Source organism: Silvibacterium sp. (assembly GCF_047605705.1).
Lineage (GTDB): Bacteria > Acidobacteriota > Terriglobia > Terriglobales > Acidobacteriaceae > Silvibacterium.
In genome coordinates, this window is the sequence record NZ_JASGFD010000020.1 from 1 (window position 1) to 57,671 (window position 57,671).

36 protein-coding genes and 1 other RNA gene (1 of these 37 running past the window's edge) are annotated in these 57,671 nt (G+C 62.5%); 18 read left to right on the forward strand and 19 right to left on the reverse strand.

The window, feature by feature from the left end; all coding sequences use genetic code 11:
* Positions 1–458 precede the first annotated feature (458 nt).
* Positions 459–2,279: an ATP-dependent DNA ligase gene (locus QM649_RS09190; protein ID WP_415198735.1), complete on the reverse strand. Its 1,821-nt coding sequence runs from the start codon at positions 2,277–2,279 to the stop codon at positions 459–461.
* A 210-nt stretch (positions 2,280–2,489) separates the two neighbouring features.
* Here QM649_RS09190 and prfA point away from each other — a divergent pair, with 210 nt between their 5' ends.
* Positions 2,490–3,566, forward strand: coding sequence for a peptide chain release factor 1 (gene prfA / locus QM649_RS09195; protein ID WP_415198736.1), 1,077 nt, complete (start codon positions 2,490–2,492; stop codon positions 3,564–3,566).
* Positions 3,567–3,832: 266 nt separating this feature from the next.
* Positions 3,833–4,711: a peptide chain release factor N(5)-glutamine methyltransferase gene (gene prmC, locus QM649_RS09200; protein WP_415198737.1), complete on the forward strand. Its 879-nt coding sequence runs from the start codon at positions 3,833–3,835 to the stop codon at positions 4,709–4,711.
* A gap of 243 nt (positions 4,712–4,954) precedes the next feature.
* Here the strand turns inward: prmC and rsmI are convergent, their stop codons facing one another.
* Positions 4,955–5,851, reverse strand: a complete 897-nt coding sequence (rsmI, locus tag QM649_RS09205) for a 16S rRNA (cytidine(1402)-2'-O)-methyltransferase (RefSeq protein ID WP_415198738.1) — start codon at positions 5,849–5,851, stop codon at positions 4,955–4,957.
* Between the two features lie 26 nt (positions 5,852–5,877).
* Complete coding sequence (locus tag QM649_RS09210) at positions 5,878–6,975, reverse strand: CBS domain-containing protein (protein WP_415198739.1); 1,098 nt, start codon at positions 6,973–6,975, stop codon at positions 5,878–5,880.
* 315 nt (positions 6,976–7,290) lie between these two features.
* Between QM649_RS09210 and rsmD the strand changes: the two genes are divergently transcribed.
* The gene (gene rsmD / locus QM649_RS09215; RefSeq protein WP_415198740.1) at positions 7,291–7,899 is read left to right on the forward strand and encodes a 16S rRNA (guanine(966)-N(2))-methyltransferase RsmD; all 609 of its coding nucleotides are present in this window, start codon (positions 7,291–7,293) and stop codon (positions 7,897–7,899) included.
* Here the strand turns inward: rsmD and QM649_RS09220 are convergent.
* Both QM649_RS09220 and QM649_RS09225 read right to left on the reverse strand, forming a co-directional pair.
* Positions 7,876–8,466: a hypothetical protein gene (locus QM649_RS09220; RefSeq protein WP_415198741.1), complete on the reverse strand. Its 591-nt coding sequence runs from the start codon at positions 8,464–8,466 to the stop codon at positions 7,876–7,878. The two genes, rsmD and QM649_RS09220, sit on opposite strands and share 24 nt — an antisense overlap.
* A gap of 238 nt (positions 8,467–8,704) precedes the next feature.
* Positions 8,705–9,853 (reverse strand): thiamine-phosphate kinase, encoded by a 1,149-nt coding sequence (locus tag QM649_RS09225; RefSeq protein WP_415198742.1) that lies wholly within the window; start codon positions 9,851–9,853, stop codon positions 8,705–8,707.
* 387 nt (positions 9,854–10,240) lie between these two features.
* Here QM649_RS09225 and QM649_RS09230 point away from each other — a divergent pair, with 387 nt between their 5' ends.
* On the forward strand, positions 10,241–11,209 hold the full coding sequence (locus QM649_RS09230) for a M23 family metallopeptidase (protein ID WP_415198743.1): 969 nt from the start codon (positions 10,241–10,243) through the stop codon (positions 11,207–11,209).
* 118 nt (positions 11,210–11,327) lie between these two features.
* Here the strand turns inward: QM649_RS09230 and QM649_RS09235 are convergent, their stop codons facing one another.
* The 7 genes from QM649_RS09235 to dnaB all read right to left on the reverse strand — a co-directional run bounded on the left by QM649_RS09235 (position 11,328) and on the right by dnaB (position 22,652).
* Positions 11,328–11,672: a barstar family protein gene (locus QM649_RS09235; RefSeq protein ID WP_415198744.1), complete on the reverse strand. Its 345-nt coding sequence runs from the start codon at positions 11,670–11,672 to the stop codon at positions 11,328–11,330.
* Between the two features lie 135 nt (positions 11,673–11,807).
* Complete coding sequence (locus QM649_RS09240) at positions 11,808–12,629, reverse strand: hypothetical protein (RefSeq protein ID WP_415198745.1); 822 nt, start codon at positions 12,627–12,629, stop codon at positions 11,808–11,810.
* A 180-nt stretch (positions 12,630–12,809) separates the two neighbouring features.
* Positions 12,810–14,117, reverse strand: coding sequence for a PQQ-dependent sugar dehydrogenase (locus QM649_RS09245; protein WP_415198746.1), 1,308 nt, complete (start codon positions 14,115–14,117; stop codon positions 12,810–12,812).
* A gap of 199 nt (positions 14,118–14,316) precedes the next feature.
* Positions 14,317–15,336, reverse strand: coding sequence for a hypothetical protein (locus QM649_RS09250; RefSeq protein WP_415198789.1), 1,020 nt, complete (start codon positions 15,334–15,336; stop codon positions 14,317–14,319).
* Positions 15,337–15,455: 119 nt separating this feature from the next.
* Positions 15,456–18,917 carry a carboxypeptidase regulatory-like domain-containing protein gene (locus QM649_RS09255; protein ID WP_415198747.1) on the reverse strand — a complete coding sequence of 1,154 codons (3,462 nt, stop codon included), beginning with the start codon at positions 18,915–18,917 and terminating at the stop codon, positions 15,456–15,458.
* 432 nt (positions 18,918–19,349) lie between these two features.
* Entirely contained in the window at positions 19,350–20,783 is a 1,434-nt protein-coding gene (gene dnaA, locus QM649_RS09260) for a chromosomal replication initiator protein DnaA (RefSeq protein WP_415198748.1), read from the reverse strand.
* A 468-nt stretch (positions 20,784–21,251) separates the two neighbouring features.
* Complete coding sequence (dnaB, locus tag QM649_RS09265) at positions 21,252–22,652, reverse strand: replicative DNA helicase (RefSeq protein WP_415198749.1); 1,401 nt, start codon at positions 22,650–22,652, stop codon at positions 21,252–21,254.
* 271 nt (positions 22,653–22,923) lie between these two features.
* On the opposite strand from dnaB, the gene QM649_RS09270 reads away from it, so the two are divergent.
* The 3 genes from QM649_RS09270 to QM649_RS09280 are packed head-to-tail and all read left to right on the forward strand — an operon-like array spanning position 22,924 to position 26,088.
* Positions 22,924–23,631: a nuclear transport factor 2 family protein gene (locus QM649_RS09270; protein ID WP_415198750.1), complete on the forward strand. Its 708-nt coding sequence runs from the start codon at positions 22,924–22,926 to the stop codon at positions 23,629–23,631.
* A gap of 11 nt (positions 23,632–23,642) precedes the next feature.
* Positions 23,643–24,836, forward strand: coding sequence for an alanine racemase (gene alr / locus QM649_RS09275; RefSeq protein ID WP_415198751.1), 1,194 nt, complete (start codon positions 23,643–23,645; stop codon positions 24,834–24,836).
* Entirely contained in the window at positions 24,823–26,088 is a 1,266-nt protein-coding gene (locus QM649_RS09280) for an alpha/beta fold hydrolase (RefSeq protein WP_415198752.1), read from the forward strand. The genes alr and QM649_RS09280 overlap by 14 nt, the downstream gene beginning before the upstream one ends.
* A gap of 93 nt (positions 26,089–26,181) precedes the next feature.
* Here QM649_RS09280 and QM649_RS09285 read toward each other — a convergent pair whose 3' ends face one another.
* Positions 26,182–27,483: a sensor histidine kinase gene (locus tag QM649_RS09285; RefSeq protein ID WP_415198753.1), complete on the reverse strand. Its 1,302-nt coding sequence runs from the start codon at positions 27,481–27,483 to the stop codon at positions 26,182–26,184.
* A 473-nt stretch (positions 27,484–27,956) separates the two neighbouring features.
* Between QM649_RS09285 and QM649_RS09290 the strand changes: the two genes are divergently transcribed.
* Positions 27,957–29,432: a TolC family protein gene (locus QM649_RS09290; RefSeq protein ID WP_415198754.1), complete on the forward strand. Its 1,476-nt coding sequence runs from the start codon at positions 27,957–27,959 to the stop codon at positions 29,430–29,432.
* Positions 29,433–29,538: 106 nt separating this feature from the next.
* On the opposite strand, the gene QM649_RS09295 is transcribed toward QM649_RS09290, so the two are convergent.
* The 3 genes from QM649_RS09295 to QM649_RS09305 form a co-directional block, all read right to left on the reverse strand.
* Positions 29,539–31,014, reverse strand: coding sequence for a family 43 glycosylhydrolase (locus tag QM649_RS09295; RefSeq protein WP_415198755.1), 1,476 nt, complete (start codon positions 31,012–31,014; stop codon positions 29,539–29,541).
* 185 nt (positions 31,015–31,199) lie between these two features.
* The gene (locus QM649_RS09300) at positions 31,200–32,975 is read right to left on the reverse strand and encodes a glycoside hydrolase family 13 protein (protein WP_415198756.1); all 1,776 of its coding nucleotides are present in this window, start codon (positions 32,973–32,975) and stop codon (positions 31,200–31,202) included.
* 256 nt (positions 32,976–33,231) lie between these two features.
* Positions 33,232–35,610, reverse strand: a complete 2,379-nt coding sequence (locus tag QM649_RS09305; protein ID WP_415198757.1) for an Orn/Lys/Arg decarboxylase N-terminal domain-containing protein — start codon at positions 35,608–35,610, stop codon at positions 33,232–33,234.
* Positions 35,611–35,881: 271 nt separating this feature from the next.
* On the opposite strand from QM649_RS09305, the gene QM649_RS09310 reads away from it, so the two are divergent.
* The 7 genes from QM649_RS09310 (at position 35,882) to QM649_RS09340 (ending at position 46,406) form a co-directional block, all read left to right on the forward strand.
* Positions 35,882–36,865, forward strand: a complete 984-nt coding sequence (locus tag QM649_RS09310) for a SurA N-terminal domain-containing protein (protein WP_415198758.1) — start codon at positions 35,882–35,884, stop codon at positions 36,863–36,865.
* A gap of 302 nt (positions 36,866–37,167) precedes the next feature.
* Positions 37,168–38,520: an MFS transporter gene (locus tag QM649_RS09315; RefSeq protein WP_415198759.1), complete on the forward strand. Its 1,353-nt coding sequence runs from the start codon at positions 37,168–37,170 to the stop codon at positions 38,518–38,520.
* A 121-nt stretch (positions 38,521–38,641) separates the two neighbouring features.
* Entirely contained in the window at positions 38,642–39,382 is a 741-nt protein-coding gene (locus QM649_RS09320; protein WP_415198760.1) for a hypothetical protein, read from the forward strand.
* A 392-nt stretch (positions 39,383–39,774) separates the two neighbouring features.
* Positions 39,775–41,853, forward strand: a complete 2,079-nt coding sequence (locus tag QM649_RS09325) for a glycoside hydrolase family 20 zincin-like fold domain-containing protein (protein ID WP_415198761.1) — start codon at positions 39,775–39,777, stop codon at positions 41,851–41,853.
* A gap of 140 nt (positions 41,854–41,993) precedes the next feature.
* Positions 41,994–43,484: a sodium:solute symporter gene (locus QM649_RS09330; protein WP_415198762.1), complete on the forward strand. Its 1,491-nt coding sequence runs from the start codon at positions 41,994–41,996 to the stop codon at positions 43,482–43,484.
* A gap of 24 nt (positions 43,485–43,508) precedes the next feature.
* Positions 43,509–45,944 (forward strand): serine hydrolase, encoded by a 2,436-nt coding sequence (locus QM649_RS09335; RefSeq protein ID WP_415198790.1) that lies wholly within the window; start codon positions 43,509–43,511, stop codon positions 45,942–45,944.
* A gap of 78 nt (positions 45,945–46,022) precedes the next feature.
* The gene (locus QM649_RS09340; RefSeq protein ID WP_415198763.1) at positions 46,023–46,406 is read left to right on the forward strand and encodes an RNA-binding S4 domain-containing protein; all 384 of its coding nucleotides are present in this window, start codon (positions 46,023–46,025) and stop codon (positions 46,404–46,406) included.
* Between the two features lie 310 nt (positions 46,407–46,716).
* Here the strand turns inward: QM649_RS09340 and QM649_RS09345 are convergent, their stop codons facing one another.
* Both QM649_RS09345 and QM649_RS09350 read right to left on the reverse strand, forming a co-directional pair.
* Positions 46,717–49,308 (reverse strand): M1 family metallopeptidase, encoded by a 2,592-nt coding sequence (locus tag QM649_RS09345; protein ID WP_415198764.1) that lies wholly within the window; start codon positions 49,306–49,308, stop codon positions 46,717–46,719.
* Between the two features lie 363 nt (positions 49,309–49,671).
* Positions 49,672–51,150 carry a M20/M25/M40 family metallo-hydrolase gene (locus tag QM649_RS09350; RefSeq protein ID WP_415198765.1) on the reverse strand — a complete coding sequence of 493 codons (1,479 nt, stop codon included), beginning with the start codon at positions 51,148–51,150 and terminating at the stop codon, positions 49,672–49,674.
* Between the two features lie 378 nt (positions 51,151–51,528).
* On the opposite strand from QM649_RS09350, the gene QM649_RS09355 reads away from it, so the two are divergent.
* Positions 51,529–54,468, forward strand: a complete 2,940-nt coding sequence (locus QM649_RS09355) for a CotH kinase family protein (protein WP_415198766.1) — start codon at positions 51,529–51,531, stop codon at positions 54,466–54,468.
* A gap of 52 nt (positions 54,469–54,520) precedes the next feature.
* On the opposite strand, the gene rnpB is transcribed toward QM649_RS09355, so the two are convergent.
* Positions 54,521–54,970: RNase P RNA component class A (gene rnpB, locus QM649_RS09360), an RNA gene on the reverse strand.
* Positions 54,971–55,200: 230 nt separating this feature from the next.
* On the opposite strand from rnpB, the gene glyA reads away from it, so the two are divergent.
* The gene (glyA, locus tag QM649_RS09365; protein ID WP_415198767.1) at positions 55,201–56,481 is read left to right on the forward strand and encodes a serine hydroxymethyltransferase; all 1,281 of its coding nucleotides are present in this window, start codon (positions 55,201–55,203) and stop codon (positions 56,479–56,481) included.
* 549 nt (positions 56,482–57,030) lie between these two features.
* A protein-coding gene (locus tag QM649_RS09370) for an alpha/beta hydrolase family protein (protein ID WP_415198768.1) crosses the window boundary here: on the forward strand, positions 57,031–57,671 show its 5' portion. It continues 277 nt past the right edge of the window; only the first 641 of its 918 coding nucleotides appear in the window; its start codon is at positions 57,031–57,033; its stop codon lies off the right edge, out of view.

A 57,671-nucleotide genomic window follows, 5' to 3' on the forward strand; every position in this document is an offset into this window, starting at 1 on the left:
AGCATGTGAACGAAGACCGACCACGGACACGGCGGCCACGACCACAGCCACGATCACGACCACGACCACGACCACGATCACGATCATGAGCACAGCCACTAGCTTTCAGGGCTCAGGGCTCAGATAAAAGCACCTGTCATTCCGGCCGAAGCGAACAGAGTGAGCGAAGTGGAGGAACCTGCAGTTTTCTCGTTCAGCGAGGATGAGGGTGCCCCACCCAAGCTCCCGCTTGGGTGGGAAGGTACGAACCCCAATCCAAGATCTGCTGCCATTCCGACCGAAGCGAGCCAAAGGCGAGCGCAATAGTTCTTCGCTCGCTCTTCTGCGAAAACCGGAGCTCGTGCTTCCCCACTCAAGCCGCAACTGCGCGGCTTGAATGGGCCACCGTCGGACTTTTCCCAACAACACCGCAGGACCGCGACCAACGGAAGCGCCACGCGAAGCTGCCACCCGGACGGTCAGTCCACGGGCTTGTCTGGCTGGCCTTCGTAGATCTCTTCCACGCGCGCCAGCGTATCGATCTCCTCCACCGGCTTGTCGTCCCGGATGCGCAGAATCCGCGGAAAGCGCAGCGCAAAGCCGCTGTCATGCCGATCCGAGCGCATGACGTTGTTGAAGGCCACCTCCAGCACCTTCAGCGGCTCGACCGTCCGGAAGTAGCCATCGTCCTCGAGCGTGTGTGCCTTGAAGTACGCCGTCAGCTCGTCGATCTCCGCGTCCGTCAGCCCCGAGTAAGCCTTCCCGATATTGCGCAGCCGGTCGCCGTCGCGCACCGCAAAGGTGTAGTCGCTAAGCACCCCGGCCCGGCGTCCATGACCAAACTCCGCACCCGTCACCACCACGTCCAGCGTCGCCAGTTCCCTCTTTAACTTGAGCCACGCCAGGCCGCGCCGCCCCGGCTGATACACCGAGCGCAGCGACTTCAGCATCACGCCTTCGTTGCCCCGCGCCCGGGCCTCGGTGTAGGCGCGATCCAGATGCTCCGGGCTTTCGAGCCGCACCTGCGGCGCGACGATCAGCCGCGGAAATCCCAGGGCCGCCGCTGCAAACAAGTCCTGCTGTTCGAGCGTGAGAGCCTCGGCGGTGCCGGGTGCATGCTGCCGGACGAAATCCTCGAGACGCGCGCGGCGCTCATCCAGTGGCGACTCGAGCAGGAGCGTATCTCCCAGATACAGCGCGTCGAAGGCCATGAAGACCACCGGCGTCCGCTCCCGCATCTCGGCCGTCACACGCCTGCGACCGATGCGCTGCTGCAGCACGCTGAACGGCAGCGCCCGGCCGGCAGCCGCATCCCAGGCGAGAATCTCCCCGTCCAGAATCGCCCGCGCCGGCAGCCCCGCGAAAGCTTCTACTAGCTCGGGAAAGGCCTCGCCCATATCCTCGCGGCTGCGCGAGAAAAGCTCCACCCGCCCGGCCTGTTTCGGATCGCCGCAGTGCAGCTGCGCCCGGATGCCGTCGTACTTGTCTTCGAGCACACCGTGAATCGCAGGCGCGGCCACGACATCCGCCAACGCCTCGGCCGGGGTCTCGCCCTCGGCGACCAGTTCCTCGGTAAACCGCTCGACTGCCTCCTCGACGGACGCCACCGGGCTCGCCAGCATAAACCCCAGCGGGTGGAAGAGCCGCATCCGGGCATCTTCCAGCCTGCCCGTCACGGCCAGCCGGACCACCTCCGGCAGGTCGCCCAGCAGCATCCCCGCGCGCCGGACATTGGACACCTCGGCGCTCCACGCCGCAGCGATCGCCTCTTCCACCAGGCTCTGCTTCACCCCGGTGCGCATGTCTCCCAGCATCAGCTTCAGCAGGTAACGCGCCTCGATCGGCGTCGCCACCTCCAGCAGCGCGGTCACCTGCGGCAGCTTCGCACCGGGCCCGCGACCTGCCGCCATCCGGGCAAAATTCTCCTCCACGATCCCGAGCGTCAACCCGCCCGCCTCCGCCGTTGCCGCCTCGCGGCCGCGCCCGGCCAGCAGCTCCTCCGCCGCGTCGCCCAGGTCGCCATACCGCCGATACGCAGCAGACAACGCCGCAGGCGTCACCCCGGCCACTTTCTGCAGGGCCTTCGTCAGCAGCGAGCCTCCGATGTTCAGCTTGCGCCGGTCGGTCTCGGCAAAGGGAGTCCCGGCAGACCAGAGCGCCGCCCGCGCCGCATCTTCTACCGTCAATCCCTGCAAATAGGCCGCCAGCAGCGCCCGCTTTTCGAGCTTCTTCGTGGTCGCCGCCAGCGACCGGTTCACCTGCGCGAATTCGAGGAAGCTGCCCACTATCGTCCTTCCCATAGATGCCACCCGCGGAGCTCCCTGCTTCTTTTCTCGCCTGCCGGCATCCAAAACAGGGATAAACTATCCATGATGCAGCACCGCACCATTCCCGGCGTCCTCCTTTAGCGGCCCCCAGCCGACTTCGCCGATGTGTGCCTTCTTTTCGAAGAAGAACTCCCAAGAAAATTCAGATTCCGCGCCTGATCAGGCCATAAGAGAGACACTTCCATGTTTGAACGCCTGGAACAGATTGAGACCCGCTACGAAGACCTCGGCCGGCAGCTTGCCGAGCCGGAGATCATCTCCGACCAGCAGAAGTACCAGAAGATCGCCAAGCAGCACCGCGACCTCGAATCGCTGGTCGAGAAGTTCCGCGAATACCGCGAGGTGACCACCGGCATCGCTGACGCCAAGGTTATGGTGAATGAGGACGACGCCGACATCCGCGCCATGGCCGAAGAGGAGCTGGCCCAGCTCGAAGAGCGCCTGCCCGGCATCGAGGAAGAGCTCAAGATCCTCCTGCTGCCCAAGGATCCCAACGACGAGAAGAACGTGATCGTCGAAATCCGCGCCGGCACCGGCGGCGACGAAGCCTCGCTCTTCGCGGCCGAGATGTTCCGCATGTACGCCCGCTACGCCGAACAGCGCCGCTGGAAGGTCGACATCCTCTCCTCGTCCGAGTCCTCGGTCGGCGGCCTCAAGGAAATCACCGCCAGCTTCGAAGGCGACAAGGTCTATTCGCAGCTCAAGTACGAGAGCGGCGTGCACCGCGTGCAGCGCGTTCCTGCCACTGAGACCCAGGGCCGCGTCCACACCTCGGCCATCACTGTCGCCGTGCTGCCGGAAGCCGAGGAAGTCGATGTCAAGATCGAGCAGAAAGACCTCCGCATCGACACCTTCTGCTCGTCGGGTCCCGGCGGCCAGTCGGTGAACACCACCTACTCGGCCATCCGCATCACCCACCTGCCCACGAACACCGTCGTCAGCTGCCAGGACGAGAAGTCGCAGATCAAGAACCGTGAAAAAGCCATGCGCGTCCTCCGTACCCGCCTCTATGAGGTCGAGATGGAGCGCCAGCACGAGGCCATGGCCAAGGAGCGCAAGCAGCAGGTCGGTTCCGGCGATCGCAGCGAGAAGATCCGCACCTACAACTTCCCGCAGAACCGCCTCACCGACCACCGCATCGGCCTGACCATCCACCAGCTCGGCATCACCATGGAAGGCCACCTGCAGCCGGTCATCGACGCGACCATTTCGTACTTCAACGCCGAACGACTGAAGGCCGAAGCCGAAACCGCCGCCTAAGGACTCGCCCGGGACTGGCCGTCCAGGCGTCCGCGCCTTTGGCGCATGCTCTAGGGAGCGTCCTGTTGTGACACTCCCGCTGGTCGCGTGAGAAGAGCGACGGGTGCCCCACATCTCGTTCCGTTCGAGATGTGGGTTCTTCCAAGCGCAACGCATCGTAGCTCTCTCAATTAGCAAAGATGAGGGTGCCCCATCCAAGCTCCGCTTGGGTGGGAGAGAAGAACTCACCGGAGCGAACAATCCGGGATCCCATGTCTTGCAGGAACATGGGATCCTACAAACTCTCCATGCCGACCAGCGCCACAGCCCGATCCCTTCTCCAGCAGGCGGCCGCGCAGCTGCAACCATCCCCCACTGCCCAGCGCGATGCCGAACTCCTGCTGCTGCACACGTTAAGCAAAGACCGCGTCTGGCTGCTCATGCACCCCGATGCCGAAGTGAGCGCCGAAGCACAGGCCGCATTCGCCGAGAAGATCGCCCGCCGCGCCAGGCACGAGCCCATCCAATACGTGACCGGCGAACAGGAGCTCTACGGCCTCGCGTTCCGCGTCACCCCCGCCGTGCTGATCCCGCGCCCCGAGACGGAACACCTCGTCGAAGCCGCACTCGAGCGCATCCCCCAAAAGCAGAAAACTGCTCGCGAAGAGCACGAATCTCCAGCCCGAATTTTAGACATCGGTACAGGCTCCGGAGCCATTGCCGTGACCCTCGCGCACCAGCTGCCGCAGGCCGAAATCACAGCCGTCGACTTTTCGCCCGCAGCGCTCGAAATCGCAAAAGAGAACGCGGCGCGGCATGGAGTCCGCATTCGATTTCTCGAATCCGACCTGCTCGCCGCCGTCGCAGGCGAGCACTTCGACATGATCGTCTCGAACCCACCCTATGTGCCGTCTGTCGATGTCCTCGAGCCGCAGGTCCGCGACTATGAACCGTCGTCCGCCCTGTACGCGGGTGTAGACGGTCTCGACATCTACAAGCGCCTCATTCCGCAGGCCCATGCCGCGCTCCGCCGCGGGGGCTGGCTGCTGATGGAGATCGGCCACGGCCAGCGCGAAGCCCTCACCGCACTGCTCAGCGGCTGGGAGGATGTCAGCTTCCTCGACGACCTCCAGGGGATTCCGCGCGTGGCGCTGGCGCGCCGATAGAGTCGGCGGGAATCACTCGGACTCCAACAGGATTGTCATCCCGACCGAAGCGCAGCCCAAAGGGCGAAGCGCAGTGGAGAGACCTGCGGTCATATCAACAAGTGAGAATGAGTGTGCCCTGCCAAGCTCCGCTTGGTCGGGAGACTCGAATCGAATGACAAGCCTCCGGCGAGCAGGCTGATCGTCCCCCCACTCAAGCCAACTGCAGGCTTGAATGGGCCACCCGGAACTCTGAGGCTGACTCTACTTTTTGTTCCGCACGCGCTGCAGCTCGCGGTAAATCTCGCTCTTCGAGACGCCGCGTTCCTTCGCGATCTTCTTGAGCGCCGCCATCTCGTCGAGACCTTCGCTTGCCGCCAGCTCCCTGATGCGCTCCAGCAGCGATACCGGCGCAGCCGCCTCACCCGCAGCCGCGGGGCGCATCTCGACCAGCAGCACCATCTCGCCGCGCACGCGATCGCGCTCCTGCAGCTGTGCCGCTACCTCGGCCGCCGGACCGCGCAGGAACTCCTCATGCAGCTTGGTCAGCTCGCGAGCCAGCGCCACGCGGCACTCCGATCCGTAGACCACGGCAATATCGGCCAGCGTCTCGAGAATCCGGTGCGGCGCCTCGTATAGCACCACCGTCAGCGGAGCCGCATCTTCGGACAGAGACGCCCGCAGCGCCTCCAGCCGCGCCTGCCGCGCACCCTGCTTCGGCGGCAGAAAGCCCTCGAAGAGAAACCTCTCCGTGTCGAGTCCGGAGGCGATCAGCGCCGTCAGCGCGGCATTCGCGCCCGGCACCGGGATCACCGCCAGCCTGGCTTCGATCGCCGCCCGCGCCAGGTGCATGCCTGGGTCGGAGATCCCCGGCATGCCCGCGTCGGTGACGACGGCGATGCGCTCGCCCTTGCGAATGTCATCGATCAGCCCGGCCGCGCGTCCCGCCTCGTTGTGCTCGTGCACACTGGTGGTCTTCGTCTCGATGCCGAAGTGGTTCAGCAGCTTCTGCGTCTGCCGCGTGTCTTCGCACGCAATCCGGTCCACGGACCGCAGAATGCGCAGCGCGCGCAGCGTGATGTCCTCGAGATTGCCGATGGGCGTGGCGACGAGATAAAGCCCGGGCGCGAGCGGCGCCCCATCCTGCTCAGTAACTGCCATCAAAAAGTCTTCTTTGATAAAGATGTTTACGTTTCGCGCTCGAAGCGGCGATGTTCGGCCAGCAGACCCATGCTGCTGCTCAGGTTCTGCCACGTTACGATGCCCACGATGCGGCCGGACTGCGCGATGGGCACCAGCGACATGCGGCCACCCGCAATCCGCCGGATCATCAGGCCAAGCGAGTCCTCGGGCTCGGCGACCTGGAAGCTCCGCGACATCACCGATTGCACGTAGCCGTTGCCGTCCGTGCGCAGCGCGGAGAGAATCCCCTGCCGCGAGACCACGCCCACCAGGCTCGATCCTCGCACCACCGGGAACTCATCCTGCAGGGTGTGGATCGCCTTGAAGAGCGCGTCGGCCAGCGTGTCCGAGGGGGACATCGTCGAGAACTCGGTCAGCATCACGTCCTTCATGCGCACCGTTTCGACCACCGACTGGAACATCGTGCCCTGGTCTTCGAGCTGCGCGCCGATGAAGACGAAAAAACCACCCATGATCAGCCAGGGGCTGATGCCCGCGGCCGCGCCGGTGTTCGGCAGGGCCAGCAGCGCAAGCCCGGCGATCATCGTCAGCATGCCGAAGGCCTGTCCAATGCCGGAGGCCGCTTTCGTCGCCTGTGCCGTCCCGCGCGAGCCCGCCAGGATGCCACGCAGCACCCGGCCCGCATCCAGCGGATACGCCGGGAGCAGGTGCAGCAGCGCGAGTCCCGCGCTCAGCCACACCGCCGACCGCATCAGGTGCGAGGGCGTAATCAGGGGCCGCGCCAGCAGCGGCACAGCGGCCGAGGCGCCGGCAATCAACGCAGCCACCATCCCCGCAAACAGCAGGCTGGCGACAGGTCCGACCAGCGCCAGTTGCAGCTGCACGCCGGGCTCCTGCGCGCGCTCCGCGCTTTCAGGGTTGGTGTAGGAAAAGAGTCCGCCGATAGGCAGCAGCAGCACCGAGCGCAGCTGCAGGCCGTGGTAGGCCGCCAGCATCAGCCGCGCGATCTCACGCACCAACACGGCAAAGAAAAGCGTCGACCAGAGCAGGAAGCCGCGCCATCCCGAAACGCCGGCCACGCCCGTCGAAAGCAGGCAGAAACCGAGCAGCAGCAGGAAGAAGGTATGGATGCGGAGGTCCACGCCAAACCATCGACCCAGGGGAAATGACCATCCACGCATGATTCTTGCCAGCCTCGCTGCCCGCATGGAGCCGGGCTGCCACCTATTGTAGAGGACTGCTCCGCGCAGGGCGGGGTCTCGCCGTCCAGGCCTTCCGCCTTCGGCACGTGCTCCCGCCGGTCGCGGTGACTGGCCGTCACAGGCCATCGCTTCGCGTGGCGCTCCCGCTGGTCGCGCAGAAGATCCTGCGGCTTGAGTGGGGAAGCATAGCAGCCAATGAGCGCTCCGCCCTTGAATACCTCTACACCCTTTCCGCCAATTAGGATCAAAGACGAAATGCGCATCATTGCAGGAACCTACCGCTCGCGCCCGCTGACCGCACCGCGCGGCATGGACACACGGCCCACCAGCGACCGCCTCCGCGAAACGCTCTTCAACGTGCTCGCGCCGCGCATCGAGGGCGCAATCTTCGTCGATCTCTACGCGGGCTCAGGCGCGGTCGGCATCGAGGCTCTCAGCCGGGGCGCGGCGCAGACCGTCTTCGTGGAACAGGCTCCGCCCGCGGTGCAGGCCATTCGCAAGAACCTGTCGACTCTCGGCATCTCCGGCGGCTTCACCCTCGAAACCCGCAGCGTCGCAGCTACGCTGAAGCGTCTCACCGAATCAGGCAGGCAGGCGGACATCGTCTTCGCCGACATCATTTTCTTAGACCCGCCCTACGCCGACCGCGACGAGTACGAACGCACGCTGGCCTTGCTGGGCGGCGCATGCGCCGGGCTGCTTGCGGCTGAGGCCATCGTCATCGCCGAGCATGAGAAGAAACACACGCTCGCCGAGAGTTATGGACAGCTGCAAAAGCACCGCGTGCTCCAGCAGGGCGACGCCGCGCTGAGCTTCTTTCGGATCGAGAGGCCGGAGGTCTCAGACCCGCATCCCGGTGCGTAGATCGAGCGCGAAGGGCACCTCGGCGTCCGCCATCATGTCCCATCCAAAGCCGTGGAGCACCCCACCCTCAACGTGATCGAGGCGGATGCCTTCAGCCGAGACGCGCGCGCTCTGCCAGGCCTCGCCCTCCTTGCCCCAGGCGGTGAGGGTATGATGCCCGGCAAAGAGCAGCAGCTCCTGCGTGGGCAAAGCATGCACCTCGAGCACAGGCCGGATCGCCAACTGGGCAAAGCGCTCTGGGGCGGCCGTATCGATAACGTACGCATAGCCACCCGAGACGGCGCAGAGCCAACCGGGATCGGGGCAACTCCACAGGCCGGAGGGCACCGCAGGGTCGTCGTAGCCGAGCGCGAAGGTCGCCAGAAAGGGCCGTCCCACCGCCGGACGGACGGTCAGATGTAGAGCTCCGTAGCCCGCCTCCTCGGGCTCGAGGTCCATGGCCCGCGACGGATAGACATAGCGCCGGGCCGGGAGAATCTGCGGCCACTGCTCGAGGATCTCGGCGGTCCAGTCGTGTGGGAAGGTGAGGTCGAGGGTGGGCTGTTGTTCCTGCTCTTGGTTCGTCATGGGCGCCTGATGTTCATTATCCTGCGCCCGTATCACGCATAGCACGCGGCAGAACGCTCCCCATATACATTGTCATTCCGACCGAAGCGAGACGGTTTCATCGTCTCGCGCAGTGGAGGAACCTGCGGTTCTTCTTTATACGAGCAACGTCTTTTCACCGCAGGCGAAACCGCAGGTTCCTCCACCGCACTCCCTTCATTCGCTCCGGTCGGAACAATAGAGGACGAAAAGGGCAAACCTAACGCCGAAAATGCTCCCACCCGCCCGAAGCCAGAGGCGTGCGCTGGCCGTTCGCCTCGCGCAGCACGACCGGCGGCTGGCTGCGGCGCGGCTTCACGATCTCACCGATAGCCTGCACCGGCACGCCCGCGACTGTGCGCGGAATCTTCGTCGCGCGAGGCGCGGTGAAGAGCAGCTCGTAGTCCTCGCCGCCATTCAGAGCAAGGCTCAGGGCGGAGAGAGCCCATCCCTCGCGCTCGGCCTCGCGGGCCAGTGCGTGGATCGGGATCGCTGCGGCGTCCAGCTCGGCGGCCACGCCGGATTCAGCGCAGATGTGGGCTAGGTCGGTCGAGATGCCATCGCTCAGGTCGATGCCCGCATGCAGCCGCCGCCCGGCGAGCAATCGCCGCGCGACCGCCAGCCGTGGCTGCGGATAGAGATGCGGATGGCCATCCGTCGCCTGCCGCAACGCGGCGTACTCCCGCGGCGCGCGCTCTAGTGCGAGCAGCTCCGCGGCCGAGCCGCCCAGCGCGCCGGTGACATAGATAACGTCCCCAGGCTGCGCCGCCGAGCGCAGCAGAGCCTTCCGGCGAGGCACGGCGCCGACCAGCGTGATGTCGGCGACCACGAGGCCCATTTGGCCAGCGAGGGACGGCGCCTGCGCGGTGTCGCCTCCGGCGAGCGGCACGCCCTCCTGCGCGGCAAGGGCGAGGAGCCCGGCAAGAAACCTGCCTGACCAGGATTCAAGCAGGAGGGATGAACCCACGCGAGGGGCTTTCTGCCCCCCGGCTTCTGAAGAACTTGGCACTGTCAGCTCTGGCGGCAGGGCGATCGAGAGAAACGCCCCCAGAGGCTTCGCGCCCATCGCGGCCAGGTCGCTAAGGCCGCGCGCCAGGCAGCGGTGGCCGACCGATTCCGCCGGATGCCAGTCGCGGCGGAAATGCCGGTTCTCGAGCGAGAAATCGGTCGTCACCACGACATCGTGCCCCACGGGCGGACGCAGGATGGCGCAGTCGTCGCCAATCCCCAGCCGCAGCCCGGCATAGCGGCCCCGGCCCGCGCTCACCTGAGCGCGAAGACCCGCAATGAAGTCGCGTTCGCCGCCGGGAACCGGACGGGAAACGATCGAGGAGGAAGACGCGGATCGGGCTTTGCGCGGAGCAACCATGGCAGACAGTCTTTTAGGGTAGCGCAGGCGCGGAAGTCAGGCTGAAGGGCGGAAGCCAGGCTGGGAGAGACGATCTAAACTCGGGGCAATAAATTCACACATGCATATGCGGATTGGCACATCGGATATGCCCACAGCGAAAAGCTGCTGAAAACGAACGCTTTACAGGCAGACCACGGGTATCCGCTCCGGTTACAGAAACGCGATTCGAGCAAAATGCGTGGTTGACCCGGCCAAAGCGGGGCTGTTAGCGTCGAAATTGAGTCAGGAAATCAGACGCGCCCCCGCGTCCCGAGGACCGGGCATGGCCGTCTCTTACTTAGAGACTTCCTCTCGAATGGAAGTTTCCTGTACGTGACGTAAATTTTCTTTTTTGCGAGAAGCGGATTGCGCAGGCGTTACTACATCATCTTTGTCGCGGCCGAGGAGAACGGCAAGCTTCGCAAGATCCCGGTGCCTCTCCACTACGCGTACGTCTTCGCGGCCGCTGCGGTTATCGGTCTCTTCACCATTACCGGCATGGCGGGTTCCTACTCGCGCATGCTGGTGAAGACGGCAAGCTTCAACCAGATCCGCTCGCAGCAGGAAGCCCTGCGCAAGAACTACCAGCAGCTCGAAGAGGTTGCCAAGGAGAAGGAAGTCCAGGCAGCCTCACTCGGCGCGCTCGCCAGTGAAGTCAGCGCCATGTACGGCCTGAAGCAGAGCAAGCTCTCGCACTCCGCGGCCGCAGCCTCGAACGCGCCAACCGTCGTCGACAACCCGGACAACTTCACCGACGCGAACTACTCCGCCAGCCTCGACGAGCTGAGCTCGCTGCGCACCACGGCCCTCTCCGGCCGCCTGTCGCGCGCCTTTGAGATCGGCCTCTCTCCGAACGCTCCGGATGCCGATGGCGGCAGCTGGATCAACATGGCCGATGCGCCATCGCTCTGGCCGGTCATGGGCCCCATTACCAGCTCCTTCGGCGAACGCACCGATCCGTTCAACGGCGAGGGCGCCTTCCACAAGGGCATCGACATCTCGGCTCATTACGGAGACCCGGTCCGCGCTACCGCCGACGGCGTTGTCGTCACGGCGGGCATGGGGAACGGCTACGGACGCGAAATCCTGGTCGACCACGGCAGCGGCATCGCCACGCTCTACGGACATCTCTCCGGTTTTGCCTGCACGCCGGGCGAGCAGGTGAAGGTCGGCCAGATCATCGGCTATGTGGGCACCAGCGGCCGCAGCACCGGTCCGCACCTCCACTACGAGGTCCACATCCGCAACACGCCGGTGAATCCGCACAAATACCTGCGCGAGACCATGGAGCAGCTGGCCAGCGCGCAAACCGGCTCCTCACTCATCGGGAATTGACCGTTCCGGTAATCGCCTTCGGCACCCGCTCCTGTTAGTCGCGAGCAAACAGTTCTATTCACAATACAAAGGCCGCCCGGTAGGGCGGCCTTGTTGCTTTGGCTATCCCAAAGGCTATTTAACTCTGACGCCTGAAACTGAGTGCTAGCACAGCAGACTCACCCACTTCCAGCTTCCTCCAATTCACGAAAGCGGCGCAATCGATCAGTGCGTCATAGATTTCGGGACATCTCTCCCGAAACCCCGTGACATTCTCAAGTTGAAGGGTCAGAACCGAACCGGACGCGCAGTGAATCGTACTCATTTCATCCTCTGAGCTATCCAGTGAGGTCATGCAGTCGATCCACGCATCCATGTTTCTGCCATAGAAGCCGGGAAACCCGAAAGCCCCCGCGAAGCAGTCGTGGAATGAACCCCAGTCGGCGATACTGGCGCAGTCGATTACAACACTAGAGACGATCACGGTTACATCCTTGCCACACCTTGATACAGAACGCAGAAACGACGGAGGCCGCCCTCACGGACAGCCTCTCCTTTGTCTATTGTCTATGGATACTACCCTTGACTCACGGCAAGCCCTGAAGAGTAGAACCGCTTCTTATTGCGGTTTGAGAGGAAGCGTTTGGACCTTCAACTTTACAAACTTAACCACTTTGCAATCGCGCAGTGAATAGTGCCAGGTTTCACCAGTAGCGGACTTGACGGTAACCCCCGTCGGCAGCTGGAAACCCTCTATGTCCGCATAGGAATAGTCAAACTCTGCGTCATGTCCCATGCTCGCAGTATCTGAGGTCTGCATGGAACCGAGAAGAAAACCCTCCGGGCCATTCGTGAACGAGGTGTTGAATCGCAACGGTTGGGGCTGCTGGCTCACGCCGTTTGTCATACGCAGGTCATCAGATAAAAGAAGCTTCGCGGCGACGCCCGGTCCACTCATCGCTAACTCATATCCAGAATCGAGCTTGGTGAAGCTATAGTGCGTTGGTCCGGATGGCAGCAGAAGGTCTGCCGCCGAAGGCACCCATGCATTCAAACCCGCCGTAACGATCCCAGTAAACGAACCCTCGAGATCCTGGCCGTGTGCAACTCCAGACAGATCTGGGTATCCGGGGAGCGTAGTCAATGCAGCATGGGAGTAATCAACCGAAACACGATGCTTAACCTTCTGGAGAGCGTCTATCGACGGGACAAGAGGCTCAGGAACCTTACCTACAACGTCGATGACGTGTTGTTTCCAATCAAACTCCACTGAGCAGTTAAACGATGCCAAGTTCCGCTTAAATGGAGTGTCGTAATCATGGCGAATCTTCGCAAGCAGTGCCACATCGGCAACCGATGCCGAATTGGCCGGTTGGCCTTGCGCGAATGCTGAACTTACTCCCAAAAGGAGACCTGGCAACAACGCCAACTGCTTAAACATGCCGAGAGGATAACAGCATACGAGAGAACGGCCGCCCTTCTAGGCGGCCATTTGTGTATACGAGGATCGTTCTCTCCCCTTCTCTCCCCAAGCCAGCTGAAGTCTCGCATGGCCACCGTGCAATCCTGCAAGCCCACATCTCGAATGGCATGAGCTGTGGGCCACCTAGGACGCTTGCTGCTACTTCGTGTGTTCGACGTGCCAGATCGATCCCGAGCCATCATCGGTCACGAAGAGCGAGCCGTCATCGGCAAACGCCACGCCTACCGGACGGCCCCAGACGTGTCCGTCGTCGGTCGTGAAGCCGGTGAGGAAGTCCTGGTACTCGCCGGTGGCCTTGCCATCCTTCATTGGCACGCGGATCACCTCGTATCCCGCGCGCTGAGCCTTATTCCAGGAGCCATGTTCGGCAGCGAAGGCATCCCCCTTCCACTCAGCCGGAAACTGCGAGCTGTCGTCGAAGACCATCTCGAGTGAGGCGAAGTGCGGCTGCAGCAGCACGTCCGGCGTAAGGACCTTGTCCTTCAGCTCGGGGTGCTTGCCATCATGGCGCGGATCCTGATTACCGCCCATGTAGTACCAGGGCCACCCATAGAAGCCACCCTCCTCGACATGCGTGATGTAGTCGGGCACAAGGTTGTCACCGAGCATGTCGCGCTCATTGGTCGAGCACCATAGCTGGCCGGTGATCTGGTTCACTGCCTCACCCACGCAGTTGCGGATGCCGGAGGCATAGATCTTGGTGAATTTGCCGGACGGGGTGAACTCAAGAACATCGGCACGGTGGAATTCTTCCGGATGCGTGTCTGAATCATCGACATTGGAGTGCGATCCGACCGAGACGAGCATCTTCTTGCCGTCCTTCGAGAAGGCGATGTCGCGCGTCCAGTGGCCGCCGCCGCGAAGCTTGCCGCCGCCAGGCAGCTCGGCAAGTTGCTGGGAAGGCCCGCTGGCCTTGAGGTCGCCGCTCTTGTAGGGGAAGCGGATGACGCCGTCCGTGTTGCCGATGTAGACCCACTTGGGATGAGCGGCAGGATAGAAAGCGATACCAAAAGGCAGGTTCAGATTGTCGGCAAAGGTCGATACTTCTTTCGGCTTGCCATCTGGGCCAACGCCGCGGAAGACCATCACCTTGTTCTCATAGCTGAGAGCGACGAAGAGATCGCCGTTCGGAGCCTTGCGGATGAGGCGCGGCTGGTTCAGCCCGGTGTAATAGAGGCTGACCTTGAAGCCATCGGGCGCGATGGGCATGGCGCCGTCCGGCCGCTGGACCATCGGAGCGCCGTTATCAACACCCTGCGTGGCATACGGCTTGGGGAGATCGGCGACGGTCAGCTTGCGGGTGACACCGGGCTTTTCCTTCTGATAGTTCGTGAAGGCATCCTGTCCGGTAAGAACCTGGCTGGAATCCTGGGCGAGAGCGGCGCAGCAGAAAAGGCCACAGACAGCGGGGGCAAGGGCGAGACGGAGCATGCGAGTGCTCGACATTCGTTCCTCCTGAAGCGGTGAGCAGAACGGTGAAAGGGTCAGCGAGCAAGACGGAAATGCACGATGTGGATCAGCAAGAGCCGGGACGTACTCAAAAAGCCGGGAGGCACAATCGTGGTTGCGTTTCCCCGGCAAGAAGTGTACCCGTTTGAGCGCTCATTCGTCTTGCAGCGCCCTCCCCCCATCCGGCCCACCGCGATCAACGGGCGCCGGAGGACTTTCCAAAGCCGGCCGGTGCGGCGACCAGCCGCTGCAGCAGGTCGTCCGGAACTGCCGCGGTCAGCACCGCCCGGTTATGGTGCTGGTCGACATGCGCGCTGTCCAGCAGGGCTTTCGTATCGCCGGCAATCGCCGCCTCCGACGGATCGGATGCCGTGCCGGGATTGTCGGCGACGGTGCGGGCAAGGCTCAGCAGCGACCCGATGGAGTCGACCGCAGCCTTGGCGTCGGCATCGCTCGAGGCGATCTCCTCCACCCGCAGCCGCGTCTTGCCGGCCCAGCTCAGCGAGGCGACAAAGGTCGCGTCCTGGGGGAGCGGCAGAGACAGCCCCATGACGTTGACGCGGCCATCGCTGTCCCCCAGCGGCAGGCCGATCTGCCCGATGCCCCAGGCGAGCGAGAGCAGCGGGACGTCGACGTAATGCCGGGCCAGCAGCGTGGAGCCGGTGAAGGGCAGCGCCGCCGTGCGATAGCGATCGAGGATCGAGTGGATCTGTTCAGCCGAGGGCGTGTTGCTGACCGCGATCATGTCATAGCCGAGCAGCGCGACGCGCACCGTCCGGCCCTCGTTGGTGATGTTGTAGATATCGTGGCCGGCGTACTCTTCGGTCGAAGCGGCCTGCGACTGAAGCCAGGAACTCACGCGACGTCCGTCGAAGTGGCCGACGAAGACCTCGGAGAAGGCGACCGGTCCGTTCGGGCCCTTCGGATTCGCCATGCGGTGCAGCGAGAAGGCGGCCTCGTCGAGATCGCGCTCAGGCTGAATGCCGGTCGCATCGATGAACTTCTGGTAGTCGGCATCGTGCTGCACGGGATGCCGGTCAAAGCGCGTGGCCGTGCGCAGCGGGCGCAGATCGATGTAAATGATGCCGTCGGACTCAGGCAGCAGGCGTGCAGCCTCAGGCGGCGCCTTTTTGCGGAGATACAGCGCGGCGACGGCGAGCAGCAGGAAGACAGCGACGATCGAGAGCGTGACAGTAAGCCGGTTGCGGCGACGCATAGACAAGAGAAGTGTATCGCTTTACGGTTTCGAGCTTCTTATGCAGATAACGGAGGCCGTAAACAGCAAGGGCCACATCTTTCGATGCGGCCCTCCTGCTGTTTGTCTGCTCTTCGTCCTTAGAAGGACACCTTCGCCGAGAAGGTGACTTCACGCGGATTCGACGGGGTCACCTTCGGATTGCCGAAGCCCGAATAGGCCGCGTTGAAACCGGCATCGTCCAGGTAAGGATCGATGCTCTCGTAGTTGGCGTGGTTGAAGAGGTTGGAGAAGTTGGCGCGGACCAGGGCGTTCATCTTGGTGTTCAGCTTGAAGTTCTTGGTCACGGTGAGATCTGCGGTGTTGGTCCAGAAGTCGCGGGCATCGTTGCGGGCGACATTGCCCCACGGCGAGTTGAAGGCCTTCTGGGCGTAGGTGCTGTTCATGATGTAGCGAACATCGGAGGCCGAAACCGTCTTCACGGTCGAGTCCGCTGTCTTGTTCGCGTTGTTCCAACTGATCAGCGTAGTGGGCGCAGCCGAGCAGGAAGCCGGGTTCGATACGCCATCGTTCGTGTAGTAGGCGCAGACGTCACCGGCGTAGGCGCCGACCTGCGTCACCGGAGCCTTGCGGCTGCCGAGGAAGGGACGGAGGTTATCCGGACCCGCGCCATAGGCACCGTTGAAGCTGTAGTCGGAAACACCCGAGTCGCTGCCGTAGTAGTCGAAGCCGTACTGGATCGGCGTGTAGGGCTGGCCGGAGGCGATGAAGTACGTTCCGGAGACGCCCCATCCACCGAGAAGGTGACCCTCAAGGCCATGCTGCTCCTTGAAGAAGGGAACCTGTTCGACGAAGTTGAGGGTGAGGTTCTGCGGGAAGTCCAGACCCGAGAGACCGTGCTCAGCGCTCTTGTAGTTCAGCGGGTCCTGCGCGATGGCCGAAGTGACACCGGCGCCACCGCCGCTGTAGACCTCGCTGACGTTGTCCGTGGTCTTGCTCCACGTGTACGCAGCAGAGAACGTGAGCTGGTGGAAGAGGTCATTGGCGCGCAGTTCGGCCTGGAGCGCGTGGTAATCCGAGTAGCCGGTGTTGGTGCGCTGACGGATGATCGCGCTGGTGCCGTCCTCACGGCCGTTCACCGCGGAGACAGTGACTCCCGAAGGAATGGCATTCGGGAAAGCTGCCTGCAGGCCAGCCAGATAGGGGTTCGCGTTGATGGTCTGGAAGAGATCGCCGCCGTGGTTACCCACGTAGCGCACCTCGGCCACCAGGTTATGCGAAATCTCGCGCTGGATACCGAGCGACCACGCCGAGACGTAATCCGCGCGGAAGTTCTTCGACTCGTTGATCTGCGTGTAGTCGCGGGGATCGGCAATGCCCTTGGTCAGGTACGAGGACAGAGCCGAGCGGACATTGGGACCGGTCGGATTCGCAGGCAGAACGCCATCCACATCCGATGCCGACGTAAGGGTCTGCGAGAGAACCTGCGGCGCCGAATCGGCCGTGTTGAGGTAGATGTTGTAGAACGGCGGATCGTACGACAGGCGATAGCCGCCACGCAGCACCGTCTTGTGCGTGGTGCCGAGGAAGTCCGGGGTCCAGGCGAAGCCGACGCTGGGACCGAACATGTGATTGTCGGCAGGCAGCTTGGCCGCCGTCGTCACCGATAGGGGCAGATTCGGATCCCACAGAGGATCGGAGCTTTCCTGCGATTCGGTATCGAGCTTGTTGAACAGGTTACCGGGCTGGCCGTAGGTGCTCCAGGTCAGACCCAGGTTCACAGTCAGGTTCGGCTTGATCTGCCAGTCATCACCGGCATAGAGGAAGGTGTCGTACTCGCGGAAGTCGAGCGTAGTGTTGCCGTCGACAATGTTAATTTCCGAGGGCGTGCTCGCAAGGTACGAAGACCAGTTGGAGAACTCGAACTCACCGTTGACCAGCGGCAGGAAGGTGTTGGGCGAGCGCTGGTAAGTCCAGTTCACACCGGCCTTGAGGTGGTGCTTGCCGAGCTGGTAGTTGAAGTTGTCCTGGAGCTGCCAGGTGTTCACGATACGGCCCTGGGGCAGATTGTCTGCCGGACCGTAGCCAAGACTGGCTGCGCCCGCCGTGTTGCTGATCGTGACATACGTCACGCCCTGGGTGATGTTGGCCGTGGTCGGATCGGAGTTATTGCTGCTTCCGCCGAACTGCGTGTTCTCACGGCCGAAATTGACGGAGAACTCGTTGACGATGTTCTGCGTGATGGCGCGCGTCCAGCCCAGCTTGACGGCCTGGGAGAGCGAAGGCTCGTTGTAGAACCAGCCGCCTGCACCATTGTCGCCAAGATCGAACCAGTTGCTGCGCGACAGGATGTAACGCGCAACGATGGTGTCCTTGCCGTTCGAGTAGTCGGCGCGGGGCAGCCAGTTGAAGATGTGCTGGCGCTCGGGAACGCTGCGCTGCACGTAGCTGTATTCGATCGGGCAACTGGTGCCGGAGATAGTCGACTCGATCGGGGTTCCGTATTCCGTCGGGTTACCGGTAGTGAAGCTGTAGGGGCCGTATGTCTGGAGAGCAGCAAGCGAATTCGCGTTCACAGCGCCGCAGGCAGCTGCCTCGGTAAGACCGGTCTGGGTCGGCGAGATGCCGCTCGAGGTATAGACCGCGGACTCGTGGAACTGCTCCTGGTCGAAGCCATTGAAGAAGAACAGGCGGTCCTTCACGATCGGGAAGCCGATCGTAAAGCCACCGAACTCCGTGTTCGAACGCGGCAGATCGGTCAGACCTTCATAGCTCTTCTGATACGGAGTCAGCGTCTCGAGGTCGTTGTTCGTCCAGTTGCCATAGATGCTGCCGTGAATGTTGTTCGTACCCGACTTGGTGACGACGTTGATGACCGAACCACCGTTGCGGCCATACTCAGGACCGAAGTTGTTGGTGATGATCTGGTATTCGCTGGCGAACTCAGCGTCGCTCACACCCAGAGCCGGTCCGGTGACCGAGTTGTCGTTGTTGTTCTGGCCATCGATCTGCTGATCGTTGTTACGGCCACGGCTGCCGTTCGAAGCGACCGCGGCGCCATTCGTATCGCCGTAATCCAGATCGCGGCTGGCGTTGACGCCCGGCACGAGCAGCGCCAGGTTATCCAGACCCTGGTTCTCGTTCACGTTCGCGAACGACGCAATCGTCTCAGCGGAGAAGTCGTTCGTGATCTGCGCCTGCGTGGTCTCGATCAGCGGCGTGGTGGAGCCGGAGACCTGGACGGTGGACTCGGCGGAAACACCCAGGGTCACCGAGCCGAGGCCCGTGTCCTGCGAGGTGGTGACAACGACGTTGTCCAGCTTCTTGTTGCCGAAGCCCGCGCTGGCGATCTCGATCCGGTAGGTGCCGGGAGGCAGCAGGTTGAAGCGGAAACCGCCCGTGGACTTATCTTCGGTCGCCTGATAAACGACACCTGTCTGCGTGTTCGTCGCCTTCACTGCGGCATCGCCGATCGCGGCGCCGGAGCCGTCAATGACGGTTCCGGAGATCGAACCCTTGGTCACCTGTGCGAATGTTGCCAATGGCGTAAATGCCAACAGCAGCAACATGAGTAAACGGTTGAGCGTCACAACTGCTTTCAAATGAGGTCTCCCTTAAATACAAAGCAAAAGGCCTGCACCTCGTGACGGGTGCGAAGCCGGCTGAATGGACCGTGCATATGCAAAAAATCCGCTCCAGGAAGCTGGCAGCGGACTTGATAGGGCTATATCGATGCAGATCGCTTATCGATCAGCCTGCGCCAAAACCCGCCGCCAGATACACGACACCTTCCGACAACATGGGTTTTTACGCATGGGTTGCATGGATTTAACAGTAACAGAGGTGTAACGTTGCGTCTATTGCCAAGACAAATACAAGCGCTTCCAATTACAGCAAGCATGCACGCGCAGTAACGGGAACGCTTACGGCACGTGCATGTCATCCATCTTTCGGTTGAGACCGGCATGGATGGCTCTGAAAACAGCGACGGGCCCCGGCTCGATGGCCAGGACCCGTAGAGCGGTCGCTCGAGACTAGCTGTTCAGCGTCTCGTTTAACTTGTTCAGCGTGCTGTTGAGGCTCTTGTCGGCGCGGCGCTGCTCGTCGATCTTGGCGATCGAGTGCATGACCGTGGTGTGGTGCTTGCCACCGAACTGGCGTCCGATCTCCGGCAGCGAAGCCTCGGTCATCTGCTTCGCGAGATACATGGCGATCTGGCGAGGCACGACGACGGCGCGCGAGTTGTTCTTCTGCTTGAGCTCGGCGACGCGCATGCCGAACTGCTCGGCGACCGCACGCTGGATCGCCTCGATGGTGATCTTGCGGACCTGCGTATCGATGAACTGCTTGAGGCACTGCTGCGCGGTGGGCAGCGTGAGCTCGACACCGTTCAGGCTCGACCAGGCGAAGAGGCGCGTCAGCGCGCCTTCGAGCTCGCGCACGTTGGTGCGGACATTCGAGGCGATGAAGAGCGCGACGTCGGTCGGAAGCGCGACGTGCTCGCTCTCGGCCTTCTTCTGCAGGATGGCGACCTTGGTCTCGAGATCCGGCGGCTGAATGTCGGCGATCAGGCCCCACTCGAAGCGCGAGCGCAGGCGGTCTTCGATCTCGGGCAGCTCCTTGGGAGGACGGTCCGAGGCGATGACGATCTGCTTCATGTTCTCATGCAGCGCGTTGAAGGTATGGAAGAACTCTTCCTGCGTGCGCTCTTTCTGCGAGAGGAACTGGATGTCATCGATGAGCAGCAGGTCCACGGAGCGGAACTTGTCGCGGAAGCTGGTCATCTTGTCATAGCGCAGCGAGTTGATCATCTCGTTGGTGAACTTCTCCACCGAGACGTAGCAGATGGACGCGTTGGGCACGCGCTGCTTCACCTCATGACCGATGGCCTGCATGAGGTGCGTCTTGCCCATGCCAGTGCCGCCATAGAGGAAGAGCGGGTTGTAGGCCTTCGAGGGACGCTCGGCCACGGCTTCGGCCGCGGCGCGCGCGAACTGGTTGCCGGAGCCGATGACGAAGGCGTCGAAGGTGTAGCGCGGATTGAGCTGCGCGGCCGAGGACCAGTCGAAGCGGCCCTGCTGCGGCGCGGCCGGCGCGTTGTTACGCGCGTAACCATTGCCGCGGTTGTTCGCGGGCGCATTCGGCGTATGCGTGGACTGCGGCGGAAAACCGCCGTCCTCGCGAGGCTGCGCCAGCGTGGGGTCTTCTTCCGGAGTGACGAACTTTACATCGTCGAATTCCAGTTGCAGTGCGTCGATGGCTTCCTGGATCAGGTCGCCGTAGTGATCGCCGACATGCTGAAACTCGGGCGTGGGAATCCGCACGAACAGCAGCCGTTCTTTGGCATGGCTGAAGCGCGTCGGCTTGAGCCAGGTGTCAAAGGACTGGCGATTGATCTTCTTTTCGAGCGCACCGAGAATCCGAACCCACGGATTCAACACGGCGGCGGGAGTAGCAACAAAAGACATTCAGGTTCCTTGCTTGAACGCTCGCGGGAATACCGGCATCGTTAGCAAACCTGTAACCAAAGCGAAGCAGCCCCGATGAAATCGGGCAGACTTGATTCGCATTCGCTGGCCAGGAGGCGCATCGCTCGAGTCATCTCGACTCTAGTGCGCTGTACGAGCGGGCTGACAACCGCGGGGCGTCAGGAAAAATCTCATATGGACGTTGCCGATACTAGCACAATTCGGGGGCCGATTTGAGGAGCATGAAGAGCGAAATTTCCCGGCCTTGCGAGTTGCACCACAGAAGGTGAAAGGCAGACGCCCGAAAGCGAACGCTGCGCAAAAATGGGGGAGTCAGACGGGCGCATCCAATGCGGAGCCGTAGATCAGAAAAAACTACAATCTCGCTTCCGGTAGAGCGCCCGACACGTCGATAACGCCACGCGCTGCGGCTCAGACGGGAAAGATTGCAGGCAACACAGGAAATTTTTACTGCGCATAGTCGTCGCCTCCGAAGGCGAGGTTTTCAAAACGTGTGCACTTCGACAGATATGCCAGGTGCACCGAGCCTGTAGGACCATTACGCTGCTTGGCGATGATGATCTCGGCCTTGCCCTCCGTGTCCGGGTCGGGATTGCCGTTTTCATCGCGGTTGTAATAGGCCTCGCGATGGATGAAGGCCACCACGTCCGCGTCCTGCTCGATCGAGCCGGATTCGCGGAGATCGGACAGCATGGGCTTCTTGTCCCCGCCACGCTGCTCCGAGGCACGGGAGAGCTGCGAGAGCGCGATGACCGGCACTTCGAGCTCCTTGGCCAGCGCCTTCAGGCCACGCGAGATGGCGGACACTTCCTGCGTACGGTTTTCGTGCCGCTTCTGGCCGGCGCCGCCGCTGCTGGCCGTCATCAGCTGCAGGTAATCGATCACGATCAGATCGAGGCCGCCGCGCGACTGGCGCAGGCGGCGCGCCTTGGCGCGCATCTCCGAAAGCGAGATGCCGGGCGTGTCGTCGATGAAGATCGGCGCTTCGACCAGGCGTTCCAGACCGGCGGCGAGCTTCTCCTGGTCGTCACGGCCAAGGAAGCCCTTTTGAATCTTCTGCGAGTCGACCAGCGACTCGGAGGCCAGCATTCTGCGCAGCAGCGACTCTTTACTCATTTCGAGCGAAAAGACGGCAACGGTGCCGTTGCCGCGCACGGCGGCGTTCTGCGCGATGTTGATGGCCCAGGCCGTTTTGCCCATCGAAGGACGAGCCGCAATGATGATGAGTTCCGACTTCTGCAGGCCGCTGGTCATGCGGTCGAAGTCGTCGAAGTGCGTGGCGAGGCCGGTAACCTCGCGGCCTTCCTTATAGAGATTGTCGATCGAACCGAAGGAGTCGCGAACGATCTCGGGAATGCCGGCAAAGCCGCGCGAGATGCCCTTTTCGGTGACCTCGAGCATCGCGGACTCGGCCGCATTGATGACGTCGAGTGCGTCCTCGCTCTGGTCGGCCGCGCGCGTGATGGCCTCGGAGGAGATCCGGATGAGCTGGCGCAGCAGCGACTTGTCTTTAACAATCCGGACGTACTCTTCAATGGAGAGCCGCCGCGGCAGGCCTTCGGTCAGTGAGGCGAGATATGCGACGCCGCCGACCGATTCGATTTCCTTGCGGCGTGCGAGCTCCTCGGAGAGGGTAACGATATCCAGGGCACGACCGGCGTCGATCAGTTCGGCCATGCGCGCGAAGATGCGCTGGTGCGAGTCGAGGGCGAAGTCCTCGGCGCGGATCTTCTCGGCCGCCTCGTTGTAGGACTCGTTGTCGAGCAGAATGGCGCCAAGAATGGAACGCTCGGCATCGATGGAGGCCGGCAGTCCGCGCTCGAACGAGATGTCTGCCGGGGTTGCCATCTTTATTAGGCTAGGCGCGCGGTGGGGAGATGACAAGATCGAGACAGGAACGGAGAAGTATGCTTGCGCGTCCGGTTTGAGGGGGAATGCATATTTCCCGTGAAGGGCAAGAGCGATTTGCGAACAACTTTTCGTGCAAGTCTGAGGGAAAGGCTGAGAGTTTCCTGTGCAAGCCCTGTGGAAAAAGAGGAAATCATCCGTCTAAATCGCAGGCAGGCGATCCGCGGCGGCGGCAAACCTATATCATCGAAAGAGAGCATTTTTGCGGCATATGAAACGGATTCTGATAGCAGCAACAGCGACCCTGTCGCTGGTCAGCGGCATGGCCTTTGCCCAGCAGGCAAATGAGACGGCCGCACCGGAAGCAAAGCAGTTCCAGGGGCTCGAAGACCAGTGGAGCGCGGCGCTGATGAAGCGCGACCAGTACACACTCGAGAACCTGATGTCGCCGGCCTTCCTCGATATCGCGGCCAGCGGCGACATTACCACGCGCAATCAGCAGATCGCCGATCTCTATACGAAAACCGGGCCGCAGCCGGTGAGCATGGAGCAGAAGGTGGTGAACGTGCGCATGGTCGAGGATGTAGCGATCGTGGACGGCACGTACATCCACAAGTGGAAGACGGGTTCCACGATCCACGAGGAGCGCGGCATCTTCACGCACGTCTACCAGCGCTCGCATGGCGGCTGGACATGCGTGCATTCGCAGCGCACCGAAGTGGTGGAGCAGTCGGACGCGAAGCAGCCGAAGCCGAAGGTCGAGAAGAAGAGCAACGCCGAAGAGCCTTTCCACATTCCGTTCTTCTACAAGGGCAAGACCTCGACACAGGACACGACATCTTCGGGCAGCACGGCTACGGCCGGAACAACTACGAGCGGTACAGCAGCGAACAGCACAGAGACCGCACCCGCGAGCACGTCCACCTCGACCACTTCAGGCTCGACCTCGAGCACCAACAACGCTGCTCCGCAGCCATAGGCGGACTGACGATGTCGCTGCGCCCGACATGGGCGGAGATTTCGATTTCCCGCCTGCGGCGCAACTATGCGCGGCTGCGTTCCGCCGCGCCCGATGTTGCATTGATGGCCGTGGTCAAGGCCAATGCCTATGGCCACAACGCGGCCCTCTGCGCTCCGGCGCTGGCCGGCGAGGGCGCGAGCTGGCTGGGCGTGACCTGCCTCGATGAAGGCATTGCCCTGCGCCGCGCGCTGCCACAGCCGCGCGTATTACTGATGAGCGGCGTCTGGCAGGGCGAGGCCGAGAGCGCGATCGAACATCGCCTCACCCCTGTGGTGTGGGAGACGCCGCATCTTGCGTGGCTGGAAGAAGCAGCGGCACAACAGAACGTCACAGACTTCGCCGTGCACATTGAGATCGACAGCGGCATGTCCCGGCAAGGGCTACGGCCGGAACAAGTCGATGCGTTTCTCGCAGCGCTGGCGCAGTGCAAGCGCCTGCGCGTGGAGGGCGTGATGACGCATTTCCATTCGCCCGAAGTGCTGGATTCGTCCGCAACGGCCACGCAGATGGAGAATTTCTCCCGCGCGCTGCAAGTGCTTGCCGATGCCGGCGTGACGCCGTCGATTATCCACGCCGGGAATTCGGCCACGGCGCTGACGCCTGCGATGACACAGGCAGTGAGCGCGCTGGCAAAGAAGCACACCGCGACGGCGATGGTGCGACCGGGGCTTTCGCTCTACGGATATTCGCCGCGCTTTGCGGGCGAAGGTGCTGCACAGGTGAAGGATTTGCTCGAGCCGGTGCTCTCCTGGAAGACGCGGGTCATCTCGTTGCGCGATATCGAGCCGGGTGAGACTGCCGGCTACAACGCGACGTTTCGCGCCGCACGAAGGTCGCGGCTGGCGCTGCTGCCGGTGGGTTATGCGGATGGGCTGAATCGCCTGCTCTCCGGCTGTAATTCTGGAGGGGGCTTTGTGCTGGTGCGTGGACAGCGTGCGCCGATTGCGGGCCGCGTCTCGATGGACCTGACGATTGTGGATGTGACAGGCATCGACGGCGTGGCGCTGGGCGACGAAGTCGCGATCATCGGGGAACAGGGCGGCGAGCGCATCACGGCGTATGAACTGGCCGACGCGGCAGGGACGATTCCCTACGAGGTGCTGTGCGCCATTGGATCGCGGGTGCCGCGAAGAATTGCAGAGGAAGACGATGGCGACGCATAAGGGCTGGTACGCCGACTGGATGTACCGCTGGGAAACGCGGCTGACGAACGAAGACTCGAACCGCATCGTGCGTCCTCTGGAGTGGGGATTCGATTGGGTCAACGACTTCATCGACGCGCATGGGCTGCGCGAGAAGCTCTTCGGCGGACGCGATCCTGAGACTCTAAGCCACTTTGAAGCGGAAGACGCGATGGCCGCGCTGAATGCGGCGATCGTCGCGCGCAGTGAGGACTTCTTCGGCTACGCCAAGCCGACGGACTACGTGCTCGAGGAGCGCTATCCGCAGCTCTTCCCGACGAATGTGCGCCCGAAGACGCTGGCCAATGACGCGGAGTGGAAGCGCAAGGCGGCGACGGGTGAGATCGAGAAGGCGCACTTTCTGCGCTTCACCTCGCCGGTGCGGACGAAGTATCCCGAGAACGATCTGGTGAATGCGCGGTGGTATCCGGCTCCGGCGGAGAAGATGGCGGGCAAGCCGAAGCAGGCCATTATCGTGATGCCGCAGTGGAACGCCGACGCCTTCAGCCATAACGTGCTGTGCTCGCTCTTCAATCGCTTCGGCATCTCGGCGCTGCGCCTGAGCAAGCCGTATCACGATATCCGGCGCCCCGCGGAGCTGGAACGCTCGGACTACGCAGTAAGCGCGAACCTTGGTCGCACCATCGCGGCCTGCCGCCAGGCGGTGGTCGATATCCGCTGCTGCATGGACTGGCTGCAGGAGCAGGGCTACGAGCAGTTCGGCGTGCTGGGTACGAGCCTCGGCAGCTGCTATGCCTTTATCGCCAGCGCGCATGACGCGCGGCTGCGGGTGAATGCCTTCAACCACGCCTCGACAGCCTTTGGCGATGTGGTGTGGACGGGGCAGAGCACGCGCCACATTCGGCAGGGCCTCGAAGAGGCCGGGCTGACGCAGGAAGGCCTGCGCACGGCATGGAGCTCGGTGAGCCCGTTCTCCTACATGGAGCGCTTCGCGGCCCAGACCGACAAGCGCGTGCTGGTGGTGCACGCGAAGTACGACCTGACCTTCATCGAAGAGTATTCGCTCGAGACGCTGCAACACTTCTCACGGCTGGGGATCCACTACGAATCGAAGGTGCTGCCCTGCGGGCATTACACCACCGGCGAAAAGCCCTACGCCTACCTGGACGGCTGGTACATGGGCTCGTTTGTGTACCGGGCCTTTCGCGATATCGGGCGGGAGACGCCTGTGGTCGCGGCTTCGACGAAGAAGCCCGAAGCGGTCTCTCACTAGGATCAAGCCAATGTAAAGCCTGAATGAGCCATGCGTGACCGTACCTCTCCACGTCTCAAGTGCGAGACGCGGAGCACCCGGTTCAAGTGAGCCTTAATAATGATTGCTGGCGCGGGGCGTCGAGTGGTCGATGTCTCCTGCCTCCGGCAACGCGGACTGCGGGGTGGCCGGTGGCGTTGCCGCTGAACGGAAGGCCAGCACTGCCTGGGGACGCATGTTCGTCGGCAGGAAGAGGCTGAAGACGGTTCCATGATGCGCCTTCGAGACCGAGGAGCGCAGCTGGAGCCCGCCGCCGTAGCGGTGCAGGATGGAGCGCGTGACCCAGAGGCCGAGCCCCGTCCCCTGCGAGCCCTTGGTGGTGAAGAACGGCTCGCCGATGCGGCTGCGAACCGCGGCCGGCATGCCCGCGCCGGTATCGGCCACCGAGATGCGCAGACCGCGAACGCCCTGATCCGCCCAGTTTCGGGCGGGGCGGACGCGCAGGCGCAGGCGGCCTCCGGGCGCAGTGGCCTCGATGGCGTTGGCGATGAGGTTCGAGAGCACCTGGCGCATCTCGCCGGGGAAAACATTCACCGTATCCGCGGCCTCGAATTCGCGCTCCACGCTGATCTGCTTGTCGGCGATCTTGCGGCCGAAGAGCGTGAGCACCTCTTCGATGAGGTCGGCCGGGGAGATTTGCACCGGGCTCGCGCTCTCGCGGGAGAAATTCAGGGTCTGGCGGCTGATCTGCACGACGCGGCCCAGCTCACGCTGCGCGAGCTGCAGATATTCATGCCGGCGCTCCGGCGAGGGGTCGGCTTCGAGCAGGTAGAGCAGGTTCGTCACCGCTTCGAGCGGGTTGTTGATCTCATGGACGATGGAAGCCGTAAGGCGGCCGAGGGCGATCAGCTTCTGGTTCTCTCGCAGGATTTCGGCGGTCCGGTCGAGCTCGCCCTGCACCCGGGCGCGGGCTTTCTGGTCGCGCTGCGAGCGGAAGGCCCGCTCGAGGTATTCCGGCAGGCGGCGTACGTCGCAGCGCGACACACCCTGCAACTCCGCGGGACGGATTCCCGCGTTCGAGGCGCCGGAGCCCTCCTCGTCGGAGCTCCCCTCGAGGATGCGGGGGCGTTCAACCAGGATGACGGGGGAGGAAGGCGAAGCCTCCCGGAGCTGCCGGAGAAAATCCTGTCGCTCGGCAGCGCCCATGCGGGCAATCGCCTCTTCGGCGAGAAGCACGAAATCGGCTTCTTTGGCGAAATCCCGGAAGCGCAGGCGCTGCATCAGGTCTTCCGGATGGTCGAAGGCTTCAAGGTTCGCGGTCAGACCGGCACGCCGCAGGGACTGGCGCAGCCAGTGCGTTGAAGCGGAGTTCGCGGTGAATAGCACCACATACGGGATGGATACGGCGCTCAGCATGGGCTCATGAACTGGTGATTCCTGGAAATTCCTTTGTTTCTGCACTTTGCAGATCTCCAAACTCGCACGTCTGGCGGTTTACGCCTAATGTGCGAACCGAAAGGAGCTCCAGCAATCAAATCGGCCTGCGGACAGCAAACCCTAACTCCTGCTCCTTTCCCGAGGCATTCCGAGTACCGTTTCCGCGCGTTTTCACGCTTTGCGGCCGCCGGATCGCCCTTCTGAAAAGTTACGATGTGGCCTCCAGCAAGGCCGTTGCTTGTCAGGAGGTTACTTCGGAGGGCTTTGCTTGAATGGGAAGCGCTGGCGACTCTGATCCAGAAAGAGGAAAGCGCCTTAAAAAGTGGTCAAAGCCGTGGCGGAACAGCGGCGAGGAAGCAGGCACTCGCATCCAAAGGAAGGAATTATTTGGCATCCCCGTGCTCCCGTGAAAATCTAAGTATGGTGACCTACGGAAGGGAATCCCTATTCGCATGATGGCTTTGCGCTTTTCCGGCCGCCTGGGGCTGGCTGTGCTGCTCGGCGCCGGCTCGGCCGCCTTCGGGCAGGCGAACCCGAATAATTCGACGCAGAACAATTACATGGGCAGCGTCCAGGCGGTGTCGCTGACGCCCGATGCGAAGAAGCTGTCGCTGGACGATGCGATCCAGCTGGGCATTGCGAACAATCTTGCGTTGACCCTGGCGCGCGAGAACCAGAAGCAGGCCACGGCCCAGCGCGAGCAGCTGGTGAATGCGCTTCTGCCCAATATCTCGGCCCACGCCGAGCGCGGCGCGCACCAGTACAACCTCAAGGCCGACGGCTTCAATACGGCGCTCTTCGAGCAGTTTCTCCCGGCCCTGGGCCTGCCGGCCTCCGACGCCGCGGCCTTTCCTCTGGTAGCGACCGTCGACGAGACGGTTGGCCAGCTGAACCTGTCGCAGGCGCTCTTTACCTGGGAGGGCTGGGACGTGTGGAAGGCCGCCAAGTCGAACGAGAAGGCGGCGTACTACAACACGCAGTCTTCACGCGGGCTGGTGGTGCTGGACGTAGGTACGGCGTACCTGCAGGCGCTCGAAGCCTCGGCGCAGGTGGACTATGCGCAGGCTCTTCTGAAGACCGACGAGACGCTGCTCTACCAGGCACAGGAAGAGCACAAGGCCGGCACAGCCGCGAATCTGGACGAGCTGCGGGCGCGGGTGCAGTACCAGACCCAGCAGCAGACGCTGATCGCAGACCAGAATGCCTTCGAGAAGGCGAAGGTCGCGCTGAATCGCGAGATCGGCCTCGACCCAGGGCAGAAGATTGAGCTGACCGATGCGACACCGTATTCAGATCTGGCGGCGCTGACCATTGAAGACGCGCGGCAGAAGGCCTACGCCAACCGGCAGGACTTCCAGAGCATGCGCGCGCAGATGCTGACGGCGCACCTAGAGCATCGCGCGGCAAAGCACGAGCGCTATCCCAGTTTGACCTTCAGCGGCAATTACGGCGTCACCGGCGTGACTGGCCAGGTCTATCACGGCACCTTCTCGGCGATGGGCACACTTTCGATCCCGATCTTCAACGAGGCGCAGTTCCGCGGCGACCGCGATGTGGCGGTGGCCCAGGAAGACGAGCTGCAGACACAATTCCACGACCTCGAGGCGAAGATCGATCAGCAGCTACGCGACAGCCTGCTGGACCTGAAGACCGCCTCGGAGCTGGTGAAGGTGGCGCACAGCAACGTGGACCTCGCGACCACGGCGCTCGAGCAGACGACGGACCGCTTCCAGGCCGGAGTCGACGATAACCTGCCGGTGGTGCAGGCGCAGTCGACGCTGGCGCAGGCGCAGACCCAGTACGTGAACTCGGTCTACCAGTTCAACCAGGCCAAGCTGGGACTGGCGCGCAATCTCGGCATCATCGACACCCAGTACCGGAACTATGTGCCGCAGAATTCGGCCGTACCTCCGCAGGGCGGCAAGTAGAGCGCATCCGCTAAATAAAAACGAGAAAGAGCCTGGTCCTGAGACCAGGCTCTTTTTGCGTGCGCATGCTTCTATCCCACCCGCACAGCTTCCAACCCGGGACCGGTTACTCCGCGGCGGGAATCACCGCGTCCGGCCAGTAGCGGAAGCTGCGGAAGGATGCCCGACCCGCGCCCCAGGCAGACAATGCGGGGCGAACGTCGAGGAAGCCGCCGAGGACGTTGTGATCCATGCCAGAGATCTCGGCGGATTGCTCGGTTTTCTTCCATCCCTCTCCCGAACGCCGATAGTAGAAGTCCAGCTCCTGCCGGTCGTTCACGACACGCAGGGTCGCCCGCGTGTCTGACCGCACGGGCTCATCGAAAACCAGCCCATTGGCGACTCGCACCTTGAGGCCCTTTTCGTCGAGCGTGATACCGGTAGCGTGCTCGGGATTATAGAAGAGCAGCAGCCCGGCCTCGCACCCCGGCTCGATCTCGACATCGACTTCGACGGTGTAGGAGTGGCCGCCGACCGGCGTGGTCAGGACAGAGGAATCCTCGAGCGATTTGCCCCGGGCAGCGAGCCGGAGCACGCCGTTGCCGGTCTGGAAGCGGGTGGAATCGTACTCGTGCCAGAAGCCCCACTGCAGACCAAGCTCCGGTTGCTGGAAGGTGTCGGATGGATCGAAGAAGGGGAGCTGGCGGCTGCCAGGGATCGGCATGGGGATCTTCGAGTCGGTGGCGATCTCGGGCTTCACCCGGAACCAGCCGTCGGCGGTCCACTCGATGGGCAGCAGGAGCAGCTGGCGGCCGAGGGTGCGATAGCCGTTCTCGTACGAATGGACGGTCATGTACCAGCGGCCATCCGAGGTATCGACCAGGCGGCCATGTCCGACGCTGAGCCAGCGATCGTCACGGGACTGCGTGTGCACGATGGGGTTATACGGCGAGAACTCCCAGGGGCCTTCGGCATGGCGGCTGCGCGCGCTGACGACGGAGTGGCTGGTGGCCGGACCGCCGGTGCCTCCCTCGGCGACGTTGAGATAGAACCAGCCGTTGTGCTCGATCACTTTCGGCCCTTCGAGACAGGTGCACTCGATGCGGGTGCTTTCCGGGATGGGCCACGCGCTGAACGCAGGCCGGGGAGGCGTCTTCACGTGGAGGCCGTCCGCGGTGAGCTCGGCCATAAGGCCGCCGTTCATGTAGAGGAAACGCCGCCCGTTCTCCGCGATATGGGCAGGATCGATGGCGCTGATGCCGAGATCGACGGGCTCGCTCCACGGGCCTTCCGGATGATCGGCGTGAACGACGAGGAGCTTGTTGTTCGCCGGGAAGTAGATGTAAAAGCGGCCCTGGTACTCGCAGAGGTAGGGCGCCCAGACACTGCCGTAGTACCTGCGGAGCGCCGAGGCGACCGGCCGCCAGTTCACCAGATCCTTCGAATGCCAGATCAGCAGACCCGGGGCGTAATCGAAGCTGGAGTGGGTGAGATAGAAGTCGTCTCCGACGCGGATGGGACTTGCGTCCGGATGATCTCCGCCCATGATGGGGTTCTGGTAAACCTGTTCGACATCCCCGGCAAACACCGAGCGCGGAAGCATCGCTGCTCCAGCGGCCAGGACGGATGCTCTCTGCACAAACCCACGACGTGTAATCAACGCAGCTCCTCGCGAGACGCTCTGCGCCTGCGCGTTTCCTGTTCCTAGAAATGCTTTGCAATCAGCTTACTGCGGAACCCTTGGCACGGGATGGATGGCGGCATCTCTCTACTGGAATCGCGCAGCGATTATTGCCTGTATATGCGCGACTCCCAGGGAGAGAGGTTCAATGTGGAGGTGTTCGCTTCGTGCGAGGACGGGATGTCGGATAGCAGGAGTGTACCGGCCTTCAGGCCCCCGGGTAGCGTGTAGCTGGTGGCGCTGGAGCTGAAGTTTTCGACCACAAGGTAGGTTTCGTCGCCGAGGGTGCGGGTGTAGGCGTAGATGTGCGCATCCTGCGGAGCCAGATCTTCGTAATCCCCATAGACAAAGGCCTGCGTGTGAGCACGCAGCCTGATGAGGGCGCGCGTGTAGTTGAGCACGGAAGCCGGGTCTGACTCCTGCTCGGCGGCATTGATCTGTTTGTAGTTGGGATTGACGGCCAGCCAGGGATGATTGCCGGTGGTGAAACCGGCCTCCGGAGAACTGTCCCACTGCATGGGGGTCCTGGCGTTGTCGCGGGAGACCCGGGCCTGTGCGGCGAGGAAGACCGCGGCTGACATCTTGCCGGATTCCACCTCTGCCTTATAGGCGTTCTTTACCGCGATGTCATCGTAGTCTTCGATTTTCCGGAAGGGATAGTTCGTCATGCCCAGCTCGTCGCCTTCGAAGAGAAACGGCGTGCCGCGCAGGGTGAGGATCATGGTCTCGAAGAGCTTGGCCGAGGAGACGCGCATCGCCGGTGAATCGTCGCCGAAGGTGGAGACGATGCGGGGATTGTCATGATTGGAGAGAAAAACGGTGTCCCAATCGTGCTTGCCGAGCGTGGTGGCGTGAGCGTCGTAGATGGCTTTCAATTCCGGCAGCGACCAGGCACCGAGCTGGCTGGGGCCGAAGTCGGAGCGGCCGATCTTGATTGCGTCGAAATTGAAGATCATGTTCAGTTCATGGCGGCGATCATCCACCAGCGAACCGGTTTGAGCGAGCGTGGTGCCGGTCGCCTCTCCCACGGACATATCGTCGTACTTCGACAGGACTTCCCGATTCATTTCCCGCAGATATTCGGCGAGGTGCGGTCCGTTGGCATAGGCGTTTGGCGGAGACTTGAGCTGCTCAGGGGTAAGATCGGGCATTCCCGTCGGCTTTGAGATGAGTGGAATGACGTCCATGCGGAATCCCGATACGCCCTTGTCGAGCCAGAAGCGCATCAGCGAGTAAACCTCTTCGCGGACCTTGGGGTTTTCCCAGTTGAGGTCGGGCTGCTTTACGGCGAAGTAGTGGAGGTAGTACTCGTTCGTCTTCGGGTCAAGCGTCCAGGCGGATCCGGAAAAGTAGGACGGGTAGTTGTTCGGCGGGGTGCGCGTGCCGTCGGCGGCGGTATGGCCGGGCCGCCAGATGTAGAAATCCCGATAGGGATTGGTTTTGCTGCTGCGCGACTCCACGAACCACTTGTTCTCGTCGGAGGTGTGATTCACGACAAGATCGATGATGAGGCGCATGTGGCGCTTCTTGATGCCTGCAAGCAAGGCATCGAAGTCCGCCATGGTGCCGAACTCCTTCATCACCTTCCGATAATCGCGGATGTCATAGCCGTTGTCGGCATTGGGCGAGTCGAAGTGCGGGCTGAGCCAGATGACATTGACACCAAGCTTCCGCAGGTAATCCAGCTTGGAGGTGATGCCGGGAAGATCGCCGATGCCGTCGCCGTTCGAGTCTTTGAAGGAGCGCGGATAGATTTGGTAGACCACGGCCTCCTTCCACCACTTCGGTTCGTAACCGTTCACCAGCTGCTGCGCCGGAGCGGCCGCGGGAAGCGACAACAGCGCCGCGACGAAAAGGGTGTGAAGAAGTCTGCGCGGAAACATACCGCAGGATTCTAACGGGAGATGAGGGAGCCTGGCGGCGATGCCCGGGCAGTTTTTCGAGGGCATCTCTCCATGAGGGTGTATCGCCAAATTCAGGGCCATCGCTCTCTGCCCTGAAACCGCAGGTCCCTCCGCTCCGGTCGGGATGACTATCTGTAATTTTCAATAATCATTATTAAAGATGGCGTTTTGGGCATAAGAAATCCCAGCCTTGCGGCTGGGATTTCCTGTTTCGATAGAAGGACTTAGCCCGGTTTTAGGTGTTTGTCTTCTTCATGACGCGGCTGGCGGGACGGGTGCGGGGTTTGGCCTTGCCGTTGCCGTTGGTGTGCGGGGTTTCGATGACGCCGCGGGTCCAGTACTGGCCCTGGGAGTCGACCTCGATACCATGCACCTCGCGCTCGAAGCCGGGGAAGCGGCGACCGAAGTCCTCGAGGGCCATGAGCAGCCGGATGGTCGGGCTGTCGATGTCGCCGAGGCGCTCGCCGGGCATGCGGATCGGGATACCCGGGGGATAGGGGACGAGCATAACGGCCGGGATGCGGCCGGCCATCTCGGCCACCTTGACGCGCTCGGTGCCGTTGCGAATGAGCCGCTGGTAGGTCTGCGACGGGGTGAGCACCGGGTTGGGCTCGGTGTCGCAGGCGGCGTGCAGCAGGTTCGGCAGGTTCAGCTCGCGCATGGCATTGTGCATGTCGTCGGCGAGCTGCTTCAGGGTCATGCTGCCGTAGCGGTCCGGATACTTGGCCGTGAGCGCGGGCAGAGCCTCGTTGAGCAGAGCCTCCTGGTCGTAGAGGCGCTTGAACTCGAAGAGCGTCTCGAGCAGACTGCCCCACTTGCCCTTCGAGGTGCCGACCGAGAAGAGGGTGAGGATGGTGTAGTCGCCGGTGCGGGCGATTTCGACGCGGCGGGCGTCGAGGAAGGCGGTGAGAATGGCGGCCGGGATGCCCCAATCCTGCATGACGCCCTGCGGCGTGATGCCGGGCAGCAGAATGGTGACCTTGGTGGGGTCGAGCAGGACGTAGTCGTCCTGGACGGCATCGTCGGCAAATCCGTGCCAGTCTTCGCCGGGCTTGAGGGTCCAGCAGTCGGCGTGGTCACCGAGCAGATCGTCGGGCGCGTCTTCGAAGCGGAAGACCTCGCCCGATTCCTTGTCCTTGACGTAATCGGGCTGGAACATGCCGAAGAACCACCAGTCGCCTTCTTCCGCCTTGAGGCGATGCGCGACGGAGGCCATGGCCTTGCGGAAGGTGATGGCGTCCTGGATGGTCTCTTCCATCAGGGTCGAGCCGGCGGGCTCGTCCATCATGGCGGTGGCCACGTCGATGGAGGCGATCATCGGGTAGAACGGCGAGGTCGTTCCGTGCATCATGAACGCCTCGTTGAACTGGTCGAACTCGAGCGGCGCGCGCGGGCTCAGCTTCACGTGGATCATGGACGCCATGGAGAAGGCGGCCAGCATCTTGTGCGTGGACTGGGTGGCGAAGATGAGCGGCCGGTTGGGCATCTCATCGGGCACGTCCATGGCGAAGCGGCCCTTGTAGAGCGAGTGGAACTTGGCGTAAGCGTACCAGGCCTCGTCGAAGTGGACGCGGGGCACAGACTTCGAGAGCTCCTCGACGACCGCATCGACGTTGTAGCAGAAGCCGTCATAGGTGGAGTTGGTGACGACGGCGTAGCTGGGTTCGCGGGAGACGGCTCCGGCGGCGAAGGGGCTCTTGTCGATGAGCGCCTTGATCTGCTCGGGCTTGAAGCGGTCGAGCGGCACCAGGCCGATCATGCCATAGCCGTTGCGCGTGGGCTTGAAGTAGACCGGGCGCGCGTTGGTGACCGTCAGCGAGTGGCAGATGGACTTGTGGCAGTTGAGATCGGCGATGACCATCTCGTCCTGGCCGATGACGCCGTGGCCGACGATCTGGTTCGAGGTGGAGGAGCCGTTGAGGACGTAGAAGGTCCAGTCGGCGCCGAAGATGCGGGCGGCGTTGCGCTCGGACTCGGCCGGCGGGCCGACGTGATCGAGCCAGGAGCCGAGCTCGGCGGTAGAGATGCCGAGATCGGAGCGCATGAGGTTCTCACCGAAGAACTGGTGGAAGGCCATGCCGACGGGGTGCTTGAGAAAAGCGACGCCGCCCATGTGGCCGGGGGCGTCCCAGGAGTAAGCGCCCTGATCGGTGTACTTGACGAGCTCGCGGAAGTACGGCGGCAGGAGCTGCTCGTGGTAGCGCTCCACGGCGAAGTCGACGCGGTTGGCGATGAAGGCCGGGGTGTCGCCGAAGAGGTGGATGTACTCGTGCACCTGCTTGACCACTTCGAGCGGCAGCTCGCTGACGAGCGTGCGATCGGCGATGAGAAAGATGGGCAGCTTCTTGCTGCGATAGCGAACTTCACGGATGATGCGCAGCGCGGCGCGCTCGTCGAACTGGTTGTCGTCCTCGAGATCCCAGTCGAGCAGGATGGCGCTGTGCGAGGGATCCGACTGGACGAGCGACAGGCCGTCTTCCGGCGTCACGGTGCGGACGACGCGATAACCTTCTTCATTGATGGCCGTAACGAGTCGCTCCATCGCGCGGTCGGCGACCGAATCGGTGTTGCCAACCTCACTGGCGATAAGCAGTACCCAGCGGCCCTGAATCATTCCCAACCCTTCTCACTCCCAAGGTCGTGCTGACCAAAAAATCGCCCCTTGCGGGGCGAATCCAGTCTCAAATATTACAGAAAATGCGTGAAGAATCGGTGAGCGCGGGGTCTTATTTTGCGGGGTGAATTGAACGCGAAAATCCGGGGCGGGAGCCTGCAGCCCGTAAGCCGATTCATTACACTCAAATACAGAGATGTGCTGCTCTCCTCTTGTCTCGGCCGGCGTCCTTGAAAGCGTGCATTTACGACGCGCCGGGAGTGTCTCTCTTATGCTGGCAGCGCTGGCGGCCCTGGCCCTGGGGACGACAGGGTGCCGGCCGTCCGCGCCGGATGGCGCTATGGCCGACGTAAACGGCACCGTCATCACCTCCTCGCGCGTGGACGAATACGACCGGCTGCATCCCCAGGCCTTTGGCAGCGAGAGCGGCGATCAGCGGCGGATGGACGTGCTGAACGAAGTGGTGATGGAGGAGATCCTCGAGCAGCGGGCACGCAAGAGCCATTTGGAAGCGACCGACGAGGATGCCGACGAAAAGCTGACCGATATGAAGTCCGGCTACACGCAGGAAGAGTTCGAACAGCAGCTGACCTCGGCCCACCTGACGATGCAGGACATGCGCACGCAGGTGCGGCGCGAGCTGACGATCGACCGGCTGCTGAACAAGGACGTCTTTTCCCGGGTGAGCATCACCGATGCCGACCTCTCCACCTATTACACGACGCACCAGGAGGAGTTTCACTTCGCCGAGGCGCAGTATCACCTGTCGCGCATCGTGGTGCGGGCGCTCCCGGTCGCCAGCTCGACCCAGCCGCAGGCGGCGACCGTGAGCCGTGAAGAGGCGCTGCAGACGATCCAGATGGTGCACCTGCGCCTGCAGGAAGGCGAGGATTTCGCCTCGCTGGCGAACAGCCTGGCGCGGGTAAAGACGGCAGCGATCGACGCCGATGCGAACATGGCGCTTTCCGCCTCCCAGCTGCACGCGGACCTGCCGCTGGAGGACAGCGTGTCGAAGCTGCTGCCGGGGCAGACGACGGACATCCTGGCGAGTCCGGACGGCGAAACCTTCGCCATCTACAAGCTGCTCTCCCGCATGCCGGCGGGCGATTACAGCTTCCAGGATCCGCGGGTGCAGCAGTACATCCGGGAGACACTGCGCACGCAGCGCGGCGACCTGCTGAAGGCGGCCTATTACGACATGCTGCGCAGCCAGGCGCACGTGCGGAACTACTTCGCGGAGCGCCTGCTGCAGTAGGACCGGGTGGGACTTGATCCCACGTCTCAGGATCGAGACGTGGGCACCCGGATGGTTTCCTCATCGGGAGCTAAGATAAGTTCTTTTCCTCCCACCCAAGCGAAGCTTGGATGGGGCACCCATACCGTGCCGGTTCCATCTATTTCTGCGCTCTCCCCTCCTCATTCCTTCAGTCCAATCCGAAGGGCAGATGCTTTTCTGACGGCAAGGGGGCAGGCCGGGGCCGTTGCGTACAATTGACCCATTGCCGCGCGATAGCTGATCCTGATCCGGCCCACAGGCCTGCGCGTGAAGCGAGGAGCATGCCCGAGAACTCCGCAGAACGCCGTTCCGACCAGCCTCCGAGCAACGCAGCCGCGGCCTTCCTTTCGCGCGATTTCCGGCGCTACCAGCTGGCGCGACTGCTGGTGATCATCGGGGCGGAGGCGCAGTCGCTGGCCGTGGCCTGGCAGGTGTACCAGATCACGCATAAGGCGATCGACCTGGGCTATACGGGGCTGGCGCTCTTTCTGCCGGGACTATTGTTCATCCTGCCTTCGGGCCACGTGGCGGACCGCTTCGACCGGCGCTCGGTGATCCTGCTTTGCTATGGGCTGCAGATCTTCTGCACGGCGACGCTGTTCCTGTTTGCGCTGCACGGAATGCGGAGCGTGCTGCCGATTTACATCGTGCTCTTCCTGATCGGCACGGGACGGTCGTTCAGCGGGCCTGCGAGCTCGGCGCTGCTGCCGCACCTGGTGCCGAAGGAACACTTCGTAAACGCGGTCACGTGGGGCGCGACGGTCTTCCAGATTGCGAACATCTCGGGACCGGCGCTGGGCGGCGTGCTGTTCACGCTGCCGCTGGCGCACTGGGCGCTCGCGCATGGGCTGGTGGCCCACCTGGCAGGGGCGCCGATCGTCTTTCTCTTCACGCTGGTGACGCTGTGCTGCTTCCTGGTGCTGGTGGGCTCGCTCTCGGTGCGGCCGGGGCGGATGGAACACCGCGCGACGTCGATGGCGGTGATCCTTGCGGGCTTCCACTACGTGCGGCGGACGCAGATCCTGCTGGGCTCGATCTCGCTGGATCTGTTCGCGGTGCTGCTGGGTGGTGCGGTGTCACTGATGCCGATCTTCGCGCAGGAGATTCTGCACGCGGGTCCGCGCGGACTGGGCCTGCTGCGTGCGGCTCCGGCGCTGGGCGCGATGCTGGTGTCGATTTCGCTGACGTTCCGGCCGATCCGGCGCAGGGCGGGCGCACGAATGTTCACATGTGTAGGAATTTTCGGCGCGGCGACGGTGGTCTTCGGCCTGTCAAAGAGCCTGCCGCTCTCGATGGCGGCGCTGTTCGTGGTGGGCGCGTCGGATATGGTGTCGGTGGTGATCCGCTCGTCGATGCTACAGCTGGGCACGCCGCCGGAGATGCGCGGACGCGTGAGCGCGGTGAATGCGCTGTTCCTGGGCGCGTCGAACGAGCTGGGCGAATTCGAAAGCGGCCTGACGGCGCAGTGGTGGGGCGCGGTGCGCGCGGTGGTGATCGGCGGCATCGGATCGATGATGGTGACCGGGCTGTGGGCGACACTCTTCCCCGCGCTGCGGCGCACGGACCGGCTGACGGCCGATGCCCTGCTTGAGGCAGAGCGAGAAGAAGCCACGAAGGAAGTGCGCCAGCTGTAGGTGAGGGGTCGTATCTCCCCTGAGTGCATCTGATATACGTGCAGCAGACTGTTCTACGTGCAGCAGACTGGGGCGCGTGACGGATGGGTCTGCACCGATTTTTGTTTTTGCAGAGGTTTTTATGTGGAAGGTTCTGAAGCCGCTGATCATCATCACGATCTTTGTTGTCGGCATCGTGGGAACGCGATTTTACTTTTTGTGGCGTGAGCGCAACGCGCCGGCGGTAGTGCAACACCAGGCCATGGAGCGGCGAGTGACGGCCGATGACGTCGTGCAGCCGAAGAAGATGTATATGAACACACTGGCCGATGCGAAGGCGCTGGCGGGCAAGCCGGTGTGGGTGCAGGCGGGCTACACGCTCGACTACTATCCGTATGCCGGGCATCGCGTGGACTTCGCGCATCATGCGGGCGTGCTGCCGGGCGTGACCGAGCTATCGGTGAAGGATGTGATCACGCAGAAGACGCCGGAGAATGTGGCGTCGCGGCTGCCGCATGGCGATAAGCAGGTGTTCGCGGTGTTCACACTGCCAAATGACGAGAAGACCTATGCCACGGCGATCGGCTATATCAAAGGCCCCGATGCCCATCCGAGCGACGAGAAGTATTACTGCGACGACATCTTCTACTACGAAGATCCGCACCAGCTATACAAGTTCTGGGACGCGAGCGTGTGGCAGGCTGTGGACCAGCACATCGCAAAGCCCGGCATGAACGAACTGCAGACGTCGATGTCGCTGGGCATGATCCAGCAATCGGATGCTTCGACGATGGGCGACCGCACGGTTCGCTACGATGCCGACGGAAAGAAATGGGCTGTGACCTTCGTAAACGATAAGGCGACGAACGTGCAGCAGCAGTAAGACTTTTTTGTTCGGGAAAATGAGGCGCGGAGAGCGGTATGCTCTCTGCGCCTTTTCGTTTGTGCCGAGACAGCTCTACGCACGTCTCAACGTCGAGAGGTGGGACCCCGGATTTTTCTGGCGCAGACTGTGCGTGTCCCCCACACAAGCCAACGGCGGGCTTGTATGGGCCACCGTCACGGTTTGTGTTAACCACCCTTGGGATTGCGTGGGCGCGCTTCGGAGTCGTGGTGTAGAAAGGATGGAACAGCGCAGGGACAATCGATTCCCCCGCGAAGCGCGTAACGGCGCGGACGCATGCGCACAGGCCACGGAGGAAACGCACAGAGATGCAGGACTCGAAGACGCCCGGAAGATGTTTCTGTCTGCCCAAAGCAATTGTTTCGCGTGGGATGAAGCGGTATGCGACGGTATGGTTCCTGGCTTCGACCGCGGGCATAACCGCCTTCGCGCAGGGAGCTCCGAAACTGATCCCGGTGCCGCGTGAGTACAAGGCAGGCACGACGGCGACGCTGGCGCAGGGTGTAGCGATCTCGAGCGGCGATGCGGCCGAGGACCGCTTCTCCGCGGAGGACCTGGGCGCGTGGTTCGAATCGCTGGGCGTGCATGCGGAGCATGGGCACTCGGCGGTGAAGATCGAGTTGCTGCGTGCGGACTCGAAGCGCGGCGAGAAGGTGCTGGCTTCTTCCGGCGTGAAGCTGGATGCAGCGATGCACGACGAGGGCTATGCGGTCGTCCCCGAAGAGCACGGGCTCGCCGTGGTCGCGGATACGGCCGAGGGCGTCTTCTACGGCGCTCAGACGGTGAAGCAGATGGTGACGGGCACGGGCGCCGCGGCGACATTGACCGAGGCAACGATTCGCGACTGGCCGGCGATGAAGTATCGCGGCATCTCCGATGATTTATCGCGCGGGCCGTTCCCGACACTTGAGTTCCAGAAGAAGCAGATCCGGACGATTGCGGCTTACAAGATGAACGTGTACTCGCCGTACTTCGAGAACACGCTGCAATATGCGTCGAATCCGGTGCCGGGGCTGCCGGGGGGCAGCATGTCGAAGGACGATGTGCGCGCGCTGGTGACGTATGCGGCGCAGTATCACATCACGGTGATTCCCGAGCAGGAGGCCTTTGGGCATCTGCATCACGTGCTGAAGTACGAGGAGTATGCTCCGCTGGCGGAGACGCCGATGGGCCACGTGCTGGCTCCGCATCAGCCGGGCTCGCTCGACCTGATCGGGCAGATGTTCGGCGAGATTGCGAAGGAGTTTCCTTCGCCGTTCCTGCACATCGGCGCGGACGAAACGGCGGACCTGGGCAAGGGCCAGACGAAGGATGAGGTAGATAAGCGCGGGCTCGGGCCGGTGTACGTGGACTTTCTGCTGCAGATCCACGAGAAGCTTGCGCCCCTGAACCGGCGGCTGATGTTCTGGGGCGATATCGGCATGCACGATCCGCCGGAGGTGAAGCGGCTGCCGAAGGATATGATCGCGATCGGCTGGGAGTATTCGCCGAACGACAAGGGCTACGCCGAGTGGCTGAAGCCGTACACCGATGCGGGCATGGAGACGTGGGTGGCCCCGGGCGTGAACGACTGGAACCGCGTATATCCGGACAATGATTTCGCGACGCGGAACATCCAGGGCTTTGTACATGACGGGCAGTTGGCGCACAGCACCGGCATGCTCAACACGGTGTGGAATGACGACGGCGAGGGACTGTTCAACGGCGACTGGTACGGCATCCTGTTTGGCGCGGCGGCCGCATGGCAGCCAACGGAGACGACTGATGCCGCAGCCTTCGGCGACGCGTATGGTCAGGTCTTCCACGGCGATGCGACAGGCAAGCTGAACCAGGCGCAGCGCGAGATCATCGCAATTTACCAGGCGCTAAACGGCGTGGAACTGGGCTGGCAGACGGACCGGCTGTACTGGGTGGATCCGTGGTCTGCCGAAGGCCAGACGATGGGCACGAAGCTGAAGCCGCTGGTGCACGAGATGCGCATGCATGCGGAGAAGGCGATTACGCTGATCGCCGAGGCTCGGGCCGCGGGCGCGCTGCGCGAGCCGGATGCGGTGGATGCGCTCGACACGGGCGCGCGACGGCTGGACTTTATCGGGCAGAAGTTCGAGACAGCGGATTTGATCGCGCAGCAGTATCGCGAGGCCTATGCGCAGCAGGGCGATGCGGAGAAGTCGAAGCACATCGGAGGAGCGCTTTATACGCTCTCCGGCGCGAACGGCCTCTGCGAAGATCTGCGCGATGGTTATAACTACGGACGCCTGCGCTACTCGGCGGTGTGGCTCTCGGAGAATCGCCCGTACTGGCTGGCCAACGTGCTGACGCGGTATGACCTTGCGGCGGAGCTGTGGGTGAAGCGGAGCGAGGCGATCCATGCTGCACATGTGCAGTGGACGGATAAGCACACGCTGCCGACGCCGGAGTCGCTGGGTATTCCTGCGGAGGCACAGTAGGTGGGCGATCCATACGCGCTGCATCATTGTGCGGAGTATGAGCTCCCCACACAAGCCAACTGCGGGCTTGTATGGGCCAAAGTCTGCATCTTTCTCTTCCCACGTCTCAGAAGCAAGACGTGGGGCACCCGGTGCATCGCATGAGCGTGCATCATCTGGGCGCACTCGATCTGCTGATCGTTGCGGCATATCTCGCGACGATCACGGTCTTCGGTCTGCGCTTCCGAAACAAGGGACGCTCGCTCGAATCCTACTTCCTTGCGGACCGCAGCATTCCCTGGTGGGCGATTGCCCTCTCGATCGTGGCGGCAGAGACGAGCACGCTGACGATCATCAGCGTGCCGGGCGTGGCGTATACGGGCGACTGGGGCTTTCTGCAGATCGTGCTCGGGTATCTGGTGGGGCGCATCGTGATCTGCATGCTGTTTCTGCCGCGCTACTTTCGCGGCGAGCTGCTGACGGCGTACCAGGTCATCGGAGACCGCTTCGGGCCGCAGCTGCATCGGCTCACAGCGTTTCTGTTCCTGTTTTTGCGCGCTGCGGCGGAAGGTGTGCGTGTCTTCGCGGTGTCGATCGTGGTGGGCATCGCCATCGGCACACGCGATGTGCTGTCAATTGGGATCATCTGCCTGCTGACGCTGATCTACACGCTCGAGGGCGGGCTGGCTGCGGTGATCTGGACGGACGTGGCGCAGATGGCGCTCTACGCGGTGGGCACGCTGACGAGCTTTGTGCTGCTGGGGCGGCTGGTTCCGGGAGGGTGGCCGCATATCCACGCGGCGGCTATAGCAGCGGGCAAGGTGACGATCTTTCACTTTGCGTGGAATGTAACAACGGCCTATACATTTTGGGCCGGACTGCTGGGCGGCTGCTTTTTAACCATGGCGAGCCACGGCACGGATCAGCTAATGGTGCAGCGGCTGCTGGCAGCGAAGAACCTGCGTGAGTCACGGATCGCGCTGCTGAGCAGCGGTGTGATGGTGCTGGTGCAGTTCACGCTGTTCCTGGCGATCGGCACGGGGCTGTATTTCTTCTATGGCCGCGCAGCGACGACGGCACCCGACAGACTGTATCCGCAATTCCTGATGGACCAGATGCCGCGCGGTGTGGCGGGACTGATGGTCGCGGCGATCCTGGCGGCGGCGATGTCCAACCTGAGCGCGGCGGTGAACTCGCTGAGCTCGAGCACGCTGGTGGACCTGATTCTGCCGCGGCGGCCGCGCATGGATGGTGTGGGCAGGGCGCGGCTCTCACGCGGACTCACGCTCTTCTGGGCGCTGGTGCTGTTTGTGCTGGCGCTGCTCTCGCGCGGCGGTGGACACGTGGTCGAGGTTGGGCTTTCGATTGCGTCGGTGGCGTATGGATCGCTGCTGGGCGTTTTCCTGCTGGGCACGCTGAGCAAGCGGGCTAATGAAGGCGGCGCGATGGTGGGTATGCTCTGCGGCTTCGCGGTGAACTTTCTCCTGTGGAAGCAGGCACAGCCAGTGCCGGTGCATGCGGGCGCCCTGAGCTTTACGTTTCCGAAGATCGCATGGACATGGTTCGTGCTGGTGGGGTCGCTGGTGACCTTCGCCACTGGATGGCTGGCCAGCTTCCCAACCTTAAACGGCAATGAGAAAAAAAAATTGTAACATGTGAAGGAGTTTGTGGTGCCGATGTCCCGCCTGACCGCTGTTTCTCTTGCTGCCGCGCTACTGGCCTCCTCTTCCTGCGCTGTTTCTGCCGAAAATCCGGCACCGTCGCGCGCGGCCGCGCAACCTTCTTTCACGGCCATCGACGCCATCATCGAGCAGGCGCTTGCGGAGAAGAAGTTTCCCGGCGCGGTGATCATTGTGGGGCATGGCGGACGCGTCGTCTTTCACAAGGCCTATGGGCATCGTGCGCTGGGCGATCATCCCGAGGCGATGACGGAGGACACGGTCTTCGATGTCGCGTCGCTGACGAAGGTGATTGCAACCGCGCCGAGCGTGATGGAGCTTTACCAGCAAGGGCGGTTCGAGCTGAACGATCCGGTGGCGAAGTATCTGCCGGAGTTTGCGGCGAACGGCAAGGGCGACATCACCATTCGCGACCTGCTGACGCACTACTCGGGGCTCGCGCCGGATCTCGATCTGAAGCCGGTGTGGGAGGGCAAGGGCGAGGGCTTTCGACTTGCGTTCGATTCTGTTCCCGTAACGCCTCCGGGCGTGCAGTTCCGCTACAGCGACATCAACTTCATCACGCTGGGCGCGCTGGTGGAGAAGCTCTCCGGCATGCCGGAGGAAGAGTACGTGGCGAAGTATGTGGCCGAGCCGCTGGGCATGCGGCACACGCGGTATCTGCCGCCGGAGGAGTGGCGCGCGGAGATTGCGCCGACGCAGTACGACGAGCACGGCGTGATGCTGCGTGGGGTGGTGCATGATCCCACAGCGCGGCGCATGGGCGGCGTGGCCGGGCATGCGGGGCTCTTCAGCACCGCGGGCGATGTGGCGATCTATGCGCAGAATCTTCTGGACCGGCTTGCGGGAAGACCGAGCCGCTTTCCGCTGACGCAGTTGACGCTCGAGAAGATGACCACGCCGGAGCAGCCGGCGACAGCGGTGGCGATGCGCGGGCTGGGATGGGATATCGACACACCGTTCTCGGGCAATCGCGGCGAGCTTTTCCCGGTGGGATCGTTCGGGCACACGGGCTTTACCGGAACGTCGCTGTGGATGGACCCGGCGAGCGACACGTACGTGGTGATGATGACGAATGCGGTGTATCCGAACGGCGGCGTTGTGACTACGCCGGTGCGTGCGGCGGTGGCAACGGCAGCGGCGCAGGCGGTGGGCGTGCGCAACGATGGCGGGGCTCGAGCGGCAAAGCTGACGGGATACAACGAATCGCTGGCGGGGATGCGGCACAGGCCTGATCGCAACGGCGCAGTAAAGACAGGCATCGACGTGCTCGAGACCGATCACTTTGCGATGTTCAGGAAATTGGCCGAGGCGCATGGAGGGCAGTTGCGGCTGGGTCTGCTGACCAATCAGACCGGCCTCGATGCGCAGGGACGGCGCACGATCGATGTGCTGGCGAAGGATGCATCGGCGGCGGTACCGGGGCTGAAGCTGACAACGCTTTTCAGTCCGGAGCATGGGATTGCGGGTGCGCTGGACAAGGAGGGCATTGCGAATACGACCGATGCTGTGACGGGCATTCCCGTGATCAGCCTGTATGGCGCGAAGCCTGAGGACCGGCGGCCTTCGGTCGAGACATTGAAGCAGCTGGACGCGGTGGTGATCGATCTGCAGGATGCGGGTGTGCGCTTCTATACGTATGAGGCAGTGACGCGGTACTTCCTCGAGGCGGCAGCGCAGACGAAGACGCCGATCATTGTGCTGGATCGGCCGGACCCGGTGAACGGCGCATATGTGCAAGGGCCGATTTCGGACGCGGGCCTTGAGAGCTATGTGAACGTGGCGCCGGTGCCGGCGCGGCATGGACTGACCCTGGGTGAGATGGCGCGCTATCTGAATGGCGAGCTGAAGCTGGGCGCTCCGCTGACGGTGGTGGCGATGCAGGGATGGCAGCGCGGCGACTGGTTCGACGATACCGGTCTCGCATGGACCAATCCTTCGCCAAACCTGCGCAGCGAGCGCGCGGCAATGTTGTATCCGGGGATCGGGCTGATCGAGACGACGAATCTTTCTGTGGGGCGCGGGACAGACACGCCGTTCGAGCAGGTGGGCGCGGCGTGGATCGATGGCCCGGGATCGGTGGCGCTGGCGCATGCGCTGAATGCGCGTTTTCTGCCCGGTGTGCGCTTTCTGCCGGTGAGCTTTACGCCGGAGAAGCCCTATCCCTATGCGGGCGAGCTGTGCCACGGCGTAGCGATGACGATCACGGATCGCAATGTGCTGGATGCGCCGGAGATGGGGATCGAGATTGTGGCGGCGACGCGGAAACTGTATCCGCAACAGTTACAAATTACGAAGCTGCAAACACTGCTGGCGAGTGAATCGACGCTGGATGCGATCGAGGCGGGGAGGGATCCTCAGCATATTGCGGAGGGCTGGAGGCCGGCGATCGAGGAGTTTGAGGCGAAGCGGAAGGCGTATCTGCTGTATTGAGGCTTGATTCTTCCCACGTCTCAGAGGCGAGACGTGGGGCACCCGGCCACCGCGGGATCGATACGAGAGAATAGAGGCATGGCAGACGCAGTACGAATGGATAAGTGGCTGTGGGCGGCGCGATTCTTCAAGACGCGCGGGCTGGCGGCGAAAGCGTGCGAGCTGGGGCGCGTGGAGTTGAATGGGCAGCCGGCAAAGGCAGCGCGCGATGTGCATGCGGGCAACACGCTGCGCGTGAAGACCGAGGGCGGTGAGTTCGAGATTGAGGTGCTGGCGTTGAGCGATGTCCGCGGTCCGGCGGCGACGGCGCAGGCGCTCTATCGCGAAACGGAAGAGAGCAAGGCGGCGCGACAGAAGGTGGCCGAGGCGCGCAAGGCGATGCGCGACTTCGAGGTGCTGCCTACGGCGAGGCCCGACAAGCGCGATCGGCGGACGCTGAATCGCATTCGCGGACGGGGCTAAGGACTGGCTGTCCTGGCGATTCGCCTTCAGCTGCTTCGCGCAGGGCGGATCGCCTTCGGCACGCGCTCCCTTTAGTCTCGATCAGGTACGCGCCGGGGTCGTATTCTCCCGCCCAAGCGGAGCTTGGACGGGGCACCCTTATCCTCGCAAGTTTAAGAGAACTGCGGGTTCCTCCACTGCGCTCGCTCGGCTCGCTTCGGTCGGAATGACAATCTTGTTTAGGAAGCGCTGAGATCCTCCACACGAGCTGACTACGGGCTTGAGCGGGTCTTTCGATCATCTTGGCAAAACTCAATATCTCCGACTGTGCTCATGCGTTGGGGTATTTTTTGCGGATGGCTACAGTGCGGTCAAGTTCGTCTACGGATTGCAGGATCTTGAGGCGCAGGTCTTCATCCAGCGAGTGGTCCTTGAGGTAGCTGTAGACCGTGTCGCGGGCGGCTTCGGATTGCTGGCCGTCCATGAAGGCGTTGAGCCAGCCTACGAGGAAGAAGATCTTACGGGTCTGCTTGATCTGCGGAAGAGCTTCGAGCGCGGGGTCGATGTAGGGCGCGGTGAGCTGCGATTGGTTCCACGCGTTGAATGCGCCGAGGCTGGCTTCGATCCAGTCTTCGGGGCGCTGCGGATTGTGCAGGTATTCGTCGAAGTAATGCTGCTTGGTGGCGGCATCGGGCTGCGCGGCCTGCGCCGCCCAGGCAAACTTCTTTCCATCGCCCGAGGGATCGCGCTGCTCCTCTTCCGCGAGGATCGTGGCTGCGTGCGCGTCTCCGTAGGCGATCAGCGATGTAACCATGCCCCAGCGATCCTGCTGGCGCAGCGTGACGCCGGGCACGCTGAGCGAGCCTGCGAGCAGGCTGCGCAATGCGCTGCTGCCCACGTCGCTCGCGCCGAGACCATTGAGCGCGTGAAACCAGGTGATGCGGAGATCCTGCGAAGCGTCGTGCTGCATGCGGTCGACCGCGAGCGTGGCGAACTGCGTGGTGAGCTGCGTGCGCGTGGTGTCGCCGACATAGCGATGGAGCGCGGTCTGACTGTGGCCGAGCAACGATGCGGCGAGCGACTCATCGCGCACGTTCGGCAGCGCGGCGAGTGTGAGGCGCGCGTAGTCCGCAGGGTTATAGCCCGCAGTGCGGACAGCATCCCAGAGCGCTCCCCACAATAATGTACGCGTGAAGGGATTCTGAATTGCGGCATCACTTGCAGCAGCGATGTGCTGCGTGATGAAGTTGCGGCTCGTGTCGTCGAGCAGATAGAGGCCATAGCCATGGTCGTCGTCGTTCGCAAAAACGAAGGCGGGGCAGGCGTTGCCCTCTACGGGAATATTCGCGGACTTTGCATGGAACTGCGCCTTCAGGTGCGCGGTGCGGCCATCGGCATAGCTCAGCAATACTTCCGAGGCGATGGGCCAGAGAGCATCGGTGCCGAGAACGTCGTGCTGTGTGAGTGTGAGGCGCGCGAGCCTGCCACCGTTGCATGACCACGAAGCTTCGACCTGCGGCATGCCACGATGGCGAATCCACATGGCAGCCCAGGGTTCGAGGTCTTTGCCGGAGACCTGTTGGAAGGAGCCGATGAGGTCGCTCCACTCGGCGTTGCCGTACTTGTGCGCGGCAAGATAGCGCTGCAGGCCAAGCTGGAAGTCGTGATCCCCGAGGACGTAGTTCAGCTGGCGCAGGACGCCGGGCGCCTTCGAATAGACGATCGCGCCGTAAGCAGACTTCGCGTCTTTGAGATTGGGGATGTCCTGATAGATGGGCGTGGTGCCCTGGGTTTCGTCGATGCCATAGGCGCCGGGCTTGATGGATTCGTAGAAGTGCTTCCAGACTTCGCCATTGGGATGGAGCGCGGCGAGCGCGTTGTAGGCCATGTACTGCGCGAAGCCCTCCTTGAGCCAGAGGTCGTCGAACCAGCGCATGGTGGTGAAGTCGCCGAACCACTGGTGGGTGAGCTCGTGGAGGACGAGGATGTCCCGGTTGCGCAGGCTGGTGGCCGTGGGCGCGGTGCGGAAGAGGACCGACTCCTCGCGCAGGAAGGTGGCTCCGGCGTGCTCCATGCCGCCGTAGGCAAAGCCGGGGATGAGCACCATATCGTACTTGGGGAAGGGATAGGGCTGCGCGAAATACTTACCAAGATAAGTGATTCCGTCGGCCGCCATCTGCTGCACTTCGGGCGCTTCACTCTGCGCAGCCTGCTCCTTCGACTTGCGAACGTAGATGCCGGGCAGACCGGGCGTGGAGTGCACCTTGGCGAAAGGCCCGGCGGCGAAAGCGAAGAGATAGGTGCTGATGGGCTGGGTCTCGGCGAAGGCGGTCTCCTTCGCGTCAGCCGAGGGCGCTTTCGTCGAGACGGGATCGGTATTCGAGACGACGGTCCACGCAGCAGGCGCGGTCATGGTGAGCTGGAAACGGCCCTTAAGGTCGGGCTGATCGAAGCAGGGGAAGGCCATCTCCGCGTCCATGGGGACGAAAAGTGTGTAGATATATTCGGAGCCGTCGTCGTGGTCTTCGAAACGGGTGATGGCCTTTTCGGCAGGCGCGACATTGGCAGCGAAGTGCAGCTCGAGGATGTTCTCACCGGTGTGGAGCTTATCGGCAGGAAGAATGAGATGGCCATTGCTCTCATCCGGTGGGGTGCTCACACCGTTTACCGTGAGCGAGGCCACATGGCCGTCGCGAAAATCAAGTAACAGCGGCTGTGACGTATTGGCGAGGCGAAAGCGGATGCTCTCGGTAGCTTCGGTCTGCGCACCGTGTGGGACGAGCGTGTAGTGCAGCGAGTAATGGACATCGCTGACGCGCGCGGCACGCTCACGGGCGAGCTCGCGAGGAATGCCTGCGGGCGCCTGCGCGCATGCGGACGATGCGGCGGCCAGAGCTATCAGAACGAAAGATGCAATGCGCATTCGGGGACCTCTGCTTTGCAGGGGCTGAAGCCCCCTTTTCTGCTCCGCGCAGGGCGATTCGCCTTCGGCCTCCGCTCCCTTTCGGTCGCGACTGGAGTTCCTGGGAAACGCCGTGCATGGATGTTCTATTCACGCGGACCCTGGATGGGTATCCGCGTTTATTGCCATGTTCAACATCTAACATCCCACGTCTCAAGAGCGAGACGTGGGGCACCCGGGTTTATCGCTTCTCCACACAAGCCAACTTCGGGCTTGTATGGGCCACCCGTCTGTCCGGATCGTGCTGACGTAAGCAAACCGCAGGTCCCTCCACTTCGTTCGGGATGACAGAGACTCAACCGGGTCGGAATGACAAGGCTCTCCTCAGCGGGGTGCGGGGGTGTCGGCCTGGGCCAGTGCGTATCCGAGAACCGCCATGACCGCTGCGTTTTCATTGAGCAGATTTGGATCGACCTTATCGAAGGTGTCGGCTGCGGTGTGGTGATAGTTGAAGTAGAAGCGGCTGTCCTGGATGGGCGCGAAGCCGGGGACGCCTTTGAGCGCGCTCACGTCTTCGCCCGAGCCGCCGCTGGTGATCTGCGAGGCTCCGATGGATTCGAGGACATGGGCCACGGGCTTCAGGTAGTCCGCGAGCGCGAGGCTGCCGGCGAAGCTGATGCCGGAGGCGTGGTCGGCTCCGAGGTCGGATTCGATGGCGCCGATGTGATTCATGAGATCGGAGGCGTGATCCTTTGCATAGGAGTCCGCGCCTTCGCCGCCCTGCTCTTCGTCCATCCAGGCCACGAAGCGGACGGTGCGCCTGGGGTGGATGCCGAGCTTCTGCAGAAGATGGATGGCCTGCATGGAGACGGCAATGCCCGCGCCGTCATCGATGGCGCCGGTGCCCAGGTCCCAGGAGTCGAGGTGGCCGGAGACGATGACGACCTGCTCGGGATGCTCGGTGCCCTTCCAGTCGGCGACGACGTCGTAGCTTGGAACAGGCGGAAGGGTCTGCGGGGTAAGGACGAGGTGCAGCTTCACTTCACCCTGCGAGGTGAGGTTGGCGAGGAGGTCGGCGTCCTCCGCGGCGAGAGCGGCCGCGGGAATCTTCGGAATGCCCTCGGTATATGAGGTGGCGCCGGTGTGCGGCAGGCGATAGTCGGCATTGCCGACGGAACGGACAAAGGCAGCCACCGCGCCCTTTGTGGCCGCGAGGCTCGGGGCGAGGCCGCGATAGGCGACGGCATCGCCATAGGCCGAGAGACCATTGCCTACGGCGGCGAGGCGTTTGTCGAAGTGCTCGTTGAAGAGAACGATCTTGCCCTTGACGGCGCTGTCCGGCAGGGCGCGGAACTGGTCGAAGCTGTCGACGACGAGGACCGGCGCAGTGATGCCGTTCGCGGGCGTCGCAACACTGCCGCCGAGTGCGGTGAGGACGATCTTCTGGGTGGTGCCTGGAGTCATGTCCGGCCAATCAACGAGAGCGCCTGTCTCCGCACCGCGCACCCAGTGTGGGACGGTGGTCTTCTGGAGTGAAACCTCGGCGCCGAGCGCGCGCAGCTCGGAGGCGACGTATTCGACGGCGGCCTGCGCCTGCGGCGATCCGGCGATGCGGGGACCGATGTTGTCCGTGAGATGGCGGAGCTCGCGGAGGGCGTAGTCGTCGCTCATGGCCGCGTCACGGAGGCGGGTCATGTTGGCGAGATCGCCGGTGCTCCACGCGCCATTGGAGACGGTGGTCATCTGCTCGAGACGCTGGACCGGAGTGAGATCCGCATTGGAGGGGGCCTGCGCCTGGGCGGCTAGACAGAAAAATCCGCTGCCGACAGCGGCGGCAAGGGAGAAGAGCGCACGAGAGTTCATAGGCGTTACGCTACCACGCCCGGCACATGCAGCCTTGTCGCGGACGTTTGGGTTATCGGGGTTTGGCGCACGCCTGCTCGCGAGTGGTTTCCACGCATGGAAAACCTGCTTCTCATGGGCTTTAAAAGGCGTGCCGGGGGAAGCGATCACATTTTGCGAAGTCTTATGAACGAACCGCTCATTTTTATGATTGCAATGTGCAGCAATCGGGTTATTCTCTTTTCACTTCAAATCGCTGGTAATTGCATGAAAGTTAATAAGCTGTCTCGTTCCTTCCAGGTGTGGATGGTTTTCACGCTGGTGTATATCTTTTCTTTCCTATATGCCGCTCCCAGGGCAAACGCACAAAGCTTAGCAATCAGCGCATCTTCGTCAACGGTGACAATCCACCCGGGCGACCAGAAAGTTCCGATACAGGTAAGTATCGGCGGCAGCAGCAGCTACACCCAACCGGTCACTGTAACAGTGACTGGCTTGCCCAGCGGAATCACAGTTACCCCCTTTACGACCAGTGCCGGAGGCTCAGGCACCTTATATCTCAGTGCCGCTGTCAATGCCGACCAGGAAAGCTTTCCGGCTAATGCCGATCCTGAGCCGGACACTGCAACGAGCACGGTTCAGATAGTGGCCGTTGCAGGTGTGACGCAGTCTTCGGCGCCTTTAAGTCTCACCGTATCTCTGGAGAACCCGGCATATCAACCCGAGACCAGCGCTCTGAACTTGCCGGTAATGAACATCAACACCAATGGGACCGCAATTACCAGTAAGACGGTAAATGTGAGCGGCACAGTGAGCATTACATCGTCTGATGGACAGACATCTTATCTTCCTAACTCCAGCGATAGCGACAACACGGCGACCTTCCATGTTCATGGAAATTCCACCGCACTCATGCCGAAGCTGCCCTACGAGATGAAGCTGGGCACGAGCGTAGACCTGCTGACGGCAATGGGGCTCTCATGCCCGTACGTTACGAGTTCGGGCAAGGCGATCTGCGATAAGAGCAAGACCTACGTCCTGCTAGCGAATTACGACGACAAGACGCTGCTCCGCGATTGGGCCGCATCTGCGCTGGCGAACGCTATTCCAATGGGCGGCGACTATCTGTCCTCAGCCGCCGGCTCACCTACTCCGAGCGGAACGAGCACGCTTATGCCATGGGCTCCACACTCGCTTTACGTCGAACTGTACCTCAATGGGGAGTATGAGGGCACGTACCAACTGATCGAGAAGGTGAACGTCGACAGTCATCGCATTAACATCACCGAACTTACGGATACTGACACGTCCGGCGATCTGAGCGGCGGCTACCAGATGGAGATCGACCAGGAGAAAGGCGAAGACTATAACTTCGTCACGCCAGAAGGTGTAGATATCGGCATGGTCGATCCGGACTTTACCCCCGAGGTTCCTGAGCAAGAGGACTACATCACCAGTTACGTGGACACCGCTGAAGATGCTTTGTTCTCTTCATCGTTCACTGACGCAACGACCGGATGGCGTGCTTACTTCGACGAAGCGGCGGCGGTGAATTTCTACATCGTGAACGATCTGATGGGCAATGTGGACGGTGGAGATTTTTACAGTAGCGATTACTTCTATAAAGCCGCCGACAACCCCTTGATTTACATGGGGCCTATATGGGATTTCGATATCAGCTCGGGCAATATCAACTACAGCACAATCCTCAGCCCGGCTGTGACCTACATGCAGACAGAGGCTCCCTGGTATGCGCAGTGGTTCAAGGATCCCGCATTCAAAGCAGATGTCGCTACACAATGGAACGCCCTCAAGAACAACGGTGTGCTCTCGCAATGGCTTACCTCAATCAGCACACAGGCGACGGCGCTCGAACAAGCACAGACGAATAACTTTCTGCGTTGGCCGATGGTCGGTATCCGAGTCTGGCCGAACGCCCTGGCAATGGGCAGCTACGACTCCGAAGTCAGCTACATGACGAACTGGATTAAGCTTCGAATGGGATACCTTGATGCCGTTCTGAACGACAAATCGCAGACAACGACCACGCTGACGATCCCATCAGGCACGTTGCGGCAGGGCACGCCGACAATATTTACCGCCAATGTTACGGGAAGCAGCACACCGACAGGAGAGGTTTACCTGCTTTCGAACCAGGCGGTTGTTGGCGTTGGGACTCTCGATGCGAGCGGCAGCGCAAGCATCTCCACGAGCCTCCCCTGGATTGAAAACAGCATTACAGGGGCGACCCAAACCACGGACGTGCTCGAGGCTGTCTATGTCGGAGACGACAAGAACGCACTTTCGGCCTCCGGGGCAACGAGTGTTAGCGTCCTTGTGCCGCTTATATCAACGACAACCGCGCTTGCGAATTCGGCTTCGATCACGGATGCAGCGGCACCCGCCACTTTTACCGTCTCAGTGGTGGCGAACTCAGGAACGACAATTCCCTCTGGCACAGTGAGCTTGAATGTCGGGGGAACTCTGATCGCAAGTGCGACTCTGAGTGCGGCAGGCACAGCGACGTTCTCGCCTTCGACCCTGCCTGGCGGAGTCAGCACGCTACAAGCAATATTTTCCGGGAACTCTACGTTCGCAACTTCAACCTCCAACACTGTTACGGTTACCGCTCCTTCCGTGGCGACCCCGGTCTTCAGCCTTGCGTCGGGGACCTACACGACGGCGCAGACCGTGACCATCACCGATGCGACCAGCGGCGCGGCCATCTACTACACGCTGGATGGCACCACGCCGACCACCTCATCGACGCTGTACAGCGGCGCGATCACGCTCACCTCGCCGGTGACTCTGAATGCGATCGCGATCCTGTCCGGCTATTCCGCCTCGGCTGTTGCGAGCGCGAACTACGACGTGGTGATCCCGGACTTTACGCTGGCGGTCACTCCTGCAACGACTACCTTCAGCTCTTCGGAGGCGGCAAAGTTCACCCTGACGCTCACCCCGGAGAACGGCTTCAACAGCCAGATTGCCTTCACCTGCTCGGGCCTGCTGGCCGGGGATAGCTGCACGTTCTCGCCCTCGACCGTAACGCCGGGGAGCACAGCCGTGAATGTGGTGCTGACGCTGTCCGGATCGGGAAGCCAGACTGCAGCCATGGAGTCCCATTTCCCGCTCTGGACGAAGCTCTCGGGCGGCGTTGCAGTGGCGCTGCTGTTCTGGCCCTTCCGTAGGCGGAAGGTGTGGGCCGCGGTGGCGCTGTTCTTCCTGCTGGCTGCGAGCCTTGGCATCTCAGGATGCTCGTCGCCGAAGGGATTTGTACTGACGGTTACAGCCAGCGGCGGAGGCGTCTCTCACTCGAGCACCATTGTGGTGAATTAGAAGGAGCTCCCAAACGAGGTGGCCCCGGCAATCGGAAGGATTGCCGGGGCCATACTGCAAGCAGCCTGTAAGCCGAATTCTGTCGAGGACGGCCATTCCTCTAGGCGCGCCATTACTGACACGCTCCAGCAACCTACCCGGAGGTTTCCGCTTCTCCCGCCGCTTGCGCAGCGTTTGAATAACCCGCGTTGGCGCACCGGGCCGATGCGCATCCTCGGCGATCGGGTCGCGCCGGGGATTTCCTCCCTATTTGGTCTTGCTCCGTGTGGGGTTTACCATGCCGCTGCCGTTACCGTCAGCGCGGTGCGCTCTTACCGCACCTTTTCACCCTTACCTTCGCTCCTTACGGAACGCGGGCGGTATGTTCTCTGTGGCACTGGCCGTCTCGCAGCCTTGACGCTGCGATCCCGGACGTTATCCGGCACACTGCCCTGCGGAGTTCGGACTTTCCTCTCCCATCGAAGCTTGCGCCTCTCCGGCAGCGGCCGCCCGGCTTGCCTGCAGTGTCTATTCTAGCTGAGTTTGCTTCCCTTCCCACGTCTCAGGAGCGAGACGTGGGGCACCCGGGTACTCTCTTTTGAGTTCGGAGCAGTCGAACCTCCCGCCCAAGCGAAGCTTGGACGGGGCACCCTGATCTTCGCTTGAGCAGAGCACAGCAGGTTCCTCCACTGCGCTTCGCTCCGGTCGGAATGACAAATCTTTGCCCTGGATGGGTAGAGCTACAATTTAAATATGTCCGACCGTATGTCTTTGCCGCTTTCGCAGGCCGATCCGGAGATCGCCGCCGCTATTGACCACGAAGTTCAGCGCCAGCACGAGGGCCTCGAGATGATTGCATCCGAGAACTTCGTGAGCGAGGCGGTGCTTGAAGCCGCGGGTTCGGTCTTCACGAACAAGTACGCCGAGGGTTATCCCGGACGGCGCTACTACGGCGGGTGCGAGTTTGCCGATGTGGTCGAGAACCTGGCGCGCGACCGCGCGAAGGAGCTGTTCGGCGCCGAGCACGCGAATGTGCAGCCGCACTCGGGCTCGCAGGCAAACGCCTCGGCCTATATGACGGTGCTGCAGCCGGGCGACACGATTCTCGGTCTCGACCTGGCGCACGGCGGCCACCTGACGCACGGCCACAAGCTGAATTTCTCGGGCAAGCTGTACCGCGTTGCCTCCTATACGGTCCGCAAGGATACCGAGCAGCTGGATTATGACGAACTGGCCTCGATTGCCGAGCGCGAGAAGCCGAAGGTGATCGTGGGCGGCGGCAGCGCCTATCCGCGGATCTTCGATTTCGCCAGGATGCGCGAGATCGCCGATAAGGTCGGCGCCCTGCTGATCGTGGATATGGCGCACTTTGCCGGCCTGGTGGCGGGTGGCGCGCACCCCTCGCCGGTGCCGCATGCGCATTTTGTGACTTCGACGACGCATAAGACCCTGCGCGGACCGCGCTCGGGCCTGGTGCTGTGCAAGCAGGAGTTCGCGACAGGCCTGGACCGGAGCGTCTTCCCGGGCCAGCAGGGCGGACCGCTGGTGCATATCATGGCGGCCAAGGCCACGGCCTTCCGCGAGGCTCTGCAGCCGGAGTTCAAGCAGTATGCCCACCAAGTGGTCGCAAACGCGAAGGTGCTGGCGGAGACGCTGCAGGCCGAGGGTCTGCGCATTATCTCGGGCGGCACGGATACGCACCTGATGCTGGTGGACGTCTTTCAGAAGGGCATCCTGGGCAGCGAAGCCGAGGCGGCTCTGGGCGCGGCCGGCATTACTGTGAACAAGAACGCGATTCCGTATGACACGAATCCTCCACTGAAGCCGAGCGGCATCCGTATCGGCACGCCGGCGCTGACCACGCGCGGCATGAAGGAAGACGAGATGCGGACGATCGGCAAGTGGGTCGCCGAGGCGCTCGAGGGCCGGAACAATCCTGATGTGCTGAAGCGCATCCAGGGACAGGTGGCCGAGCTGGCGGAGAAGTTCCCGCTTTACGGCTGGCTGCGTGAGCCGGTGGCGGCCGCGAAGTAAGTCCGGCATAAGAACAGTCAGTGGGCGGAGAGCATGAATATGCTCTCCGCCTTTTTACTGCTCCGCGCAGGGTGATCCGCATTCGGCCACACGGCTCGCGTTCCGTTGGTCGCGGACTGAGGAAGCTCATCTCCTGTTCCGAGGGGCGTCCCTCCCGCCCAAGCGGAGCTTGGACGGGACACCCGGATTCTCGCTTATTGGAGAAGCACTGCAGGTTCCTCCGCTGCGTTCGCTTCGGTCGGAATGACAGTTTCTGGAGAGGAAGATTGTGCTTCCCCACGCAAGCCGAATGCGGGCTTGCGTGGGCCACCAGGACCTGCATAGCCGCCTGCGGAAGAGAGCGATGCTTCCCACGTCTCAGAAGCGAGACGTGGGGCACCCGCGTTCTCGCTCTCCTTTCCTCATATCTCATGGACAAACGCAGGTCCCTTTGCTGCGTTTGTTTCGGTCGGAATGACAGCGCTTGTACGCACCCGGGATGGTTCTTTCTCGCGAAAAGCATCACCTGGGTTATTGCTTGCTTTGTGCTTTCGCGCGGAGAATCGGTGCATGTTCCGTCTGGCTCTGAGGTGCGCGCTCTGTTCCTGCCTTCTGGTTCCGGCTCTTTCCTTTGGGCAGGCGCCTGCGGCGCTGACGGCCGATCCGGCGGCGGATGCAAAGTATCCGGCGACGATGATCTCACTGGCCGACCTGCCGAGCCATGGGCAGATGCTGATGGGGGTCTTCTACCTTGCGGCCGGGGAGGCACCACATCCGACGCTGATCCTGATGCACGGGTTTCCCGGCTTTGAGCAGAACCTGGACCTGGCGCAGGCGATCCGGCGCGCGGGCTGGAATGTGCTGGCGGTGCACTATCGCGGATCCTGGGGCGTGAAGGGCGCTTTCTCCTTCCAGCATGCGATCGAGGATGCGGATGCCGAGGTCGCGTTTGTGCGCGATCCCGCCAATGCGAAGAAGTACCGCGTAGACACCTCGAAGATCGTCTTGCTGGGACACAGCATGGGCGGGTTCATGGTGGCTTCGGCTGCGGCGCACGACCCGAAGGTTGCGGGGGTAGCCCTCATCTCGGCGTGGAACATCGGCGCGAGCTTTCCTCCTGCGAGCGAGAGCGGCGGCCAGCACAGCACTGACGAAGCTGCCAAACGAGAGCTGATGGACAGCTTTTCACGCGACAACGACACGGCTCCGCT

What these genes read in the sequence shown, in the direction of transcription:
- QM649_RS09190 (WP_415198735.1), bottom strand. Translation starts at nt 2,279, where the DNA reads ATGGGAAGGACGATAGTGGGCAGCTTCCTCGAATTCGCGCAGGTGAAC.
- prfA (WP_415198736.1), top strand. Translation starts at nt 2,490, where the DNA reads ATGTTTGAACGCCTGGAACAGATTGAGACCCGCTACGAAGACCTCGGC.
- prmC (WP_415198737.1), top strand. Translation starts at nt 3,833, where the DNA reads ATGGGATCCTACAAACTCTCCATGCCGACCAGCGCCACAGCCCGATCC.
- rsmI (WP_415198738.1), bottom strand. Translation starts at nt 5,851, where the DNA reads ATGGCAGTTACTGAGCAGGATGGGGCGCCGCTCGCGCCCGGGCTTTAT.
- rsmD (WP_415198740.1), top strand. Translation starts at nt 7,291, where the DNA reads ATGCGCATCATTGCAGGAACCTACCGCTCGCGCCCGCTGACCGCACCG.
- QM649_RS09220 (WP_415198741.1), bottom strand. Translation starts at nt 8,466, where the DNA reads ATGACGAACCAAGAGCAGGAACAACAGCCCACCCTCGACCTCACCTTC.
- QM649_RS09225 (WP_415198742.1), bottom strand. Translation starts at nt 9,853, where the DNA reads ATGGTTGCTCCGCGCAAAGCCCGATCCGCGTCTTCCTCCTCGATCGTT.
- QM649_RS09240 (WP_415198745.1), bottom strand. Translation starts at nt 12,629, where the DNA reads ATGTTTAAGCAGTTGGCGTTGTTGCCAGGTCTCCTTTTGGGAGTAAGT.
- QM649_RS09245 (WP_415198746.1), bottom strand. Translation starts at nt 14,117, where the DNA reads ATGTCGAGCACTCGCATGCTCCGTCTCGCCCTTGCCCCCGCTGTCTGT.
- QM649_RS09250 (WP_415198789.1), bottom strand. Translation starts at nt 15,336, where the DNA reads ATGCGTCGCCGCAACCGGCTTACTGTCACGCTCTCGATCGTCGCTGTC.
- dnaA (WP_415198748.1), bottom strand. Translation starts at nt 20,783, where the DNA reads ATGTCTTTTGTTGCTACTCCCGCCGCCGTGTTGAATCCGTGGGTTCGG.
- dnaB (WP_415198749.1), bottom strand. Translation starts at nt 22,652, where the DNA reads ATGGCAACCCCGGCAGACATCTCGTTCGAGCGCGGACTGCCGGCCTCC.
- QM649_RS09270 (WP_415198750.1), top strand. Translation starts at nt 22,924, where the DNA reads ATGAAACGGATTCTGATAGCAGCAACAGCGACCCTGTCGCTGGTCAGC.
- alr (WP_415198751.1), top strand. Translation starts at nt 23,643, where the DNA reads ATGTCGCTGCGCCCGACATGGGCGGAGATTTCGATTTCCCGCCTGCGG.
- QM649_RS09280 (WP_415198752.1), top strand. Translation starts at nt 24,823, where the DNA reads ATGGCGACGCATAAGGGCTGGTACGCCGACTGGATGTACCGCTGGGAA.
- QM649_RS09285 (WP_415198753.1), bottom strand. Translation starts at nt 27,483, where the DNA reads ATGCTGAGCGCCGTATCCATCCCGTATGTGGTGCTATTCACCGCGAAC.
- QM649_RS09290 (WP_415198754.1), top strand. Translation starts at nt 27,957, where the DNA reads ATGATGGCTTTGCGCTTTTCCGGCCGCCTGGGGCTGGCTGTGCTGCTC.
- QM649_RS09295 (WP_415198755.1), bottom strand. Translation starts at nt 31,014, where the DNA reads ATGCTTCCGCGCTCGGTGTTTGCCGGGGATGTCGAACAGGTTTACCAG.
- QM649_RS09300 (WP_415198756.1), bottom strand. Translation starts at nt 32,975, where the DNA reads ATGTTTCCGCGCAGACTTCTTCACACCCTTTTCGTCGCGGCGCTGTTG.
- QM649_RS09305 (WP_415198757.1), bottom strand. Translation starts at nt 35,610, where the DNA reads ATGATTCAGGGCCGCTGGGTACTGCTTATCGCCAGTGAGGTTGGCAAC.
- QM649_RS09310 (WP_415198758.1), top strand. Translation starts at nt 35,882, where the DNA reads ATGCTGGCAGCGCTGGCGGCCCTGGCCCTGGGGACGACAGGGTGCCGG.
- QM649_RS09315 (WP_415198759.1), top strand. Translation starts at nt 37,168, where the DNA reads ATGCCCGAGAACTCCGCAGAACGCCGTTCCGACCAGCCTCCGAGCAAC.
- QM649_RS09320 (WP_415198760.1), top strand. Translation starts at nt 38,642, where the DNA reads ATGTGGAAGGTTCTGAAGCCGCTGATCATCATCACGATCTTTGTTGTC.
- QM649_RS09325 (WP_415198761.1), top strand. Translation starts at nt 39,775, where the DNA reads ATGAAGCGGTATGCGACGGTATGGTTCCTGGCTTCGACCGCGGGCATA.
- QM649_RS09330 (WP_415198762.1), top strand. Translation starts at nt 41,994, where the DNA reads ATGAGCGTGCATCATCTGGGCGCACTCGATCTGCTGATCGTTGCGGCA.
- QM649_RS09335 (WP_415198790.1), top strand. Translation starts at nt 43,509, where the DNA reads ATGTCCCGCCTGACCGCTGTTTCTCTTGCTGCCGCGCTACTGGCCTCC.
- QM649_RS09340 (WP_415198763.1), top strand. Translation starts at nt 46,023, where the DNA reads ATGGCAGACGCAGTACGAATGGATAAGTGGCTGTGGGCGGCGCGATTC.
- QM649_RS09345 (WP_415198764.1), bottom strand. Translation starts at nt 49,308, where the DNA reads ATGCGCATTGCATCTTTCGTTCTGATAGCTCTGGCCGCCGCATCGTCC.
- QM649_RS09350 (WP_415198765.1), bottom strand. Translation starts at nt 51,150, where the DNA reads ATGAACTCTCGTGCGCTCTTCTCCCTTGCCGCCGCTGTCGGCAGCGGA.
- glyA (WP_415198767.1), top strand. Translation starts at nt 55,201, where the DNA reads ATGTCCGACCGTATGTCTTTGCCGCTTTCGCAGGCCGATCCGGAGATC.